Origin of the sequence: Candidatus Nitrosarchaeum limnium BG20 (assembly GCF_000241145.1) — an archaeon.
In the GTDB taxonomy this organism is placed as follows: Archaea; Thermoproteota; Nitrososphaeria; order Nitrososphaerales; family Nitrosopumilaceae; genus Nitrosarchaeum; species Nitrosarchaeum limnae.
Window position 1 is genome coordinate 1 of sequence record NZ_AHJG01000010.1, and the last position, 57671, is coordinate 57671.

Below are 57671 nucleotides of genomic sequence, written 5' to 3' on the forward strand. Positions count from 1 at the left end.
GATCAGTTTTCTTGTACATCCAAAGAAAATTCAGATGTTGATAATTTTTGTCCACATGAAGGACATTTTCCATTGTATGGATTCATAACATCTTTTAGAGACTTTAGCATTTTCATATTTGCGATCTTTTCTCCACATTTACCACATGTAATATCTACAGACATCAAAATGATCAGTGTTGTAAAATTATTAAGAAATGATTATGATTTTTTTTAATAATTCAAATAAATTATTTTACTGCTTTTTAATTATGATTCCACAACCATCTTCAAAACCTGCTATTTTGGCTCTAGTTCCGACAGGTAGATCTGCAGGGGTGGCAATTCCTGCCATAAATCCTGAAATTCTCAAATGTGTATTATCTAATTGAAGCACGACAAAGGCATATGGGGTATATTTTTCAAATCCTGCAGGAGCCACAGTTATTATGGTGTATGTCGCAATTGAGCCCACACCATCTAAAACAACATCCTCAAATCCTTTGCTACCACATTTTAGACAATAATAGGCAGTGGACAAATGAAGATGTCCACACTTTGTACATTTGTGAGTTAGGAGTTTACCCTGTTTAGCATATTCAATAAGTTGTTCTTCAATAGTCATTTTACACACTTTGGAATATATGAACAGCACAACTTGCACCAGTTGCACCAAAATTATGAGTTAAGCCAATTTTTGCATCTTTGACAGTTCGAGCTCCAGCTTTACCAGTTAATTGATCAAATACCTCTACTACTTGCCCTACACCAGTAGCCCCAATAGGATGTCCTTTTGATTTAAGACCACCTGAAGGATTAATAGAAATGTCTGAATTTAATTTAGTTCTACCTTCACGGACAGCTTGTACTCCTTGACCTTTTTCAAAGAATCCTAAATCTTCAGTATCAACAATTTCTGCAATTGTAAAGCAATCATGTACTTCAGCAAAATCAATATCTTTTGCAGTGATTCCTGCCATTTTGTATGCATCTGCTGCTGCGATCTTTGTACTAGGAATTGTAGTCATGTGTTCACGTCCTTGCAATGCAGCAGGTGAACCGCCTCTGCCAGATCCAATGACTTCAATATAGTTACCACCATGTGCTTTTGCAAACTTTTCAGAACAAAGAATAACAGAACTTGCACCATCAGAGAATGGACAACAATCATAAAGTTTTAGTGGACTTGCAACTACTGGAGAATTCATTACATCATCAATTGTAATTTTCTTTTGCATGTGAGCTTTAGGATTAAGAAAACCATTATCATGATTCTTTACTGCAACTCTTGCAAAGTCTTCTTCAGTTGCACCGAATTCTGTCAAATAGGCTCTTGCCATTGATGCAAATAATCCTGGAAACGATGCACCAGCTTGGCCTTCATAAAAAAAGTCTGAGCAATATGCAAAGTAAGTTGTAGTCCATTCAGTTCCTGTGTGAGTTACTTTTTCAACACCTGTTACTACAAGACAATCATAAAAACCAGCAGCAACATTGGCATATGCTTCTCTAAATGATACAGAACCACTTCCACATGCAGACTCTATTGTTAATGATGGTTTATCTGGAATTCCTAATCTACTCATTAAAACAGGTCCAAGATGTACCTGCTTGTCTGCAACACCAAAGACGTTTGAAATGTAAGATGCTTTGATCTCTTTTGGATCAATACCTGCATTTTCTATGGCTAAAACTGATGCCTGAGTAGTAATATCAGCTATACTTTCAGATAATTTTCCATATTTCGTGCTACCAGCACCAAGAACGCAGACCTTTTCCACAAATGTCACTGACCAGATTCCCTATAAAAATCGTTTTAGTAAATTCATTACAGAAATTGCCCGCAAAGAAAACAAAGTTTCAGATCTTACAAGTAAAAAAAACAAGACATGTAGTGAAATCTACCAAGTCCAAAATAGCGATTTTCAAAAAAGAGATCGTACAATATTTGGACATTAACGGGTATCTTTCGTGGTCTTCAAAAGACAGAAAATACATGATTCTAGGAACAAATTCTCCAAAAAATGGATTAGTTGAATGTCCAGAATGTAGATTAGGTCAGTTAATGGTAATCAGATCCAGATCCACTAGAAAGAGATTCATGGGTTGCTCAAATTTCTACGGAGGGTGTAAAGCATCTTCACCACTCTTACAAAAAGCAAAACTCAGAGCAATGAAAATTCCATGTGAAGTCTGTAAGTGGCCAATGATAATTTTTCGTTATTCAAGAAAACAGAAATGGACAAGACAGTGTTCCAATTTTAATTGTGATAGTAGAAAGATTAAGCTTTCAAAGTAGCATAAATATCAGTTCGTCTATTTTTTAGAAGGGGTAATACTTTACGGATTTTTTTTATATTTTCTAAATCAATGTTGACATATCCAATTCCTTGTTTCTTTTTCATATCAAGTAAAATTCTTCCATAAGGATCAACTACAATACTTCTTCCACAATAAATATTTCCGACTTGATCTGGTGCAATCACATAACAACCATTTTCAATTGCTCTTGTTTTGTTAATTGTTATCCAATGCTCCTCTTTGAGATTTCCTTTTACCCATGCAGATGGTGCAATCAAAATTTCTGAACCTGCAACAGCAAGTGATCTTGACATCTCAGGAAATCTTAAATCATAACAAATCATCATACCTATTTTTCCAAGAGAAGTCTTTACTGGTTTTGCAATCTTTGAACCCTTAACCATTTTATTTGATTCTTTGAAACCTAACGCGTCATAGAGATGAATTTTTCTATATGTCGAGATTACTTTGCCTGATTTATCAATAACAAATGAAGTATCATATACTCGATTTTTTTTTGGACTCTTTTCATAAAATGAGCCTACTACTTGGATATGATTTTCTTTAGCAGTATTTCCTATAGTGCTAACAAAATTTCCTTGTATTGTTTCTGCAAGATTTGCAAGTTGATTTGATGTTTGTGAAGAATTTGTGTAAAACATCATAAATTCTGGAAATGCTACAAGTGTTGCTTTTCCTTCTGCGGCTTTAGTAATATAATTAATAATTTTTTTTGAGATTAGTTTCTTTGTCAGTGGAAGCCTTGAATTGTACAACTGCAACTTTCATGAAATTTGTAATTTTAATGAGAATAAAAAGATAAAGTGATACAAATGTTAAATGTACCATTTTGTTATTATGTGAATTGATTAGTTTACCTAACTGACCATAATGTATTATCTATCTCTCTAACTGGAAGGAAATTATTCCAGTTTTTTCAAAAAAGGGTTAAAGTTGATTTCCTGCAAGAAACCAATTTTCTTTTGGGTTATCCTCAAAAACTACGATAACATGAGATTCTTTTGTTTTTAGAATCTCAACAGCTGATTTTGTAATTGCTTTTGCATATTCATCTTTTTGTTGTTGAGTTCGTCCTGGATACATTGACACTGTAATCAAAGGCATGATTTGCTTGAGATTATTTCACAAATTTATTCTTTAGAGAATTACTTGTATGCGTTGTAGCCGTATCTTGTTCCATATGTAAAATCAGAACTATGGGTTTTTCTGTATAGATATCCTGTACCAAGTCCAACTATAAAGCCACCAATATGTGCTAAATATGCAACGCCATCTCCTGCTATACCAAATCCACCTATGAAAAACGGAAGTAGATTTTGGAAAATAAGCCAGAACGGCAAGAACCATTTTGCTTGAATATGCATCATTCTCATAAAGAATCCCATAATCATGACAGTCTGAATTTTAGCTTTTGGAAAAATTACAAGGTATGCACCTAACACTCCAGAAATTGCACCAGATGCACCAACAGCAGGAATCGCACTGGAAGTATCACCTAAGATGTGAATTAATCCTGCACTAATTCCCCAAAATAAATAAATTCCAAGATATTTTATTTTTCCAAATTTTAATTCAATATTATCACCAAAGATCCATAAAAACAACATGTTACCTCCAAGATGCATTAAACCACCATGCAAGAAAGTGGAACTTAGAAGAGAAAAGTATGGTTCAGATGGACATGGTATGTTAATTGGTCCTTGACCAAAGTTAATTGTTGATACAGTAGCACCTGTAACACAATTAGGTACGGCTCCCCAATTGTAAAATAAATTATATGCATTATTATTTGTAAATTCTAAAAATTGCCCAGTTACAGCAATTTCAAATAAAAATACAATTACATTTACTATAATTAGAGCATAAGTTACTGTAGGTTTGAATCCAGGAGGATGTGGATTTTCGTCTCTTAATGGAAGCATTAAGTAAGATTGTTTGAAATTTGTATAATAAGATTATTCAAAAATATTGATCAAATCACAATTATTTTTCTCTTAACAAGATTTTCAACTATTTTTAGAAAATCATCATCAGAAATTTTATCTTCAGACCACCAACCAGATGTGGTTTTGATCCATGAAGGTATTTTCCAATTAGATTCATTAATTAACTCTCTTGGAGTTACAGCAATAATTCCTTTTTTGAACAAGAAATCAATTCCTTCAAGAAATTCTGAGTCAGATATTTGATCTGTAGACCACCAATTAGCATTTGTCTTAATCCATTTTGGAATTTTAGAAGTTTCTGGAGGCAATCCTTTTTCAAATCCAGTAATTTTTAGAATTCCTTGCGATATTGGATCTACATTAAATGCAACATGCCAAAATCCTGCTTCATCCACACTTTGAATAAATTTCACAGGTTTATCATTTAAAGTAACAGTAAATTTTTCTTTGCCTGAAATTTGCGGAAATTCAAAGTTTGCATAAGTTTCAAGAGGGTAGCTATTGTATCCACGCATTGTAAGAACAGTTCCCTCCTCATTGAATTTAGCAGCAGAATACCAAGCTCCAGAATCATATCGAAAATCAAAATCCCCTCCATTCTTTTTTGCAATAACTGGAACCACAGTAGTATCTAGAGGAGCAAAACAACTATAGAAAAAAACTTTATCAGTTATTGATGGGTCAGGATACATTGAAAAATTTAGAATTTGGTTAGGTTCAATTTTTTCAATATATTCAATATTATTTACAATATCAAGAACTTTTTCATGACCATGAACTATTGCAAGAATTTTTGGATTGAAGACTGTTTGATTACCAATATTTTTAATTCGTCCTGTGACATGACCATCATCATGTTTGATTAGAGTATTATCATAAAGAACTTGAATTGATATTGGATCTTTTTGTGTTTTCATAAAATTAAGTTTAGCCTCTAACAATACAGGGTTTTCTCCTTGAATTTCAGGAATTTTTATCTTAAATGGAATATCTGTTTTTGGAGGAATTGGCACATGTGATATTGTTTTTGTAAATGTATTTTCTCCATCAACTACACTAACAGTTATGGTTGGAATCACTGCATAATCATTTTGGTTTTTTACATTGCCTCCAACCGTATATACTCCTTGATAATCAAAATACCCCAAGTATTCTTGTGTAGGAATAAAAACATCAGCAAATGCAAATTCAGAAACTAGTAGTGAAGTAAGTACGAATCCAATTAAAAGAAATACAATTTTTGATTGAAATATTTTTGAAATGAAAGAGGAATATTCCAAATCCATAGTGAAACTTGATAAATTCATTTACTTACACTATTTGTTGAACTAATGGATTATTTCTTTTATGTAGCTCATATCTATTTAATATAATTAAATTAATTTTCATGTTTCGATTTAAAGATAATCAAATATGAAGAATTCTATTTTGTATCAAATACTGTATACCTTGAATGAAAGTTTCATCTGAGATTTGCTCATTTGCCCACCATCCAGCGTTATTTTTAATCCAAGATGGGATTTGATTGGAGCCAGTAGCAGTACCTTGAGTTGTTGGTGGAATTTTCATTATTCCTTCTTTGATCAGATATTGTATACCTTGAACAAAGGAGTTGTCATCAATTGAGCCATCTGCCCACCATCCAGCGTTATTTTTAATCCATTCAGGTATTGGAATTACATTATTTCCAATGATTTTAGAATTAACAATAATTGGAATGGATGTTTTTGCAAGTTTGTTATTATCAAGATTCTGGAAATTTAGTTGTACAATACCAGATACATTATCAGGTATTGTAAATTCTGCTATGTTATGTTTTTCTTTAGAATCACTGCTAATACCAGTTTCTTCAAAAATTATTTGATCATTTTGTGATACTGAAAAATCATAATTTACTGCAATTGGTCTATTTTTTAGAAAAATATCTGTAATATCAAAATAAATTAATGCCTTAGAGTTTGATTGTAAATTTTCTGGTTTCCAAGAAACAAGTATTCGAAATTGTCCATTTTCAGTTACAGAACTTAATTGAGTATCATTCGAATTTGGTTTTATAAGAAAATACATTCCATTTTGATTTGCATCGTGTTTGTAAACATTCCATAGTTCTTTTTGACTGATAATAAAATGAACTACTCTTCCATCAGAAAAAAAATCATCGATTGTTGTAATGTTGTCAGATAATTTGATTCCATTTATATAAATTGAAAATCCCGATACTAACAGATCTCCAAATGTTTTTGGAATTATTAGCTCTTCATGAACTACAGATGTTTGATTGATATTATTAGTGCTCCATTCAAAAGGCATTGCGAAAGTAATTTCTTTTGAATTAGTATTGTACTGAAAGTTGTATATTTTATCATAATATGTTACAACTTCAATTACTTGAGAACCAAAATCAGGATGGATAATTTCATGCTTTGATGTTTGAGCAATTGAAATACCAGCATTAAATGTCAGTGGCACATCTAATTTTTTTGAATAACCATCAACTGTAAGTACTTGTATATCAAATTTGTATAATCCTCCTTCACTTAGTTTAGAACCAAAAACATCAATAATTCTATTGTCCAATCCAAGTAATGAACCAAAGAAATTATCTTCACTTTTTTCTTTAATTTGAATTGAGTCAGTATTTTTTGAAATAAAATTAAAAATCAATATTCCATTATGACTTTGAAATTCTTTTTCAAAAAGAAATTGATCGCCTCGACTAGATTTTATTAAAAATGTAACATCTCTAAGAGTGATTTTTGAATTAAAATCAATTAGTGAGATTGTGATTTGTTGATCAACAGTTTGATCATTGTTTTTTGGAGATGATGAGATTTCTAAGCTAACTTGTTTTCCTTTAAGATCAACTGGTGGAAATATTTCACTTCCTACTCCATGCCCGTATACATTTACAATTCCTATTGGAAGAAAAATGAAAAACAAAAAAATAATTAATAAATATAAAAAATTTCCTCTCAAGTCTTTCTTTATTTTGTGCTTGTCTACTTAAAAATCTAGATTGATTATTCTCGTTTTTAATATTATGTCCACTTTTTTGGATCTTTTTTCCAAATTTGTTTACCGTCAATAGTCACTTGATCTTTTTCTTCAAAGACAGTATGCCATTTTCCATTGTGGGGAAATATTTTATTCATCTCTTCTACCTTTTCATTTGTTGGTGCTTTATTCATCAAAGCTCCCCACCTCATGTTTGGGACTTTTGGAAGAATATCGTTAATGTCTTTCATGATAATGTTACGCGATATTGGTTTAAAAATCTATGATTTGATTTTCATTATTCCTTCTTTGATCAGATATTGTATACCTTGAACAAAGGAGTTGTCATCAATTGAGCCATCTGCCCACCATCCAGCGTTGTTTTTAATCCAAGATGGGATTTGATTGGAGCCAGTAGCAGTACCTTGAGTTATATCAAAAGATGCATTAGATATTCCAGATAGTGTTTGTAAATTATCTATACCATGACTAAAAAGTGCTAACGTAATCTTGTATTTTCCGGTAGATTGAAAATCAAATTGGTGTTTATCAATACCTTCTGTCAAAAGAACACCAGGTGAATTAGGATTGGTGTTTTGAGATTCATAAACTACTTTTCCAGAAGAATCTTCTATTCTGTAACCATATGTTACCCATTTTAGTAACTTGTTATCTTTATCAAAGAAAGTTATTTCAAATGGTATTTTTGCTCCTGAAACTAATTTAGAGTCATATTGAACTTTAGCAAATGCACCACTACCAAATTTAACATCAAATGAATTTTTTTGTGTAGTTGATCCGCTTGATGGAGATAATTTAAACTCCATTGTTTTTACTCCGGGTTTGTTGCTTTTTGCTATATCTAAGATATTCTCTTTGCTTAACAAATAATGTAAAATTAATGTATTTTCCATAGAGTATGGATCAGCAATTAACATTCTTCCAGTAACAGGATATCCATTTACAGTAGCTGTGTATGTATCTGCTTCTGAAAATGCTTTAAAAGATGTGGGGAAATGGATTTCTTCATGAACAAATACATTTTGTTTTTCTAATCTTGGAATATCCCAGTTAAACGGCATTGAAAATGAGACTGTTTTTTTAGATTCATCATAATTAAAATTATTTATTTGATCATAATAGGATGTAATTGTTAAATCATAAGATTTACCTCCGCTTGAAACTTTTTCATCAAATATATCTCCTACACTAAGCCAAGAATCAAATTTTGGTGCATCGGATACAGTGAATATGTTTTTATCAAAATCAATCCCAAAAATTTCTATTTCAAAATGATATAATCCAGCATCTAGTAAAATTGGAGCTTTAACAGTAATTTTATCATTTACAGAAGTCCATCCACCCAAGAATGGTTCATTATCACCATATACAATAACATCATTTACATCCATATCTTTAGAATCAATTGTAAGAGTTAAATCCCCAGAGTGAGTATGAAATAAATTTCTCATCAATAGTTTTCCATCTTTGTCAACTGTTACAAAGAAGGATGTGTGTTTGATTGTTTCTCCAGTTTTTGCATCAAAAAGACGTAATTGTAAATATTTATCGCCAATTGTATCTTTAGTAAGAATTGGTGGACTGATTTTGATAAACAAACTAGCTTCTCTATTTCCTACACTAGCTGGGGGAAGATTTTCTTGTGTTAATCCATCACCATAAACATATGAAGGAATTTGTGATATTAGCAATACAGATAGTGTTAGTAATACAATTGATGACTTTTTCATAATAATATTCATGCTTAATTTGTCATATATATGACTTAACACAAAATATCACTGCTGATTATTCTTAGGATATAGTTGCGGTTTGAGGATACTTAGAGAAATAGCATGATCATCAATCATGGAACCAACTCCTAGAGAGACATTTTTGATTCTAATTTCAATTTTATCAAAATCGTTTTCAGATATTCCATATGTCGTAGATAGAATTTCCTTCACTTTTTTTTCTGTATCAGAGATAACATTTAGTTTTGATTCTAATGTAACATCTAAAGTAGTTTTAATCATATTTGTTGGAATTTTACCAGTATCATCATGTAGAACATAAAATGAGATTTTTTCCATTACAACTTCATGAGGTAAAGTATCTAGGGCATTTGCAGTAAAAAACACCTGAACATCTAGTAAATTGATATCATTTGAGGAATACTGAATCACAGTATTTGGATTTGCAAGATTATAATCTTGAGGAATTGTTACAAACACAAATCCTTCTAAAATAGAGGTACTGTTTTCTAAGCCTACTACTTTTTTAATATCTCGACAATCAAGCCCTGTTGATTTTTGATGATCTAGAGTCATTAATGTAGAATGAGATGTTGGTCCATCATTTACAGTTGCAAGCCACAAGAAAGAAACTTTTGATAATTGCTTGTTAGTAATACTGATACCTGTATCATAATGACCTGGTCGTAGTGGGCCTTCATCGCCATTAATGGAACCACATACAAATTTTGCTACATACGTAATATCATTATTTTCCCGATTTGAGATTTCATTTTCTTGAGCAAAAATAGTATCTATGTAAATTGGAGAAATCATCAGAAAACTAACAGTGAAAATTAGAATTAGATAATTTGAAATTGAAAATGACTTCAAGTTACAATAGGATAACAATTTAGTTATTAATCTCTGTTACTATATTGAATAATTATTTTAAGACTTGATAAGCGAGTAATTTTTATGCGTGAAGAAAATAAGAAAAGATATGAAATTATTATTAATATTACTAATAATTCCTTTACTAATCATTCCAGCATTTGCTCAAACAAATTCACAAACATTAGCTACAGAAAAAGGAACATTAGATGTCAAATTATCATATGACGATATTACTCCAGGACAAGAAACTAAATTAGATATAGAATTTATCAATCCACATACAAAAAAATTCAAGAACATATTGATTATATCATAACAGTTTCAAAGGACGGTGAATCTGTATTTGGACCAATTCCACTTACTCATACATCACTTGGTTCAGTAAAAATTCCAGTTGAATTTATCAATGAAGGAGTATACACAGTAGAATTTGAAATTGAGGGAATACTATTCCAGCCAATCCCATCTGAAAAGGTTTCATTTGATATTCCAGTTGGAAAAGATGTTGTAACACCTACACCTGTTGCTAAAGAAGAAAAAGGTGGTGGTTGCCTAATTGCTACTGCAACATATGGATCAGAGCTTGCACCACAAGTACAACAATTAAGAGAACTTAGAGACAATACTATTCTTTCAACAAAATCAGGAACTGTATTTATGAGTGGTTTCAATCAATTCTATTATTCATTTAGTCCAACTATTGCTGATTGGGAAAGAGAAAATCCAATATTCAAAGAAGCAGTAAAAATTACTCTGACTCCAATGATTTCCAGTCTATCTATACTAAATCATGTTAATATTGATTCAGAGCAAGAAATGTTAGGATATGGAATATCACTGATTATGCTAAATGTTGGAATGTATGCAGGCATTCCAGTATTTGGAATTGTCAAGATATACAAATTTAGAAAAAAGCAGAGTTGAATAGAGAAATTCTAGTCAGGTTTTTATTTATCCGTATAAGTATCTGAATCAATGAAGACAATAGCTATTAGCTCATTCTTCGTATTATTTGCTATTGTAGCTGGATTAGTTGCAACAACACCAGATGCATTTGCAGATCATAGTGAAGTTACAGTTGTCCCAGCACCAGGATCTAGTTCACCTGGTTGTGAAACTACTGCAGAAGGATGTTACATTCCAAAAGAAGCAACAGTTGATGTTGGTGGAGTAGTAATATTTTCTAACACAGATTCTGCAGCACATACATTCACAGCAGGTACTGCAGCTGATGGTCCATCCGGAGCATTTGATTCCAGTTTAGCAATTGCTGGAAGTTCATATGAATGGAAACCAACAGAAGTAGGAAGTTTCCCATACTATTGTATGGTACATCCATGGATGGAGGGATTAATTGTAGTTCAAGAAGCAGGAGCAGAAAAACATGATGAAGGAATGACAGATGAAAGCATGTCAGGCGATACAATGATGAAAGATGTATCTGCAACTGGTATGTTATCTGACGGCACAAAAGTTTCAGTTTCGACTTCAGCACCAACCACAGGTGAAAAAATGAAGGTCAATGTTGAATTTGCCGGTAAAGAACATGTCAATCATGATATCATGGTAACACAAAACGGAGAAGATGTACTAAATGACATGGCCGCACATCATCATGATGGAAAAGGCGTACATGAAACAGCACCACTGAAATCATCAGATCCAGTAGAGATCACTATCACATTCCAAGGATATGGAGTAGATGATCCAAAAACAGGACCTATTGGTGAGAAAGTAGTATTTTCAAACGTTGTTCCAGAATTTGGAACAATTGCAATGATGATACTTGCTGTGTCAATCATAAGTATTGTAGCCGTTACTGCAAAATCTAAAGTAATTCCAAGATTTTAGGGATTAACTTTTTTCTATTTTCTTTTTATTAATGCAATTATCGCCAAGATAATAGCTGCTGCTGCAATAGATAATCCAAAAATTGCAAAGTCATATGCTGCACCGCCATTTACATTAGTTTGAGGAGTATCTTTCATTGAAGAGACTTCTCTTTGTAATGATGAAATTGCGTTTTTTAGTGAGGTTACATCTTGATTAGATGAACCGCTAGTTGGAGGAAAGTCTAAAACTGCAGAGCTTTCTACATCTTCAACAGGAATTTGTACATCAATTGGGATTCCATTAATGTCTCCCTTCAAATTCATCATGATACTTCCAGTTTTGGTTGGAATTACAGGTGAAAAATAATATCCAATCCTAGGATCAGAATCAATTTCAATTACTTTGGAAACTCCTCCATACATTGCAGTAGCTTCAAGATTTTTGAATACGTTTGGAACTCCTTTGTATTGACCAGGTACATCACCAGGCTCAGTTATTTTAAAAACAAAGTCATTTCTGATACCAACAATTGGTGGTTCCAGTCCCCAACCCACTTCAATCTTGTAAGGTTCTACTTCAACTGTAGTATGAGCAAAAGAAGGGACTATCAATCCAACAGAAAACAATATTCCAACAATACTCAAAACAATAATTTTCATGACTGTTATTTTATGATAACATGTTATTATCTTTACGTGAATTGGTACAAACTTCGAATATATCGAAAACTGTTTAAATTGTTAAAGACTGCCTGAAAATCTATGAGAAAATCATTGGTAATTTTACTTTTAGTCATATCTATTTCAATTCCATATGCATCAGCTCATCCATTTACTATAGATTCTACTCCAAATTCATCTACAAATGCACCGGTTGGAACTACAAAAATTATTGTTCATTTTTCGGAACCAGTTGAATTAGATTTTAGTTTTCTAAAAGTAATAGACAGTAATGGAGAAGAAATAGACAATAAAGATTCAAAATATTTTGATGGTGATAGTTCTCTAATCGTTACAACACCGCCATTAGATGAAGGAGTTTACACAGTAACCACCAAAGCACTATCAAAAATCGATGGTCATTTGGTTCCAAGCGCATTTGTTTTTGCAGTAGGAGATGCCAAAATAGATGTAGGTGCTAGTAGCAGTAAAGATGTTTCAGATATTGTGTTTTTTCCTGAAGCTGGATCAAGATTTCCAGGGCTTGTGGGTCAAACAATTGTTTTAGGTGTTCTAATTGCATCAATACTAATTTGGGGAACTCAAAATAAACAACTTATCAAAAAAGAAGAAGAAAAACTAGAACAATCTCATCATGGAAAATTTATGAAAATTACAGGTATTGGACTATTACTAATTTTTGCTTCAAATATTTTGATGCTTGCAATACAAGCAATAAGATTAGAAACTTCAGTAATTAATGTAATTCAAACTAATTTTGGAAACATATGGCTAATAAGAATGGTAATCACAATAGTTCTTCTTGCTTTATGGTTTGGGATGGATAGAAAAAAGAAGTTATCTATAAAAAATAAAATTCCAATGCTTGCGGTAACACTTGTATTAATTGGCACGTCAAGTTTGATTGGACATGGTGCAGCAAGTGGAGAAATGCCCGCTATTGTTTTAGATTATATTCATAATTTCGTTGCAGCGGTATGGATTGGAGGAATTATTTATTTTGTATTTACATTACTTCCAACATTATCACAGTTAGAAGAAACAAAACGAGAAAAAATGACACTTGTTTTAATTCCAAGGTTTTCAATCATGGTTGTAATTGCGGTAGGAATTGTTATAATTACAGGTCCAACTTTGATGTGGCTTTTGGAAAGTAATGTAAATTTGATTACTGAATCAATTTATGGAAAACTAATTTTTGCAAAAATTGCAATTGCAGCAATTATGATTGGATTTGGGGGGTATTTTCAATTTAAAATTCAAAAAAATGCTGAAAGAGATTTACAAAAAGGAACTATTGCAATATACAAAAAACTAAAAAGATCATTAAAATTTGATGTAGCACTTGGGATTACTCTTTTGGTAGTTGTAGCATTACTTTCTAATGGAACATTACCAGCTGGAGAAATCAATCAGGTTGATGCTCAAAAAGTTTCATATGGATTTCATTCAATAGAATTTTCAGAAAAAACTAAATTTGATGTAGAGATTACGCCGTTTTCTAGCGGTACAAATACAATCTTTATCAAGATGAGCGACTTTGAAGATAAGCCCTTAATTGATTCAAATCAAATCAAAGTAAAAATTTCCAATCCTCAAAGAAATATTGCTCCCATAGAAATTCCAATGAAAATCATAAATCAAGAAGAAAGTAAACCTATTGAATTTCAAGGAGAGATAACATTTGGATTTTCTGGTCAATGGCAAGTTGAAATAGAGAATATAAGAACAGAGAATGCAAACGAATCAGTTTTTCTGAATTTACTTGTGAAACCACGACTATCAGATCTTAAAACAGAAATCATAGAATATGAGTTACCGCAAGCTTCAAAGCCACTTTATCCATTGTTTGATGGCAAGGATTCAATTTGGGTAAGTGATCCATCTGCACCAAAATTATGGAAATTCTCACTTGATTCAAAAAATTTTACATCATATTCATTTGATGGATTGACATCCATTATTCTAACAAAAGATAATCAAGGGAAAATTTGGTTTACAGATACTCCTAGGAATCAAATTGGATACTTTGAACCAAGTACTCAGAAGATCACAACAAAAACTTTACCAAAAATAGATCCTGTGATTAATGATAATATAGCTACTTTCATTCAAGCAGATTTTGATGGAAATATTTGGATCTCAGTTACAAACAAAGATACTATTTTGAAGTATCAACCAAAATTTGATTCATTTGAAGAAGTAAAATTGCCTACAAGAGGTTCGGTGCCATTTGCCCTTACTATTGATGGTGAAGGAAAAATTTGGTTTACAGAATCACAGGCAGGTAAAATAGGATTTATCAATCCACAAAACAACAAAATTTCAGAATTTTCACCTGAAGTACCCTTAGCATCACCAGAAGCATTGATGTTTGATGATAAAGGAAACTTGTGGATTGCAGAACATACAGGTTTAGCAATTACCAAATTTGATCCAATTCTTGAAACATTTGAAAAAATCACAGTTCCAGATAAGGATGCATTACCGTATGGAATGTCATTTGACAAATACGGTAACATTTGGATAGCACAGCATACTGTAGATAAAATTGCAGCTTATGATCCAGATAACAAAAATTTGATTGAAGTTCCTATACCCACTACAACATCATTTGCACAATTTTCATCATCAGATGATAAAGGCAATGTTTGGTTTGTAGAACAACAAGGAAACAAATTATCAATGATAAAGACCACAGAAATTCCGATAATAGCATCGCAGATACCAAATGCAAATACTTTTCAATTAAAATACACTGAAATTGTATCTCCACTTATTGCAATGGGAATAATTGCAACATCATTGTTCTTTGTCAAAAATATAAAAGATAAAAGAAGATTAAATGAATTAATTTTGTCTGGATAGCAATCCAGCATGTTTTAGACCCATAGTACATGCAAAAATTGCAATTGCAAATAAAACAATTGTTCCTGCAGGAGTTATATCAAAAACATATGAGATCAAAATTCCTGAAACCACAGAAAATATTGAAAAACTCATTGAAAGTATTGCAGTTTGTTTGAACCCTCTTCCATACATTATTGCAGTAACATTTGGAATTACAAATAGAGCAGAAATCAATAATACTCCAACTAATTGTATAGAAGTTACAACAGTAATTCCTGCCATAAACACAATAAGATAGTTAATTTTTTCGACAGGAACGCCACTAACTTTTGCTTGTTCTTCATTAAATGTAGAGTAGAGAAGTTGGCGGTATAGCAAAAGAATAACGATTAGAATAATTCCAGTTAATGATAGTATCAAAATTGTATCATTTACACTAACTAGTAATATACTTCCAAAAAGAAAACTGAAAATATCAAGAGTGAATCCTCCTGATAATCCAATAATCACAAGACCTACAGCTATTCCGGAAGACAAAAGGACTGCAATTGAAGCATCTCCAGATATGTTGAATCTGTCTTTAATTCGCGTCATAATCAATGCACTAACTATTGAAACACCGTATGCAGTCCAAAGTGGGTAAATTCCTGCCATTAATCCTAACGCAATTCCACCAAATGATGAATGGGCTATTGCATCACCAAATAATGAGTAGCGTCTTAAGACTAAGAACAAACCAATTATGGAACACAAAATCGCAATTGCAATTCCTGAAATTATTGCTCTATGCATAAAACTAAAAGTAAAGATTTCAAAAACCATTTCTAATGATGATGCATGTGTTCCTGCATTGATGCTTCAGAATATTGTTTTACAAGTTCATTGTTTTCAAAGAAATCATCAGATTCTCCGTGAAAGAAGAGAGTTCTATTAAGACATGCCACATGATTTGCTAATTGCTTTACAGCATCTAAATCATGGGAAGACCAAATAATAGTAATGTTTTGTTTAGAGTTTAATTCTTTCAAGATGCTATAAAAAAGATCAATGCTTTGTTGATCAATACCAGTAACAGGTTCATCTAAGATCAGAACTTTTGGATTATTAACAAGAGCTTTTGCAATAAAGACTCGTTGTTGTTGTCCTCCAGATAATTCTCCTATTCTTCTTTCACTTAATTCATGTATCCAAAGTTGTTGCAGGATTTTATCTATTTTATTTTCATCAGATTCTTTGTGTAATCCCATTTTAACAACGTCATTAACTGTAGCAGGAAAATTTCTCTCAAAGATCGGTTTTTGAGGTACGTAACCAATTTCTTTAAGATAATTTTTTGATTTTTTAATATCAGTATTAAAAAATTTGATTGTTCCTTTGTATTTTGAATTTAGACCAAGCATAGCAGCAAATAGAGTGGATTTTCCTGCGCCGTTAGGGCCTATTATGCCTAAAAAATCCCCTTGTTCTACATTAAAACTCACATCATCTATAGCTTTTAGATCAGGATATTCAATTGTAAGATGTTCAATTTCAACTACTTTCAACATAACGCCTCTTTCAGATTATTAAGATTCTCAGTCATTTTAGAAATGTATGTTTCATTATTACCAATTTCTATAGGAGATAAAACTAGTATTTTTCCTCCAATTTCATTTGCAATTACTTCAGAAGTTTTAGGATCAGCAGTTTCTTCAGTAAAAATAATTTTTAGATCAAGATCTCTGGCTTTATTGATTACATTTTCTAATGTTTTAGCTGTTGGTTCTACATGTGGTGCATATGATGAAATTATTGTATGTTGAGTGAGATCATACTCATCTGCAAAATATGAAAAAGAATCGTGAAATGCTATAAAATTATGATTACATCCAGATAACTCAGTATGAATTTTTGAATCAAGTAAATCTAATTCATAAATATAATTTGCAGCATTTTCTTGATAATATTGTTGATTTTGAGGATCTGAATTAGAAAAAGCATTTGCAATATTCTGAACTTGAGTTTTTGCAAAAACAGGATTTAACCAAATATGAGGATCATTAGACTTACCATTGTGATTTAGAGACATTGAAGATCCATGGGAATTTTTCAATACGCCTAAACTTGTATCAACTACAATACCATTGTAATTTATTTCACTTAATTTATCAAGCCAACTTTCAAATCCAATTCCATTGATTATGATAAGATCAGATTTTTGCATTTGTTGAATATCCTTTATTGTTGGTTCCCAATCATGTGGTTCAATTCCTATCGGAACTAGCAATTTTGTATCAACTTTTTCCTGACCTACTCTTTGAGAAAATTCTTGTAATGGATAAAATGATGAAATTACTTGTAATTTAGATTCGTTGGTTTTTTTGAATTGATTTGAATCACTTGAAAAAACTGCATAGGATATCAAAGGGATGGTAACGGTAATTGCAATTATTGCTAGTTTCACTTGCGTATTCACAGACAGTTTTTTCGTGAGTTATTAATAACCCTATAAAATGTTAATAACTTTAATTGCTAAACTTATAAGATAATTAATAACAATTTCTCATTATGCCAATAGTATCTATTTCACTTAATCAAGAAATCCTTTCAGAGTTAGATAAGCTACAAAAATCCATGGGATTTTCAGGAAGATCTGAAGCAATTAGGGCTGGAATCAGAACTTTTGTTTCAGAAGAAAAACAAAAGTCCGAACTAACAGGAAATATTCATGCAATTCTTTTAGTTGTACATAATGATGAATTTGATCATGTTGTATCTGGAATTAAACATAATTTTGAAGATCTAATCACGACACATCTACACAGCAAGATCGAGGGAGAAAAGTGCATGGAATTATTTGTAATCGATGGAGATGCAGAAAGAGTATCAACTATCACAAAAGATTTTCAAGTAAACAAAAACATGGACACTGTAAAGTTAGTAACATTATAGAATTAATCAAATATCATATTTAATAAAACGATTTCTGGATGCTAAAATAGCTACCATCAATGCAGAAAATAAGATCATAGTTGCAATTACTCCAAATTCTGGTGCAACAACAATACCAAAATCAGTTTGTTGACCTGAATTTTTAATATTTTCAAATCGGATAATTGTTGGACCTGTTTGATCTTTTGTAAATTCATATTTTTCAAATTCCCCACCTACTTGTGCATTTCCTGTCGCTCTATGAATTTCCTTACCGTTTTGTATTATAACAAAATCATAAACAGAGTTACGTAATGGCTCACCTGTTTTACCATCTCTAATAGTAAAAATAAAAATTGTTTCTTGTTCTGGTGTAATTTCAATAGGATCCCATGAAAGATTCACTTGAAACTGTTCATTTTTTGTAAATGAAGTCAACGGGAATTCTGCATTTTCAGATCTTGAAAGTGTAAAAGTCATGGTTTCAGGTAATGGTTTTCCAGATTTTTCTAGTTGATTCTTTATGAATTTGAGATGATCCTGTAATAAAACAAAATGAACTAATCTTTCATCATCTACAGAATAATCATCTATTGAAACTGACGATTTAAACAAATCAATTCCATTTACTTTACCAGTATAACTTGGTGATAAAAATTCGGCAAAATTCTTTGGAAAATGCACTTCTTCATGCACAACAGGGATGTGGGACATTTGTTTCTCACTCCAATCAAAAGGCATGTCAAATGTTAATTGCTTTGTATTTGGATCATATTGAAAATTAGAAACATTATCAAAGTATGATTTGACTTTAAACAAAATGTCCTCATTTTGAGCATCTTTTTGTATAAATTCTGTTTCATCAGCAACGCTGACAGATGCAGTGTATATCACTGAATCTTCAATTATGTTTGTAGGATCATCAATAGTACGTACCTCAATTTCAAAATTGTATAGTCCACCTGAATCAAAAATAGGACCTGAAATGGAAATTGGTTTAGATTCTGTTCCGTGCCATGCACCTAGCAATGAATCTTGATCACCATGAATCGTAATCTCACTATCTTGTGTAGGATTTACTTTGATTGGAAGAATTCCATCAGAGGTAAAAAAATAGTTTCTAAATATCATTTTATTTTCATGAAAAAGACCAATCAAGAATGTTACATTTTTTGGATTTTCTTTAGTTTCTTTATTAATTGCAGTAATTGTAATTTGTTTTTCTCCAGTTTTTTCAAAAGTCATTGGAAGTTCTACAGAGATAGAAATTTTTTTTCCTTGCACATCAACTGATGATATAGTATCAATTCCCAATCCGTGTCCATAAACACTAGATGCTGGAAATGCCAAAGATAGTGCAATTGAAAGTAGTACAAATTTTGTTTTTGACAATAGTGTTACAGACATGTTAGGTCTATTTTACTGTCAGCAATTCTTTCACATTATGAAGTAAATCATCCATATTATTGGCTTCAAGTATGGGTTGTAATTCATTTGGATCTTTGGCTCCAAGTGCAGATAAAGAATAAACAAAATCAATTGTAGGTGTATCTGTGATAAGATAGTATTTTTCCAAAACATGATCTAAAGCATGTGATTCAACAACTTGAGGTAGTGCTTGTTTGATAATTTTGTTTTTCCACATTTGGACAAGTATCTCCCATTGATCTAATGATACATTTTCGTCAATTTCTGGTATCAATTCAACTTCTGCACGAATGTACATTTTTTCTTCAGTTCCTAATTTTTCATGTAATTCAGAAATATTTTGATGACCTTTTACAGTATATGGATCATAATTAGCTGGTTGTGCAAGTGACGGTGGAATAATTTTATGTATTTTGAATTTGTTTCTGCCTACAGTTTCAATATGTAATTGCATTCCATCTAATTCAACATCTTTACATTTGGTAATCTTTGCAATTGTACCGATTAATTTTGGAGCAGTCCATCCACTAATTGAGTTATTTGCATCAATTAGACATACACCAAATTGACCATCTCCTAGCATACAATCATCAACTAATTGCTTGTAACGTGGTTCAAAAATTCTAAGTGGTAATTCTTGTCTAGGAAATAGTACCAAGTCCAATGGAAAAATAGGTAAAATTTTTGTTTGAGTCAAACTGTTATTATTGTTACTTCACTAGATATATGGAATACGCAATCAATTTTAATTATGAAATAGATTTTAAAACTTAGAATCCATTTTCATTGAGAATTAATCCCAATAACGCAGCTCGTGTATGTTTTCCATATTCTGCTTGTTCAAAATATTTTGCATTTTTAGTTTTATCAACATCTGTAGAAATTTCATCTAATCTTGGTAATGGATGTAAGATTATAGAATCATCTCTCATTTTTTGTAGTAAATCTAATCCCACAACATAACTTCCTTTTACCTTAAGATATTCTTCCTCATCAGGAAATCTTTCTTTTTGTATTCGTGTAACATAAAGAACATCAAGATCATCAATATGTTCTTCAATGTTAGTCGATTCGGTAAAGGACAATCGTTTTTTTATTTCATAGACAGAATCAGATCTTATTCTCAATGATTCAGGCGAGATTAAATGGACATCAACATCATAGTTTCCAAGTCCATACAGAAGAGAGTAAACTGTTCGCCCATATTTCAGATCTCCTATAATTCCTATTTTGAGACCATCAATCTTTTTCTTTTCTTTTCTAATTGTAAACAAATCTTGAATTGCTTGAGTAGGATGCTCTTCTGTTCCACTTCCAGCATTGATTACAGGTTTGGAAGAAATTTCAGCTGCAAATCTACTAGAGCCATCAAGAGGATGTCTCAATACAAGTACATCAGAATAATTTGACATTATTCTAACAGTATCTGCAAGACTCTCTCCTTTTTTTGTAGATGAGGATGAGATGTCAGAAATTCCCAGGGAATTACCTCCTACTGAAGCCATAGCAGCATCAAAACTAAGACGAGTTCTAGTGCTTGGCTCATAGAAGAGATAACCAAGTGTGTTTCCTTTACAGATTTCCCTTCTATCTATAGGACCAAGTTTCATTATTTTATCAGTAGATGCGAATATTTGTTCAAGTTGAGCCTTGTTAAAGTCCTTGATTGAAATTATATCTTTTTTGTAGAATTCGTTCATTCTTTCAATGATATATACAGGTGACTATACAAAGTATTCTGATGCAAGAGTCCGAACTTATGGTTCGACGAATAAAAGAAGGAACAGTATTGGACCATATTGATGAGGGAAAAGGCCTTCAAGTTCTAAATGCTTTAAGAATTGATGGAAAGGATGGCAGTCTCATCACTATTGCTCTAAATGTCCCCAGTGGAAAATTTAAGAAAAAAGATATCATAAAGGTGGAAAATAAATTTCTAAAAGATGACGATACAAACATGCTTTCAGTCATTGCACCAAAAGCAACAATTAACATTATCAAAGACTACAAGCTAGTTGAAAAACGAAGAGTTGCACTTCCAAATGAAATAGATAGAATTTTTCGTTGTTCAAATCCAGACTGCATTACAAACAGTACTGAGCATATAGAATCAGTGATGGATGTAATTGACAAAGAAGGAAGAGTTCTCAAATGCAGATATTGTTCAAGAGTATTAGATGTAAACAAATTAAAATATAATTAAATTAAAAATTTGAAAAAAATGTATCTTTAGGGCTTATTGTCCTAGGATGATGAACATCATGACTATGCCGTAGATAGCGATTGATTCTACCATACCAACAAAGATGAATACCTTTGACTGCAGTGCAGGATTTTCACTGATTACAGCAAGACCTGCTGCACCTACTTGACCTAGACCAATACCTGCTCCGGCTGCTGCTAAACCAAATGCCAAACCAGCACCTAATAGTTTCATAGATGAGTTGTTGTTTACTTCAACTGTTTCAGATTGTGCATAAGCAAGTCCAGTTAAGCCAGTTGCAGAAATTGCAATTACTGCCAAAAGTAACAAGACTAGAGTTTTCATTTACGAAATTCTTCTCCTAGGTCCATATTTAAATCATGATGTAATTTTAAATTTAAATTTGATCTAAAGTTTTCTTTTTGAATGATGCCAAATCGCTTTTAATTGATTTTGCAAAATTTTCATGATCTTGTTCTAATACCTTTTTAGACTGTTCAATTAATTTTTTGATTTCTTCTTTTGCCATTATTTTCTACTTTCCATCTTTGCCTTCACTTTTTTTAACTTTGCGAATTCTTCTCTTTCTCTTTCCTCAAGAGTTGCAAGAATAAATCGAATTTTTTGCTGATATTGTGGAATAATTACATTTTCTAATGCATTTAGTAATTTTTGTGTTTTTTCAAGTGCTTTTGCAAGACTGAAAATCGAATTTTCATATTCTGCAGCTTTACAAATTTTTGGAAGAAGTTCTTTGATTTGCTTTGCTGCTCTGTCAATTGATGAGTTGGTATCTGCAAAACCATAAGGCATTGATTTAGTATCTTTTTCTCTTACAGTAAGGGCAGGAATTTTTACATCTACAACTCTCCTTGTATGAACGTCAACTTCCATTACTGGTGGGGTAGATTCTGCAACAGAGTCAACAGTACTGGTTCCTAATGCCAAATATGCCTCATTAACGGATTTGTAAATATCTTGCAAGGGTTCCCATATTCCACCTCTAGCTTTTGAGGCTTCTTCAATCATTTCTTCAATATTTTTTAAAAGAACTTTACGTTTATCATCTAAAATTTTCTGAACCATTTTAGCAACTTGGCTTGATTTTTTATATTTTAGAAGTTCGATTTTTGTTGCAGCTACATTTTGTCCAAAAGACATGCTGCTAGTTTTCCTGATAGTATTGGTCTATGTATTTGTCTTTAATCTTAGTAATCTCATTCTTTGGAAGTTTTGAAACAATCTTCCATAATAAAGTAAGAGTCTCTTCAATGGTTCTATTTTCGTCAGTTGCTTGAGAAAGAAATTCTTTTTCAAACACATCACCAACATCCATGTATTTCAAGTCAATTTCAGTTAAACCTGCTTTACCAACAATTCCTGCCAATGCTCTTACTTCTTGAGCCCTAGAATATGCATCATACACTTGGTTAGATACTTCACCGTGATCTGCTCTTGTACTTCCTTCTCCAATTCCATCTTTCATTAATCTGCTAAGACTCATCAAAATATTGATTGGTGGATAAACACCTTGTCTGAACAAATCTCTTCCAAGGACAACTTGACCCTCTGTGATGTATCCAGTAAGATCAGGAATTGGATGAGTAATATCATCAGATGGCATTGATAAGATTGGAACTTGGGTAACACTACCTTTTCTTCCGTTTAATTTTCCTGCTCTTTCATAAATTGTTGAAAGATCTGTGTAAAGATAACCAGGGTAACCTTTTCTTCCTGGTACTTCTTCTCTTGCTGCACTAATTTCTCTTAATGCCTCTGCATAGTTTGTCATATCAGTTAGAATTACAAGAACATGCATTCCAAGATCAAATGCCAAATATTCTGCAACAGTTAATGCTACACGTGGAGTGATAATTCTTTCAATTGCAGGATCGTCTGCAGTGTTAAGAAATAGAACACTTCGTTTTAGTGCACCTGATTCTTCTAAACTTCTTCTGAAATATTCTGCTTCACTGTATTGCACACCAATTGCTGCAAAGACTACTGCAAAATCATCTTTAGTACCAACAACACTTGCTTGTCTTGCAATTTGTGCTGCAAGAATGTTATGAGACATACCTGAGCCAGAAAATATTGGTAATTTTTGTCCTCTAACAAGTGTAATCATTCCATCAATTACAGAAACACCAGTTTGAATGAAGTCTTTAGGATATTCACGTTGTTCTGGATTCATTGGCTCTCCGTTAATATCGATAAATTTATCAGCAATTGGATCTGGTAGTCCGTCTTTTGGTCTACCTAATCCATCAAATACTCTACCAAGTACTTCTTTTGATACTGGCATTTCCATGAGTTTACCGACAAATTTTGCACTGGTACCAGAAATTGATAATCCAGTAGTTCCCTCAAATACCTGAACAATAGCTTTACCGTTTCCAACTTCAAGAACTTTACCTAATCTTCTTTCTCCATCTGTGGTTTCAACTTCAACTAGTTCATCAAATGCTGCATTTTCTACATCATCAACAACTACAAGTGGTCCTTTGATTTCTGCAATCTTACTGTATTGAACTCCGCCTTTAGCTGTCAATTTGAAACTTTCACTCCTGTGATAGATTTGAATTGTTCCTTCATATCAATGTCTAATTGATCTAGTTTTGCCATTTCATTATCTTTGATATCCATTCTTGCTTTAAGCAATGTAGACACAATAGCCAATGCACGGATATCTGCTAATGATGCACCTTCTTTTAGTGCTTGTTGACCTCGTCTGTAGAATTCAACTAGTAATTTTAATAATTTGTATTGTTTTTGTGGGCTGCAATAGGTATCAACATCATCAAATGAGTTTTGTTGTAAATGACCAATCTTTACCATTCTTGCAACTTCCAAAATTAGTTTTTCTTCATCAGGTAATGCTTCTGGACCTAATAGTCTGACAATTTCTTTTAGTGTGTCTTCTCTTTGTAAAACACCATATGCTTCACTTCTAAGAGATAACCAATCACTATTGATATTTTCAGTCCACCATTTTGCAATATCACCAAGATAACCAGAATAGCTGTTCATCCAGTTAATTGAAGGGTAATGTCGAGAGTAAGCAAGTTTTGCATCCAATGCCCAGAATGTTTTGATAAATCTCATTGTGTGAGTTGTAACTGGTTCTGTAAAGTCTCCACCTGATGGTGAAACAGCGCCTACTAATGTAACTGAACCATCACGGTCAGGACTGCCAATGGCTTTAACACGACCTGCTCTTTCATAAAATTCTGCTAATCTTGATGCCAAATATGATGGATAACCTTCTTCTGCAGGCATCTCTTCTAATCTTCCACTCATTTCTCTGAGTGATTCTGCCCATCTACTTGTAGAGTCTGCTACAAGTACAACATCATAGCCCATATCTCTATAATATTCAGCAATTGTTACACCAGTGTAGATACTTGCTTCTCTTGCAGCTACTGGCATATTACTTGTATTTGCAACCAAAACTGTTCTATCCATAAGTGGTTTGCCACTACGTGGATCTTTAAGATGTGGAAATTCAACAAGTACTTCTGTCATTTCATTTCCTCTTTCACCACATCCAATGTAGACTACAACTTGAGAATCAGCCCATTTTGCAATTTGGTGTAGTGTGACTGTTTTTCCAGTTCCAAATGCACCTGGAATAGAACCAGTACCACCTTTTGCAATTGGGAAAAATGTGTCAATAACACGTTGTCCAGTAAGGAGCGGAACTGTTGGATCATATCTAGTATGATATGGACGAGGTTTTCTAACAGGCCATCTATGATACATTTTGAGAGGAATTTTTTGTCCATCTTTTTCACTTGTACATAATACGGTTTCTAAATCATAATCTCCTTCGCTTACAACATTTGAAATCTTTCCACCAGGATGATCTGGTGGGACTAAGATAGAATTTGTAATTAGATCAGTTTCTTGTACAGTTCCAAGAACATTTCCTGCAGCAATAACATCACCATTACTAACAGATGGTACAAAATGATATTTTTTTACCATGTCTACGGGAGTAGTTGTAATACCTCTTCCAATAAATGAGCCAGAAACTTTGGATAATTCTTTTAATGGTCTTTGAATTCCGTCATAAATTTGTCCAATAATACCTGGACCCAATAAAACGCTAAGTGGGTTTCCAGTACCTACGACAGGCTCTCCTGGTTTTAATCCACTTGTAGATTCATAAACTTGAATAAATGCAACGTCGCCTGTTAAACGAATTACTTCGCCAACTAATTTTGAGTTACCAACAACAACAGTCTCATACATTTTTGCATCAGACATTCCATCAGCTTTAACTGCTGGACCGCTTACCCAAACAATTCTTCCTTGTGCTGCCATACTAATTACCTACTCCGAATTTTGTGGCAATTTCTTTCCTTATTAAAGGCTTCAGACGTTGAATTCTTGCATCAAGTGTATTGTCAAATTTCATTGCACCTGCTTTGGATTTTACTACAACACCTCCAATACAAGTAATTGTTTCAGAAGACAATTCTGCACCAGAAAATTGTGACAAAACAGATTGTACCACATCTTTATCTTTAGAATTTGTATAAATTACAACTTTTGTGGTACCTAAAATTTTAGTTGATTCATCTAATAGAGTCTTTATTAATTTAGAATAATCGCCGCTACGTTCCATATTTGAAATTTGTTCAATTGCTTTTGTAAATACGTCATCAACTGCTTTTTCTAATACCAAAAGTGCACTATTTCGGGCACCTATGTCTGAACTTCCAACAAGTTGTTTTTCAATCTTGTCTGCCTCTTTTTTACCATCTGAGATGATTTTATCATATTCTTGCTCTAATTTAGGAATAGAATCATCAAGAACTTGGTTGGATTCAGTTAAAGCAGAATGAAGATTGGATAGTATGGTTTTTTCAGTTTGAGTAAGAATTTTGTCAATTGTTTGTTCTAACGCCGAATTAGATCCCAATGTGACGAATTAATTCATAATGGATTTTAATGTTTGGGAAAAAAGGCTATTTTGGAAAGATATTAAACTAAATAAAATTACACAGGATTGTCTTGGGAACCGCAGATCTAAAACTAGGAAGTGTCATTTTGCCAAGAAGTGAATCTCCACAGGCAATTTCCAGATTAACTGAGTTTGAATGGTTTCATAAGATTGATTCTGCAAATGATCTTGTAACACCTGAAATCGATGATCTATTATTAGAGGCACAAAAAACATTCCAATCAATTGATGATGTAATCAAGGGTATGGGAATTCCTTTAACAGTAGGAATTATGGAGATACTCTTCAAAGGGACTGTAATTAAGAAAAAAATTATGAAATTAATGAAATTGAGGATATGATAAATGACTTGAGAAAATCTGCTCCTTCAATTATAGATAAACCTGCTAGCCTATTAGAGGAAGCTGCAAACACTAGAGTTTCTATTGAGGAATACAAATCTCTCAGAGATACTTTAGAAGTAATTAGAAAAATGCAGATTGATCTTACAGGATTTGGATTAATGAGGTATTTTTTTACAAATCTTTTTGTTATTGATTCTGCAGATTATGAAGAGATTAATCGCTCCCTTGAAGGAATTACCATTTACAAATATGATTTAGAGAATAAAGAAAAATCTGCTCTTTTAATAATTTCTAATGTAGAAGAATCTGACAAAGTTTTAAAAATTTTAAGAAGTTTCAATTCTAATACTTTTAAAATTCCTGAAGGGTTTCCACAAATTCCTAGTGAAGCATATGCATTAGCCGAATCCAAAATAAAAGAACTGACAGCAAAACAAGTTTCAATATCTAAAGAAATTGCAGGGTTAAAGAAAAAAATTCGTCAAGATATTCTTGTTATTCATGAAAAGGCTCTAGTTGCAAAAGATGTACTTGAGATGTTAAGAAAACCTGGAGGAACTAAAAATTTTGCAGTGATTCAAGGATACATTCCAAAGAAAATGGAAGAGAAATTCAAAGATTCTACAAAACAATGGATGTCAGTAGTTGAGGATGTATCAGATCCAAAACTAATTGACGAGTCGCCAACATTATTTGATAATAAAAAATTTGTAAGAACATTTGAAGTAATTACAAAAAGTCAAGGTATTCCTAAGAAAGGAGAACCAGATCCAACTCCAATGATTGCATTGATGTGGCCAATTTTTTACGGTCTGATGTTTGCAGATATGGGTCACGGATTATTACTAATGGGGTTAGGTCTATTATTCAAAGTAAAAGGACAGGGAGACCTTTCAAGATGGGGAATGTTAATTGCAATTTCCGGTGCATCAGCTGCGATTGCAGGTGTCGGTACAGGAGAAATGTTCGGATATCATATTTCACATATGGGACCATTTGAAGGAATCCTAGAAGAAGGTGGCGCTCTACATTCCGTAAGTTGGATTGTAGGAATACTGAGTGTTGCAGAACTTACATTTGATCAAGTCATTAATATTTTGAAAGTTTCATTATTCATTGGAGTTATCCATCTCGTTTGGGCAATGGTATTGCGTGTCAGAAGATTAGCACAAGAAGGACACAAACTTGTAATGTTTACAGAGGCAATTCCAAATATCACACTTTATGGTGGAATTGTTGTAATTATGATGTGTGCGATTGGTTCACAATACGATGTGATGAACATGTATTCTAAAGTACATACAGAAGCAGTTCCTTGGGTAACTGTATTTCTAGGTGATTGGGCACAAGTTTGGATAATTACAAGAATTTCGGTAATAATTGTAATTGCATCAATGGTATTGATGATGGTCGGCGGAATTTTACATGCAAAGAAACATCCAGAAGATGGTGGAGATCCTGCAAGTGTTCTAATGGAAGTATTACTAGGAAAGACTGTAGAAAGTTTAGCTCATACAATTAGTTATGCTCGACTTGGAATCATGTTACTTGTACATGCAGCATTATTAATGACTGTAAACAATGCATTTGTTTCCTTAGGTGGAGCTGCATCAGGTGGAGCTATGGCAATGATTATTGGTGGTAACTTGGGAATCATGATGATTGAGGGATTGATTGTCTATATTCAGTCACTCAGATTGCATTTGTACGAATTCTTTACAAAATGGTATGTTGGAGGTTCTCAGCCATTTAGACAAATTAGACCAGAATTAATCTATAATCAATTCATTTGGAAAAGAAAATAATTCATGTTTTAGTTTCAACTCCGGAAACCAGATACCATTTTGGGGAATAAGATGGGTACAAATAGGCACAAAAATAAAATTTTATTTCAATTCTAGAATGTAGTTAAATAAATTTAATTTTCGTTAGATTCTTTATCTTCTGTTTCTATACATTAACTTTTTTAAAGTTTTTATTTTTTCGTTTATTAATTAGAAGTAATATTGGCACAGTAAGAATTACAGATAAAATAAAAAAGGATATTCCAATTGATGCGTAATCATTTACAAATAATTTTGTATCAAACCAAGCCTTTGGTAGAATTGTAAAAAAATCTCCAATTGAAAAATCTTCAATTGTTCCAATTGCTAAACTGTATTTTCCGCTTTGATTATTTTCATCTGTAACTACAACAAAATATTCGCCATCGAGAATAATCTCTGTTCTAATTTCTTGTCTTTCCCAATAAGATACCTGACCAAATGGTTCATAAAATTCTCTGCCAGGAAATTCTCCTTTGTATAAAAATTTCTCAGTACCAAATTGGGTTACAAATGGAACATCATCATTTTCAAAAATTCCTTTTCCAACAAGAACTAGTGTTGGAGAATAGTATTCTAGTCCATTAATTTTAGGCACAACAATACTTGCATAAAATGAATCACCATGTTTTGCATTAAAAGAATAATATTTTGTCTCATTTGCACCTAAATCTTCGTAAATTGCCCATGAAATCTTGTGATCAGGAATTTTCAATGCAGATTCAAAATCTCTATGTGTGTCATCATGACTGATCAGCTTGTGCCCATATGCAGGACTAGCTAAGACAATGCCAAGTAAAAAAAGTACAAGTGCAATTTTTTTCACATTCATTATTTTTGAAATTAGTATTTTAATTCAGTTTAAAATTTTTCAAATTAGCACTAGATGATCTTGAATGCACTCAAATCCTAAAATAACATTGAAATTGGTATTTCCTGAAAAAGTTGAAGGTTTTAAAGAAAATAGATGAATTATGTAAAAATGAAACTTTTATTTTTCAACAGGCAATTCTAATTTATTTCCCCATTCTCCCCATGAGCCTAGATAAACACGAACATTTTTGAATCCAAGTTTTTTCAAAGCCAAAAAGGTATTAGCCGCTCTATATGCTCCCTGACAATAAGTAACAATTTCAGAGTCTTTTGGGAAATCATACATTTTGGATAGTTCATCATTGTTTTTGAAAGTACCATCTTCTTTGATATTTTGATTCCAATCAATATTGATTGAATTTGGAATATGCCCAGATTGTGCTGCTCGAATGACACTTCCATCATATTCTCCTGATGAACGAACATCAATAATTTTCACATTATCCAGATTTTCTCTAATATATTCAAATCCAGAAATAATCTCTGGATTAATTTTACCAGAAAACAAAGATGGTTTGAAACCATTTAATTTTGTTTCAATTGGTAGATTTTCTTTTTTCCATTTAGTAAATCCACCATCTAACATAGAAACATTTTGATGAGAAAAATAGTGTAGCATCCAAACACCTCTTGCTGCAAGCATTCCAGAAACAGAATCATAAAAGATTACTTTTTTTTCCGGTGTAACTCCAAGAAATGAAAGGAGATTTTTTGATTGATTGTTAAAATTTTCAATCCCTTGTTTTGTTGTATCAATCCAATGAAATGCAAAAAGATCCAAGTTCACAGCTCCTGGAATATGACCTTCAGAATATTCTTTGAAGGAACGAGTGTCAGCTATTATGATATTAGGATCATTTAGTATCGAGTTAAGTTCTGTTGAAGTGATTAACATGTTTTGGATAAAATGATCAAATCTAAATTGATTTGGATTAAATAATAAAAAGAAAAGAAAAGGATTTTTCCTTATTCGTTAACGTACGCTCTTTCTCCGTGCTGAGCCAAATCAAGACCAATCTCCTCTTCTTTAGGAGTTACTCTGATTCCGCCAGGCCATACGGCATCCATTATTTTGAGGATTACAATTGTAACACCAAATGCATAGCCTACTGAAATGGCTGCACCTATGATGCTGATTGCTTGCTGTTCCATTCCTTCTGGAGTACCAGTCCATGCACCAATACCGTCACCGGTATCCCAAATGTGTGGACTAGCTAATGTACCAGTCAAAATAGCACCTGTAAGACCACCCATTCCGTGTACTCCCCATACATCTAATGCGTCGTCCCATTTGCGTGCGTTCTTAAAAGATACACATGCATAACAGATGGTTCCAGCTGCAATACCAATTATAATTGAAGCCATCGGACCTACCCAACCTGAAGCTGGGGTGATTGCGACCAATCCTGCTACTGCACCCGATGCAGCTCCTACAATACTTGGTTTTCCTGTATGTGCCCATGACATCAAGACCCAAGTAATAGCAGCCATACCTGTTGCAGTATTTGTAACAGTCCATGCGCTTACAGTAATGCCGTCTACCATTACTTCGCTTCCTGCGTTAAAACCAAACCATCCAAACCAGAGTATTCCTGCTCCGAGGACTACCATTGGAATGTTGTGTGGTTCCATAGGTACCTTACCATATCCAAGTCTTCTGCCAAGGATTAAGGCACCTGCTAATGCAGAGAATCCAGAAGTAATGTGTACTACAGTACCACCAGCAAAGTCTAATGCAAACGACGGAGACAGATCAGGATTAAGATCTATTGCGCCTCCTCCGATGTAACCACCGCCCCAAACCCAGTGTGCAACTGGATCATAAACGAAGGTAGCCCATAGGAGTATGAATATAATCAATGCGCTGAACTTAATTCTGTCAATTAATCCACCAATGATTAGAATCGGTGTAATAATTGCGAATGTTGCTTGGAACATTGCGAATAATTGGTGAGGTACAGTATTTGGCCAACCTTGACCACAAACATCGCCTTCTACCATCGCATTCATCTGGTAAGCTGCTGACCATGTGTCTGCACATGGACCAGGTTCACCTAATGGTGCAAAGTGAGAGACGTCGTTGAAGCCAACATATTGAAGTGAGCCCATGTACATGTTTGCATCACTATCAATTGGACCAAATGCTAGAGAGTATCCCCATAGAACCCATTGTACTGACATTAGACCCATAACGATTAAGGTCATACCAAGTACGTTGACGACGTTCTTTGATCTGGCTAATCCACCATAAAAGAAACCTACGCCGGGTGACATGAAGAGTACTAATGAAGTAGCAGTCAACATCCATGCCATATCACCTGTGTCAACTTTACAGGGTAGCATGTTGCCTTCGCCATCATCATACCAACATTCGTTAGGATTACCAGTGTAAATCCCACTAGTTCCTTTAACGTATCCGTCCATACCATCATTAACGCTTTGTGCAAATGCCTGAGACATTGCACCAGCTGCTGTAATGGCTACTGAGACCACAAGTAATAGAGCATACTTGCGATTCCTAGAATTCATTAAATTAATCGAAATTGGAAATTATTTAAGCATTGAAGATGCAATAATACGCAAAAATGTAAATTATTATATTTTAGTATATTCTGATAATATCATAGAAAATGAAAATTATGTCATGTGGTGATTAAATGAAGATAAAATCAGGCACACAGTTATCGATATTTGACACATTTAAGACAAAAGAAATGGAATTAACTGGAGAGGCAAACAGACAAAGATCAATTATTGCAATATTAGCAAATAATTCCAACCCAGCTGAAAGAACAAGAACAGGAATTTCTCAGAAAATCGCAAAGAAACAAGAAATTGCTTGGAAGAATATCTATTCTGGAATTTTTAGAGATCTAGATGAAATTTTGATTCCTTTGGAAATTGCCAAAGAGGACGGAAGACTACCTATGAGACGTGGACCAAAGGCACTTCAAGAAAAGGGGATTCCATATTACCACTTGACAAAAAAAGGAATTCTAGTGGCATTATCCATTAGTGAAGTTAAAAATAAAGAACAATTATTGGAAAAATTTTTTTCGGAAGCAGATTCTAAAGAAAAAGAATATGAAAAGACAATTAGAAATTTATCAGAAAATATTCCCAATTTTACATATTCGATTTTTCAAAAATATGTAAAGGCGTTTTGTGATAATAAAATTAAAAATTTACTCCCATTTGATCTCTCAAAACTCAAGGATATTTCCGATGAATCGTTAGTTATTCAAAAGGAGATTTTAGAAGCCTTTTTGAAACTATCAAAACAAGATAAAGATGAAGCCATCAAATTCCTTAATGAAATTACTTAAAACGGCATATTTATGAGAAGAAAATCGCCAAACATTAAAATCGGTTATCCATTGAGACTTACCTAAATGGGTGGCGCAAAAAATGTCTATGCCTCTGTAAAATCATACAGTAAGCGAGGTAAATTATTAAAAAAAGCTGATTTTCAAACCCTAGCAGAATCAAGGGATCTTGATGAATTAATGACTAGGATAAAAAATACCGTTTATGGCGACTCAGTTGCAGAAGTAGAAAAACCATATACCTCACAGGGTATTGAATCTGCTTTAAGAAGTCACCTAGCAGATACACATTATTCCATTGCAAAAACATCAGGTAATTCTGGTGTTTTAGATGCATATTATATGAAATTCATTGTTTCTAATTTAAAATCAATTTTAAAAGGAAAAGCTTTAGGAAAATCTCAAGAAGAAATTGAGACTCATGTTAATCTTCATGCTGAAGAACTAATCAAACAGAGAGATATTGTCATAAAAGCATTAGTTGCAAAAGATCTTGAAGAAGCAGTTGCAAGCTTGAATTCAGTTCATTTTGGTGATGAAATTGCAAAGGCTGCAGCATTATACAATGAGAAAAAAAATATACAGATTTTCGACACATATTTTGATAAAATTTTAATTCAACATTTAGCTGGTGCAATGAAAAATTATACTGATAAAGACGCCACTAAAGTAGTTGGAATGGATATTGACTTTTACAATATTTTGAGTGTGATTAGAGGTAAGTTCTGGGGATTGCAAGAAGAGCAGATTCAAGACTTGATTGTTTCACAAACTCCAACTGCTAAAGAATTGTTAGGAAGAATGATCTCTGCTGCAACAACAAGAGATGCATTTAATGAATTATCGAATACAAAATACAAAAGCCTGGTTCCTCAAACAGAAAAAGAATTAGATGCAATTGCTGAATTTGAAAGAGCTTTTGAAAAGGCAATTTATCAAACAGCGTTAAGATCTTTTACGAAAATGTTTAGTTTTGCTACAATAGTAGGAATTACAAAATTAACCACATTTGAAGTTAGAAATTTGGCAGCCATAGCATTTGCAGTTGAACAAAAAATACCCACTGAAGTAACAATGTCAAAATTAATTCTTGAAGAAGAATAATTGAAAAAATGATAAGATTTCCAAAGAAAAAAACTGAAATTACTACTGAGGTAATAACCAATACCATCTGGGTTAGCTCATTTTTGGCTATGATTTTGTCATTACCACCATTAGGATTATTTCTTGGAATCTATTTTTTAACAGGGGATATCATAGTGGGAGCAGTCATCGGTTTTGGAGTTCATTTTCTAACATTAGCATTTTCAAGTAAAATTTCAAAATTTTTGACAAATATTATGAGTTAATCTATAAGGGCGGATTAGATAAAGTGAATTAGTATGATGGGCGATAGAGATTTTCGAAGTATGGTAAAAAATGCAGTGGATACTATTGGAAGAGAATTAGAAGTTGAAATTGATGCAAAGAACATAAAAACAATCCATCTAAAAGAAGTAGTTCAGTGTCTTAGACGCTCATATTATGATAGGATTGATCCTAAAGAAGTCGAAAGAAGAGGTTTTAATGATCTACTTTCAGGATTACTTCGAAAATTACATTATGGAAGTGACCCAAAAGAATTTTCAATTGATGAAATAAAATTAAGAGGTCAGGCAGATATGATTGTAGATGATTCTATTGTTTTGTTCAGACCTTCTAAAACAGTTATAGAAGCACCTGTTGCAAACGATCTGCTTTACCTTAATGCATGTATGTGGATTTATGATAAAACAGATGGAATTATTGTTTACATTACTGGAGATAGAGAAGAAATCATGTTTTCATTAACACGTGACAAAAAAATGTTTGAAGAGATCATTAGAAGAGTTAGAGTTCTAAATGATCTGCTCAAAGAACAAAAAACACCAATTTTAGAACCATCTAATGATTGTGCAGAATGTCAATATTATCAAAGATGTTTCACTACAAAGAAAAACACTAAACAAGTTTCATTAGCCGAAATGATAGGTTTAGGTAAAGACTAGTAAGATAAATGAAAAATATTGTAAAGGGGTTTTAATCTCTTTGATTAATCGAGTGGTTCTGGATGTCCTTTACCACGAAGAGCAAAACAAACAACTGCTAGTGCAATTGCTACTCCCACTGCTGAGCCAAATGCGGCTAATCCTGCTTCTGCCATTTGATAAAAAATCATTTTAGGGGCTTTTATAATTTTGCCAATATTTTTTATCTAAAAACAAATTATCATAATTTTTAATTTTTATGATACTATAATATATTTTATAAAAATTTTAACTATTTTTTCAAATCAAAATGAATTTGATTTTCTTGTCCACTAGTCATTGAGCTTAAATTAAAATAAATGTCTCCACTAACTCGCCATTTTGCAGTGTTATTTTCTAGCACTGCCCACAATTCTGGAGTGTTACCAGTATTTTGTAAAACTTTTTTATCTTTTAGAGTGATTGTGCTATCGCCAAGTAGAGTATAGTAATTTGAGCCAAACTCGACCATACCTTCAGGTCTACTACCAATCTGTCCACCTGATATTTGACTGTCATTAGAGAATCCTGTTTCAAATAGCTGGTAATCCATTACTTGAATTATTATAGAACTAGGATTAGGATTACTGATTTTAAATGAGGTCTCAATTATTGCAGATCTTTTTGTTATATCAAGAATTGAAACATCATTGAGTTCAATAGATATTGGTAAAATTTTCTGAGATTCATGTGATGTTATTTGATTGTCATTTTTTTGAGTAGAGCTAATAAAAGATGAACCTGATAAGAGAATCCCACCAAGAGCTGCAGCTAACGCAATAATTGCAACAATTACAAAGATTTTTGGATTCATGAAATTAAGATATATTTAGATGTCTTAAATGTTGAGATAGTTATTATAATATTAAAGAATAAAATGAAATATGCAGTATTTTCAAGCAGTGCAAGAAGGAAAGCAAAGAGCAGGTAAATCACAAATGAAGATGTTTGAAGTTGCAGGTTTTGGAATGCTGACATTAACTACAAAGAAAATAGATGGTAAGTTTTTTCCAGTTGGAGAAGAGGATTTTGTTGCAGTAATTAATTCGCCTGATGGATATGTTGCAATTCTGGCAGATAAAGACGGATTTACAAAAGCTCAATCAAAAGCACTAGAAAAAAATGAAGCATTATCAATTTACAAAAAATTAAGAGAATCAGGCATTCCAGAATATCCAGAAAATGAGATTCAAATTTGGTCAGAACGACGTCCAACAGTACAAAACGAAGTTTCTGAATAACTATTTTGAAGAAAGAACTATTTCAGTTCCCACATCTGCGCCTTTAATTGCTTTTTCAAGAATTTTGATATCAGCCTTGATTATTCGTGTTTTTATTTTAGAGCGTTCAATAATTTTTAGAGCAACAATATCCATCAAATCGTAGCCTCCAGCAATAGAATCTTCATGAACAAGCATATTTTTCAGATTTTTAAGTTCAATTCGTTTGAATTTTTTTGCATTTTTGAATTTGTTTGGATCCATGTCATATACCCCATCAACATCAGTAGCATTAAGAAATTGTTCTGCGTTTATTTTTTCAGCTATAAGAGCTGCAGTTCCATTGGTACTTTGTCCTGGATGTAAACCACCTGCAACTACAATCAAACCATCATCTACTGCATGTCTTACTTCTTGCAAAGTTGTTGGAGGATGTGAATATGCTTTATTTTTTAAAGCATAAATCAATAGTTTTGCATTTAATCTAGAGATCTCTATTCCGAGTTCATCTAGTGTAGATTCATCAGCTCCGGATGATCTTGCATGATTAATGTAATGTCGAGCAATGTTTCCACCACCTGCAATAACTATTGGTTGACATATCTTACTAATTTTGACTAGGAATGAAGCATAGTCTTTTAACATTTTAGTATTATCCATTCCAAAAATTCGCCCTGAAAGTTTGATGACAATTCGTTTTTTCATTACTTTAATCCACCAAGGATTGATTTTGCGGCAATTTCAACTTTTTTTCTATTCTTTTGATGTGTGTATATTCTTAGAATATTCATAAATCCAGATATTGCTGAAACTACTGGAATTTGGGATATAGGCATCTCTTGAGCAGTTGATTTACCATTTTCATTTGTAATCAATATGATGTGTTTTGATTCATTTTTAGATGGTGCAAGTGGAATTGATGGTGTAACTGAACTATCTACAAATATCTCACTTTCATCAATTTTTGATTTTTTTGATATTGATGATCTTAATTCGTTAGTTTTGGTTTTTCCCAAATTTGTCCTACTGGTTAAAATTCGTTCAAATACACATTTTAACAATTTTCTATTTTGGTAATCTTCAGCAAATTGTTTGGCACGTTTTAATTTAGATGATTTTGATGAGATCAGTGTTGATAATACGTATTCATCTGTAAGTTTTACGTATTCATGAATGTTAAAAGAGGTAAAACCAAATTCGTCAGAAGATAAGCGTAATGCTTCTAAAAGCATTACTTCTGCAGCTCTTACTGTTTTATGAAAATATACAGCTTTAAACATTTGATAACGTGAATGCATCATAGATTCAAAAGAATATAATGCAGATTTTTCTAAAGCAAGTTTTTTCTTGTGCACATCTAAAGACTGAGTTATTCTTTTATGATCAATTTGTGCATGTTCAGCACCAGTAAAATATCCATCTCGTAACAAATAATCCATCATGTCTGCACTCAATGCTCCTGAAATAATTTCATTCATGTACTGTAATTTTGAATCACCAAAAGCAATTTTTGTGATAAGTTTTTTGTCATAACCGCTTTTTGATAAACTATCTCCAATTTCGGATTTTAAAATAATTTCTTTACCAAAATCTTCATGTGAAAACTTTTTTTGTTGTATTACCTCTTCAAAAAGATGTGAAAAAGGTCCATGACCAATATCATGTAACAATCCTGCAAGTCTTAAAATTTCAATATCATCTGATTTTATAATTCCTTTCTCGTTTAATGCTTGACCTGCTTGACTTGCAATATGCATAACACCCAAAGAATGTTCAAATCTAGTATGCTGTGCAGCAGGATAAGTTAAATGAGCACCAGACAGTTGACGAATTCGTCTCAGTCTTTGAAATATTGGTGTATCAATAATATTTAGTTCATGATCATACACACGAATAAAATCATGAATAGGATCAACTATATCTAAATAATTTTTTTTCATATTCCTATTTTCTTTGTAAATGCTTGCAAAATATTTTTATGAACTTCTTGTTTTGGTTTTGATGCATCTATAATTTTCCAATTTTCTTTCTTTGCAATTTTTCTATAAATTTTTGATATGTTTCTAAGAAATTCTTCATTTTTTTCAAATTTATCTCTATTAGTTTTTTTTCTACGAAATGATTCTGTTTGAGATACATCTAATAAAATTACCAGATCCGCTTTAGGGAGCCCTGAATCTAAATTTTCTAACCATTTACGATTCATGCCATTTGCCAAACCATAGATTAGATTAGATTGGTAGTATCGATTCATGATTAAAACAGAGTTTTTTGATTGAGCATTTAGAATGTCATTTAATTTCTCCCATCTATTTGCAGCTAAGAGACAATGAATCACTTGGGGTGGAAATTTTCTTTTACCATTTAGATATTTTGATATTTCTTTTCCTATAGGGGTCTTATAATCAGGAAAGCTGAAAGTCGTAGTTTTGATTTTTCTTTGTTTTAATGCTTTTGCCAATAATGCAGTTTGAGTTTTCTTTCCTGCTTGATCTCCTCCTTCAATTACAATTATCATAAGTTACAAAATCAGAGAAATTAATTGATTAAAAATCTATCAAGAAAATAATGTAATTTTGTTATGATTTACGCACAAAATTATAGTTTAGAAATGAAATAAATAAAAATAAAAATTTTCTAAATTTGTTTATATCTAAAATGTTGTTGATAAATAATTTATTTTAAATTGATTGTTGAAATACTACAAAGTCAACTTTTTACGCACAAAACTCAGATCTCTTCAATTATATGGAATAAAAAACAAAGAGGAGTTCATAATAGATATGAAAGAAGATGTATGTGATTTTTGCAAAGGAGTAGGCTCAATTTCATCAAATAGCTGCGTATACTGTAACGGTACAGGAGAATGGAATCAAGCTGCTCAGGCTTATGTGAAGAACCATATTTGTCAATGTATTGTTTTAGATAGAAAATTTTGTCCGGTATGCAATAAAGCATGTCATCATGATACTTCATTAAATCCAAAACAAAAGATGGATCCTGGATACGGAGGTATGTCAGTGCCAGAAATATCAGCATAATTCATCAAAAAAAAATTTGAAAATTGACCAAAGTTTATAACTAAAAATTAAGAATATATTTCAAAATGGGACTTGTTAAATCATTAGCAAAAGAAATGATAAAAGAAATTGGGAATAAATCTAGAGAATTTTATGAGTTTGTTTTGCCACCAGTAGATATACACTTAGAAAATGATAAATTAATTGTATTAATTGACATTCCTGGTTTTACAAAAAAAGATATTAAATTATCACTAGATGGAAATATTCTTTCAATTCAAGCATGTAAAGAAATTTCAGATGAAAAAAATCACAATATGATATGCAATCAAAGACCAAACATCATAGATAAAAAAATGAAATTACCAGTTGAGATAGATGATGGGGGGGAAGTTAGTTCTGCAAAATATGTAGATGGAGTATTAACAGTTACAATTCCAGTTAAAAAACATGGAAAAGACATCTCAATTGAATAATTAGTGATTTCTAAAGATTACAGATATACTCATTATTACCAAGGAACCCAACATTCCAAGAATTCCCATATCTTCATTTGATGTATACAATACAGAAGAACCTAAAAAAATAGCGGAAGAAAGAATGCTCCCAGAGAGTAAAACATTTGATTTTGGTTTGGTGTTAAGCTGTATTGATCTGTTTTCATCAATGAGTTTTTTTAGTTCAGGAGCTATTGATATTGTAGCATCAATTGATTTTGCAAATCTTTGAAATGAATATTTTAATTCTTCAATGTATGCGTCCTTAATCAAATGTTCTTCTTCTAAGACTTCTTTTAATACTTTAACAAATTTAAAATCAACTTTATGAGTTTTGTAAATTCCTTCAATTATTGATGCCATTCTCATGTATAACGCTAAATTCTTTGGAAGAACAAATGGAAATTTACTCATTGTTTTATTTGCTAGTTCCATTAAACTTTGAACTTCCATTTCATCAGGCTTTTTTCCATGCATGGCACCAACAGCTAATTCTATTCCTTTTTCAATTACTGAACGATTGAAATTTGGAGTCAGCATTCCCAGATCAGCCATTGCGTTAACTGTTCTAGGAGGATCTTTTTCAACCAGAGCAAGATACAGTCTAATCAATCTCATTCTAGTTTCATTATCTAATCGTCCAACCATTCCATAGTCATAAAGAATGAGTTTTCCATCGTCAGTCACTGATATGTTTCCAGGATGAGGATCCGCATGAAAAAGTGAATGACGTAGGAGCATAGTAAAAAATACCTTATGAACATCAATAACCAGTTTTTGTCTATCAATTCCTTTTTCATCAAGGGCGTCTACATTAGTAATTTTGATACCTGGAATGTATTCCATAGTAAGTACATTTTTTGAAGAATAGTCATCATATACTGAAGGAATTACCATGTTACTTTTGAGCATATCATGTTTTATTTTTTTGAGATTTGATGATTCTATAGTATAATCCATTTCTTCATGAATTGTTTCAATAAATTGAGAAAGCATTGCTCTTGCAGAAAAACGTAAGTTTGGATCCACAAATCTTAATGCGACTGGAAGAATTTTCTTTAATACTTTGAGATCTTCGTCAACAATTTTTTCAATTCCAGGTCTTTTTACTTTAACAACTATTTCTTGACCATGTATCCTTCCTCGATAAACTTGACCCAATGAAGCACCAGAAATAGGATTGGTGTCAATACTATCAAATGTTTCATTGATTGGGCCTATGTCATTTTCAATTATGGGTTTAACTTTATCAAATGAAGCTGATGGAACATTATCTTGTAGTTTAGAAAGTTCTTCCAAATATGGCTGTGGTAAAATATCAGCTCGAGATGAAAGCCACTGTCCTAATTTTATGTAAACAGGACCTAGTGATATGAAAGTGTTTAAAACTTTACGTGCATTTTTACGATATATTTCTAAATCATTATCTTTACCTTCTGTTTTTACCCATCTTCTTCTATCTTTTCTTAGTGCTAAAATTGAAGGGAGTAATTTGATAAATACCTGAATAGTTCTAGTCGTAGACATTTTATTCTAAATATTTTTTAATTTTTTTAGTTGTAACATATCCAACATAACCTGCAACAATTGAAGAAAGAACAGTTGTGGCTATAGTGGATTTATTTGATTTGCCATAATTTTGAAATATTTTTGAAATCTTTGAACCACCTAAAATCAAACATGTTAACCCTACAAGAACCTCTGGAGCATCATAAACTAAATGACCGATTGGATCTTTTCTAGGATCAACTTTATCAGTATGAACTAAAAATTTATCATCGTATTCTCTAATGTGTAAATTACCATACCGAAATTGTTTTTTTGCGCCATTTTTTTGTCCAAGTGCAGTTTCTTCTGCTCTTGTTAGCATAAATTCTCGAAGTTCTTTTGGAACTGCAATTTCATCTTTTGGCATAAACGCAAGATCCATTATTTGTTTATAATCTTAGTCATAATAAAAAATTAGTATCTTAGACTTGATTCTAATAATTTATTTTTTAGATTTTGACTCTTTTAATCGTTCAATGCCAAACAGGATAAAACTTGCAATAAATACAATCATCATTGAAATTCCAGTAACATAGGCATAATTGAATCCAATTCCAGGATGCACTGTTTGATGATAATTGTAAATCAAATATGTAACAGCAAGTAAGATTCCTCCAATAATTGTTAGTTTTTGATGAACTTTCAATAAATTTAGTTTCTAATTGTTTCTAATTTATAATATGATTATCATGCAGTAGAAACTTTAGATTTTTTACGCCTAAGAATCACATACATCACAATTGCTACAACTATAATTATTGGAATAATCATTAATTGTGAATTATTTCCAGAGTCAACCTTTGGTGGTTCTTTTAGAAATATTGTTGCATTATGTACTAGAAATATTTCATCTCTGATACTATCTTTGTATCTTACAGTAAGTTGAATGTTATGTTCTCCATATTGTGGTTTGCCATCAAATTCTAAGGGAATGTTAAATGGTACAGGTGAATCAGTTTCAATTTCATCAATGAATTGTGTTTGTTTTTTTATGTTAGAATTGTTTAATGGTTCAAGAGTTATAAAACCGAATAAAGCTTTTTCATTTCCTTCATTAATTATTTCACCCACAACCATTTGAGTGCCAGATAATTCAATTACATCAACACCGTAAACTGTAAGATCAATCATTCCTTTAATGTAGAAATCAACAATTTTCGAGACAGTTTGCAAGTCACCATGAGCATTATAGTATTTTATTGTTAACGGAATTCGTAAAGTATCTTGTTGAAGATTTTCTGGGACGTAAACAGTAGCAGTTAGATATTTAGATGATTTTGGATTAATGTTTCCAACATCCCAATTAGATTCTAAAATCACTACATTTTCGACATTAGTAGTTGATGTAGAAGTTGATGCAAGTTCTGTTTGAGTATTTGATGCTACAATATCAACACTAGAAAGAGGTGCAGTTCCATCATTTGAAATCTCAATTACTATGTTGTTTGTTTTCAAAGAAGTAAGAAATGGATCTAATGCTTTAACATTGATTATACTATCTCCTGTAACTTTAAAGTTAAAATCTGAAAAAGATGATCTAACTCCAGATTCTCGTAATCTTGAGTAATCAACTTTAACAGACCCAGCATATTGTTGGATTTTTGCATTTTTATCAATATTGACATAAAATGTAAGGTAGAAAGTGTTACCTGCCAATGAATTAGACTTTTCATTAGCGATTATTAGAGAACCTGACCCATCTGCTGAGGAAAATCCAAGAGGAAGTGATAGTTGGCCTTTGATTCCAGTAATGTCTTGGGTTCCTACATTTGCAAATACTACTGTAAACGGTACATTACTATCACCAGGATCAACTTCAATTTTTTCATTAATAGTTCCAAAATACGCATCAAGTTGTTTTATATCTCCAAAATCTCTTTCGAATGGAGATTTTCCAAAACCTCCAGATGTAATTTGAGCAAATGAATCGTGTACAATTAACGGAATAAGAAGTAGAAGCATCAATGAAAATAAAATTTTATGATTAATCATACTAAAACCTCCATCCTAGAAGGTTGATTTTCATCAAATGCTTTTCCATCTTTAATTGTAATTACTCTATCAACATCTCCAAAATGTTGTCTATCATGAGTAACAATAATGAATGTTTGATTCAAATTTTTTGCCATTGATTTCATTAAATCAACTATTGTTGCAGATGTGACAGAATCCAAATTACCAGTTGGCTCATCAGCTAAAACAATTGAAGGGTGATTTATGAGCCCTCTAGCAATTGCAACTCTTTGAGCTTGTCCTCCTGAAATTTTATTTGCTCTTTTGTTCATTTGATCTTCTATTCCAACTGCTTTTAGTAATTCTCTAGCATCTTTTTCTGCAGAATGATTGGTTCCTGCAATTTGTCTAGGTAATAATATATTTTCAAGTACAGTAAGATCGGTAAGAAGATTTGAAAATTGGAAAATAAATCCCAATTTTTTATTTCTAAATGTAGAAATTTTATCATCAGTTAGATTTGTTGTGTCTGTTCCATCAATGAAGACTTTACCTGTTGTTGGATGATCTAATAATCCGATCATGTTAAGAAGAGTAGATTTTCCTGAACCAGAACTACCTACAATCAATACAAATTCTCCTTTTTCAATTGAAAATGAAACATTATCTAACGCAATTACCTTGTTTTCATCAGATCCATAAATTTTACTTAAATTACTAACTTCAAGTACTCTAGACAGTTCTCATCGCCTCCACTGGTAACAATTTAGTTGCTCTATACGAGGGATATAACGAAGCAATAATCGCTAAAATAAAAGATAATACTGCAGTTTGAACAATTTTTTCCCAATTATAGCTTACTTCTAATGGGAGGCTATTATTGAAAGACATTTTTGTTTCCTTTGCATAAAATGTATATCCCAATCCTGCTGCAGTTCCAACTCCTGCACCAATTGCTCCAATAATCATTCCTTGAAAAATAAAAATTACCAAAATGTCTTTCCTTGTTGCACCTATTGATCTCATTATGCCTATTTCTCTTGTTTTACCATTAACTAACATCATTTGAATTGTAACAATAGCGAAAGCAGATGACATCATTCCAAAATATCCTATCATGTTAATCATTGCAATACCAGATCTAAATCCTGCTAATTGTTCTTCAGCAGATTCTTCTATTGTCTCTGCTACAAAATCATCATTTGGAAAAGCGGCTAAAAAGAAATTTTTAACATCAGTTGCTTTAGTAGGATCTTTTAGTTTTACCATAATGGAACTTGATTCACCGTGTCTATTCATCATATCACGTAAAGTGTCAATATGAACAACCACACTATAATCAAAACCTTGACCTCCAGGAGATTTTGCAATTCCAGTTACAACAAATCTCCTTATTTGATCTTGTCCATATCTATCAACAATTTTTAATTTTAAACTATCACCAACCTGAGCACCCCCAAGATCCCTTGCAACATTTGAACCTAGTACGATGGAATTTCTTGCATAAACATATTGTCCATCAGTAACAGTTTCACTAACTGTAGAAGTTCTAATATCTCTTAATGGATCAACACCTACAATAGGTATTCTAGTTTTTTCATGAAGTGTGCCAAATTTTGTCATGTTAATTGAAGTTGACGATGATAATCTTGGAGTGGCAGCTTCGACATATGGAATTCTTTCAAACCATTTAACTAAAGATTGATCTGATTTCGTGATAAAATTTTCTTCATCTGTAACGAGAACATTACCATTTCTATAATCAGAGATATCTCTCACTATCGCATCAAATAATCCTTGAAAAATTACAAAATTTACATGAATTACCAAAATTCCAATAGTTACAGCTAATACTGCTCCAATAAGACTCCCCTTTTTGTTAAATAGCATTCTTTTTGCTAGACGTAATTGGTATACCACAATAAGATTAAAAATAGTCTAATATTTAATGTATTTTATTAATAGTGCTAACATTATAGACAATTTTATATTTAATTATTAACTTCTAATCATTATGAGGATGGTTTAGGTGAGGAATTGGACAAATTAGATATTAAAATTTTAAGCAGACTTTTGAATAATTGCAGAGAATCAGATAGACAAATTGGAAAAGAGTTAGGGATTTCAGGTGGTGCAGTAAATGCACGAATTCAAAAAATGGAAAAAATAAAAATTATTGAAAAGTATACAGTAAAAGTTGAGCCACCAGTTTTGGGACTTGGTGTTCTGTATATAGTAGTTTCAGGACAAAATATTAAAGAGATTTTAGAACAGATTAGTTTAGTTGGAGAACCATTTTTAGTAGTACCATGTATCGGTGGAATCACAGTCTGTAGTATTGTAATAAAAGAAAATGCGCAGGAAAAAACATTACTAGCAAAAAAATTAATGAAAGATGTTAGAGTGTTGTCAATTTTTGAAGCAGAAAATCCAGGATTTAATTCTAATTTAACTAAAACAGATTTAGAAATTTTAGAACAGTTAATTAAAGAACCTAGACAAAAAATTGAGAAAATATCAAAAGATACAAAATTATCAACAAAAACAATAACTAGATGTATTGATAAATTACATGAAAATGAGGGAATTCAATTTACACTGGTTTATGATCCAACAAAAGTTGAAAAATATATTCCACATGCCATTCTTACATGGATTGATGGAGATATTAGAGAAACATTAAAAAAAATGAATAGGGAGTTTTCTGATTCTTTTATGCAAATACCATTTATAGCTAAAAATCAAATTGTATTATTCATGTATAGTAAAGACATATTTGAAATGGATGAGTTAACTCAAAGAGTAAGAAACATGGATAGTGTAAAGTCTGCAGATCTATTTATTCCAAAAAAAATATCTTTCCCATTAAATTGGTTAAAGAAAGCTATTGATAATGCTAAAAAATCCCCTACACTTCATCTTTCATATCAAACAAATTAATTAAGAGCAAGATTAAGAATACAACATGAAGAAAAAGATCTATGAAGGAAAAATTTTAGGTCTCAGTGTTTATGATATAACAATTGAAGGCAGAAAAGTAAAACGGGAAATGATAGAACATAGAGGGGCAGCTGCAATGTTAGCGTTTGATGAAAATAATAAGGTGATTCTAGTTAAACAACATAGATATCCTCATGGATATGTGATTGAAATTCCTGCAGGCACGTTAGAAAAAAAGGAAGATCCAATAAAATGCGCATTTAGAGAATTAGAAGAAGAAACTGGCTATAGTGCCAAAAAAATGACCCCTTTGATTTCATATTATCCATCTATTGGTTACAATACTGAAATCATTCACTGCTTTATAGCCTCAGGATTAAAGAAAATTGCAAATCTGAAGCTTGATGAAGATGAAATATTATCTGTGGTAAAAATGGATCTGAAAAAAGTAATTTCAATGATTAAAAACGGAAAAATACAAGATTCAAAAACAATTTGTGCAGTAATGACGTATGCTGCAAAAAATAAATTATTTTAGTTATTTATTGTATATTGGTTTTACAAGATCCACAACGTCTGCCCAGGATTTTGCAATTCGTTCAAACATATATACAAGATCAAGAAGATCAATTGGAATTTGTTTTTTATTTCCTATTGTATTTCTTAATTTAGAAAGGTTTTCTTGATATTTTTTATGTAATGATATAGCTTCTATTGCTAAACGTCTATCAGGTTTTGTAAACGCATTAATTGATTTTTCTCCTAATGAGTTAAAATTTTTAACTACATCAAAAATATTTTTTAAATGTTCATCAGATAATGATGAATTATAAATAAAATTAGCCAATTCTACTATTGTATCACCAGCATTTTCCAAAAGATTTGCAGCTACTCTATAATCTAAAATATCAATATTTTCTAAATTAAATACATTTGCTAATCTTTTATCAACAAGTGTACTTCTGATTAAACGTACTAGAAGAAAATATTGTCTATTAACTTCAACATCACGTTTTGATAAAGTTTGTAAATTTGATTTATCAATAGAAATCAATCCATTTGATACATCATCATACATTCCAAGTGCAATGGAACTCATTCGTTTCAGTATTTTTTCTGGGTTTAGTGTAGTTGCATCTAAAAGAAATTGCATGTTAATGTTGGAAGCATCTTCTTCAATAATCTCCATCCCAACTAATCGCCTCATTGAATTTCTAATTTGTTCTCTATCCTCACCTGGGATTATTGATTTTGATGTGATTTGAATAATATCATAGCCCAAAAGATAAGCTCCAGTGATGTCTGCTACAATATTTTCATCCTTTGGTAAAGGATACGAAATTACAAGTTCTTTGGTAGGTCGCATTTCTTTATTTGCAGAAATTGAAATTGTATCTTGTCCAGTATCTAACTCAACCTGACTACTCTTATCCAGATTATTGGCAACAACCCATTCTTTAGGTAATGAAACTAGAATACTACTACCAATCCTTTGTAGGCGTCGAATGAATTTAGCCAATTTATACTAATATAATTAATTTAATCTATATTCTTATATTTTGTGATAAGTTTAAACTAAGATTAATGGAGGCTACAGCATTTTGTCCTGCTCATATCACAGGTTTTTTCAAAGCATATTTGGAGAACAATAATCAAAAAAAGTCTGAAGAATTAGGCTCTATGGGAGCAGGATTTTCAATTAAAGAAGGAGTTACTACTCATGTCAATATTTTTCCCAAAGATAATCAAAATTCAAACTTCAAAATTACAACTACAGGATATCAATCAGACAAAACAGATGTCTCGGAATATGTATTAAATGAATTTTTAAAGTTAGGAAATTTTGAAAATTTATTTTTTGATATACAGCATGAAATTACAATACCTGTTGGATATGGTTTAGGTTCTAGTAGTGCTGTTGCATTATCATTATCATATGCACTTGATCATGTTCTTAAAACAAAATTAGATCAAACTATCATTGGTAAAATTGCACATAACGCTGAAATAAATTGTAAAACAGGATTGGGTGATGTTTTAGCATCATATCATGGAGGTTTTGAAATAAGAGTTAAACCAGGAGCACCAGGTATAGGTCAAGTTGAAAAAATAAACACTGAAGATATTTCTATAATTATGATCTGTTTTTCTCCAATTTCCACTAACAAGTTCATCAAAGAACGTCTTTTTCAAATTAACGGTCTTGGAGGAAAAATGGTTGACAGATTATTAGAATCAAAGAATTATGAACATTTTCAGGATATGTCTTTAGAGTTTGCAAAGTATGTACAAGTTATGACTTTAAGAATGGAGAAATTAATAAAAGAATTATCTTCAAATGGAATAAAGTGTGGGGTTGCATTATTTGGTGAAACAGTATTTACGATGATACCAATTGATAAAGAAAAACAAGTTTTAAAAATTTTAGAAAAATATTCGGATGGAATAATCATTAAATCAAAATTAGATAATCATGGAGCTAGGCTGCTCAATAATTAACTGATTGTTAATGTCTTTAATTCCTAAATCTCATCCTAGGGCAAAATCTCTTTTTATAAGGGAAAAACTTGTAGATGGATTTGATCATGGGTTAGTAGCTAAAGAAGGTCTTTTAGCACACGGTAGAGGAGAAGCGTTTGATTATTTACTTGGTGAGAAAACAAGAAATGCTGCAAAAAAAGCAATAAAAGCTGCTGCTGCACAAATTCTTTTGGCAAAATTACCAGTTATCTCAGTCAATGGTAATATTGCTGCATTATGTCCAAAAGAAATAGTCAAACTCGCAAAGACTACAAAAGCAAAAATCGAAGTGAATCTATTTTATGCAAACGAAAAACGAAAACGAAACATCATAAAAACTCTCAAAAAAAAGTGGAGCTAATGATATTCTAGGCATAAATCGAGATTCATCAACAAAATTACTAGGTTTAGATTCAGCTAGAAGAATAGTTGACAAAAATGGAATTTTTGCAGCAGATGTAGTAATAGTACCACTCGAGGATGGTGATAGAACAATTGCATTAAGAAAAGCTGGAAAAAAAGTAATTACTTTTGATCTAAACCCACTTTCAAGAACTTCACAAACAGCAAACATAACAATTGTAGACAATGTTACACGAGCAATAGATTTGTTGATAATGAATTGTGAGGTATTATCAAAAAAAATAAAGTAGAACTAAAAAAAATTGTTAAGGACTTTAATAACAAAAAAAATCTTTCAGATAACATTATTGAAATAAGAGACAATCTAACAAGGAGGCTACATATTGCATAAATCAGTTTACGATATAATTAAAAAGAAAAAAGATGGGCAAAAAATATCAGCAATTACAAGCTATGACTATACACTTGGATCATTGTGTGATAAAGCTGGAATAGACATACTACTTGTAGGAGACAGCGCTGGAATGGTAATGCTTGGATATGAAAATACTATACCTGTTACAATGGAACAAATGTGTATGTTTACAGAGGCAGTTAGTAGAGCAAGAAACAATGCATTATTAGTTGCAGATTTACCATTTATGTCCTATCAAGCAAGTATTGAGGATGCAATTAAAAATTCTGGAATGTTAATCAAGTCAGGAGCTGATGCAGTAAAACTTGAAGGAGGTAATTCCATGGTAAAGACAATTAGTGCAATAGTAGATATTGGAATTCCAGTAATGGGACATATTGGATTACAACCACAAACAACAATGTTATCACAAGGTTACAAAGTACAAGGAAAAACAAAAGATTCTGCAATTAAATTAATTCAAGATGCAAAAGAAATTGAAGAAGCAGGTGCATTTAGTATCGTATTAGAGATGGTAAGTCATGAAGTTGCACAAATGATTTCTGAAACCGTTAGTATACCTACAATTGGAATTGGTTCAGGTGTTGGTTGTGATGGTCAAATATTAGTAGTTCAAGATTTGTTAGGCATGTTTGAGAAAATTAAACCAAAATTTGCTAAAAGATATTTGAATTTGAATGATGATATTCTAAAAGCACTTGAAAACTACAAAAAGGATGTTGAATCAGGCGTATTTCCTGCACAAGAAAACTGGTTTTCGATGGATAATGATGAATTGACAAAATTACGAAATTGAATGACACTAAAAAACAAAAGTATTGAGGAAAAGAATCATCCCACATTAGATATTGTGGGTTCTTATGGTGTAGAATTAACTGAGAAAAAAATTGTACTTTGTATTGCAGGGAGTGTTGCAGCATACAAAGCAATTGAATTAGCTAGATTACTAATGAGACATGGTGCAGATGTAACTTGTGTGACAAGTAATGCAGTTACAAAATTAGTCCAACCAGATTATTTCAAATGGGCAACTGGGAATAAAGTAATAACAAAATTAACTGGAGATTTAGAGCACATCAGATTAGCAGATTATAATAAATCAGACTTGATCATAGTTTATCCTGCTACTGCAAATACACTTGGGAAATTAGCCAACGGTATTGACGATACACCAATATCAACAATTCTTACAGTTGGATTTGGTTCAAAAATTCCAATTTTAATGTGTCCTGCTATGCACGCATCTATGTACGATAATGCTGCTGTTAAAAAGAATATTAATTTTTTAAAAATAAAATTGAATTTTTAACGCCTCAAATGATTGAAGGTAAAGCAAAAGCATCAGAACCAGAAGATGTTTTAGATTATGTACTGAAAAGATTTGGATTTTCATCTATTTTAAAAAATAAAAAAGTGTTAATTACTGCAGGACCAACAATTGAATATATTGATCCAATTCGTGTAATTACAAATCAGAGCTCAGGAAAAACAGGAGTGTTATTAGCATCAGAATTGATTTCTTCGGGTGCTAAAGTTACTTTAGTTTATGGTCCAGGAATTGAAAAACCACCAAAGGGTGCAAAAATTATCAAAATTTCTACAAGTGAAGAAATGTTTAATGTTGTTAAAAAAGAAATGAATAAAAAATTTGACATAGTAATAATGGCGGCAGCAATATCAGATTACACACCAGAAAAACCTAGCAAAAATAAAATAAAAAGTTCTAGGAATAAAATCAAAATTAGCCTCAAAAAAGTACCTAAAACTATTGATCAGATTAAAAAATATCAAAAAGATGTTTTTTTAGTTGGCTTTAAAGCAGAAGCAAATATTTCAAAAAATAATTTAATCAAATTAGCTAAGAAAAAAATTATAGAATCTAATGCGGATATGATCATTGCAAATGATATAGGTTCTATAAAATATAAAAAAAATCCAGATAATAATGAGATATTAATTATTGATTCAAATAGTGTAATTTCTTCAGGATGGGTAAAAAAAGAAAAAATTGCTAAAATAATTAGAAAAGAGATCGAAAAAAATTAAAGAGTTCAAATTGAAGAAATCTGAAATTAGAAAACTTGTTGTAGAATATACAGAAATTAAAAGAAAAAATTCAAAATAAAAATCATATAGAAAAACTAAAAAAATTGAACAACGATATTTTCATGAAACAGGTAGAACAATTCAATCTGATTTGAAAAAGATTACATAAAATATATCATAAAATTACGTAGAGTTGACAAAATTGAATCATTTTGAGTATAAACAAAGAAATATGAAAATTTGGAATGAGATAGCACCAAGATATCATAAGAGATGGGCAAGTGCTAATCAAGGTCCATTTCAGAGTACCTCAAAATTAGTTGAGCTAGTTAATGTTAACAATGGAGATAGTGTTTTAGATCTTGCATGTGGTACTGGAGTTGTTACAAAAAAAATTAGAGATAAAGTTGGGGCTAAAGGATACGTAGTAGGTGCAGACGCATCAATCACTGCAATTAAAATTGCTAAAAAATGGAATGGAGTAAAATCAAATTTAAATTTTATAAATATAGATGCTGAAAAATTTAATTTTTATCATGAATTTGATATTATAACATGTCAGTATGCTTTGTTTTTTTTCCTAATGCACAAAAAGCATTAAAAAATATGCGAAATAGTCTCAAGAAAACAGGAACACTTGGAGTTTCAGTGCACGGACATAAAGACAAAGTACCATTTTTTAGTAATATCTCTGATGCTGTCACAGAATTTATTCCAGATTATGTACCTCCTGGCTCTCCTGACATGGATAGATTTGGAACAAAACTTGCATTACACAATGAAATTAGAAAAGCAGGATTCTCAAAAATATCAATAAAAGATTTTACTTTTAATTATAGTCCAGGAAAATTTGAAGATTATTGGAAAAATTATATAAAATACATAGCCAAACCACTCAAAGAAAAATTAAATTCACTTGATATTTCTAAAAGAAAAGAATTGAAACATGCAATAAAACAAAACACCATTCCCTATACTAAAAAAAATGGGGATATTGTATTTCCTTGGCAAGTTTTAATTTTAACTGCAAAATACTAAGAGATGGTAAGATACAAAATTGAAAAAAGACAATAAAAAAGAAGAGAAGCAACCAAAAAAGTCAGATTTTAAAGTATTTCTAAAAAAGAGAGCACCGATTTATTTAGGAATAATTGCTTTGCTTGTAGTTTTTGTTATTCCAGAATTAACAAAAGGGGATTTGCATAGTAGTTTTCCAAATAATTTAACAGATGATCAAAAACAAATTGTTGAAACTATAATGTCGTATAATGGTCCAAATAAAAAAGGATTGACAGTAATAGACGCCATATCAGAGCAAATAGCTACAGATTATCCTAATGAAAAAATTTACAAAGATAAGAAGACAAAAGTGAATCTTGATGTTTCTAGCATAGAAAATATGTATGAAGTAATTTTAACTTTTGAATCATATAAAGGAGTAAAGGAATATGCTTGGGATTTTAATCCTGTTACACAAGAAATTAAACCTAAAAATCCAAATGCAAAACACATTATTGATCTTGTAAACTATTATGATTAAATCAAATAGTAATTAGATCTTTTGTAAACTTGTGTAAAATTATTGGTTTGTTTTTTACAATAAGTGAATCTTCAATCCTTACTCCAAATTTATTTGGAATGTAAATTCCAGGTTCTACAGTAATAGCCATATTTTCTTTTAGTTTTGTATCGCTTCTATATGACACAGTTGGTAGTTCATGAACTTCTAATCCAATACCGTGACCTGTTGAATGAATAAAATATTTTCCAAAATTATTCTCTTCAATGTATTTTCTACATGCAGTATCAACATCTTTACAATCTACATTTGGTTTAACAGATTCTAATCCTAGTTTTTGTGAATCTTTTACAATTTGATAAACCTGTTTTTGTTCAACAGATATTTGCCCAATTGCAAATGTTCTAGTTGCATCTGATACATATCCTTTGTATCTTAATGTAAGATCAACAACTACAAGATCACCTTTTTTGAATTTTCTATTAGTAACTTGTGCATGTGGTAATGATCCATTTGGTCCTCCAGCTATGATTAATGGATTAAGAGTTGACTTGTATCCGGTATCAAACATACCTTGTCCTATTGCAAATGACATCAATATTGTTTGTAATTCAGATTCTTTTTGGCCTATATTCATTTTTTTAACACATATTTCAAACATCTCATCAATAATTTTAGAAGCTTTTTTTTAAAACAGTGATTTCTTTTTCATCTTTTACTATACGAGAATTGTAAAATGGTTCTGTAGATGATTTAATTGAAGGAATAGATTTTTTGAGTGATGTCATTATAGAATAATTTTGGCAGTCAGTACATACTTTCTTATTTTTGATTTTTGAAGTCAATGAGGAAATCAAACCAATTCCTCGTTCTGCTGTAACTACATCACAATTTTCGGATTCTTCTTTGACACGGCCCACTTCTAGTTCTGGAGCAATTATAGTAGTATTACCTCCCTTTTCTAATATTCCAATAGCTTCACCCCAGAATCCAGTCATGTAAAATAAATTTTCAGGCTCAAATGTAACTAATGTATCACAATTGAACTCTTGAGCAAATTTTAGAAGATTTTTTCTTCGTTCTTTCACAAAAAAATATCATAACGTTTCTCAATTTATGTATGATGCAAAGTTTGTATATTGGATTTTAATTTTTATGATCGTGACTGAAGAAAAAAAGAAAGTAGTTGCTCTATTATCTGGTGGATTAGATAGTCAACTTGCAGTAAGAATGATGCAAGAGCAAGGATTTGAGGTGTCAGCCGTTGCAATTAAAACTCCTTTTTGTGATTTTGATTGTGGTAGAGGTTGTGGTTTTGAGATCAGAGAGAAGGCAGATGATCTTAATGTTAATTTAAAAACAGTTTATCTTGGTGATGAATACATTGAGATGTTAAAACATCCAAAGCACGGCATTGGTGCTGGATTTAATCCATGTGTTGATTGTAGAACTATGATGTTTAATGCTGCAAAAAAACACATGGAGGAGATTGGAGCTGAGTTTATAATTTCAGGAGAAGTGTTAGGACAAAGACCAATGAGTCAACATGCCCCTTCATTAAGAACTATAGAAAAAGATTCAGGGCTTGTTGGAAAAATAGTTAGACCATTATCTGCAGCATTACTTCCAGAAACAGATCCTGAAAAAAATGGATTGATCAAAAGAGAGAATCTTGGAATGATCAGAGGTAGAACTAGAAGAGCTCAATTAGAGATGGCAAAAAAATATGGAATTGAAAATCCACCTAATGCGGGTGGTGGATGTTTGTTGACTGATCCAACATTTGGATTACGTGCAAAAGATTTGTTTTCACATACTGAAACACCTACGATAAATGATATTGATTTATTGAAAATTGGAAGACATTTTAGATTAGATGAACAAACTAAATTTGTTGTTGGAAGAAATAAAGATGAAAATGAAATGATAAAAGCAATTGCATTACCTGGTGATGTTTTATTTCAAGCTCGTGATCATATGGGACCTGTTTCAATTCTTCGTGGAAAAGATACTGAAGAGTATGAAAAACTTGTGTCAGCTGTAACCTTAAGATATTCAGATGCACCAAAAGGAGAACAAGCATCAGTCATCATCAACAAGAATAATGTAAAAGAAGAAATCATCACACAGTCTGTTGAAGAAGAATCTTACATTAAATTTAGAATTTAGGCACAAAAAAATTTAAAATTAGTTAAAACTAAGGAAGAGTTTTTGAAGGAGTAGATCGCATTTTACTCAAGGATGCAAAAACAAGAAAATCCCACGTATTTGAAAGCGATAACTATACGAGACATCAGTGATGTTCATTCTATAAAAGAAGACATCAAAAAAGAGATGATTTTAATTCTTAGAGTAACTCCTTTGGCTCAAAAAGATGTGGAGCAACTTAGAAAAGTTGTTGAAGAATTGTATTCTATCGCAAAAGCTGAAGGTGCAGATATTGCAAGATTAGGTGAGGAAAGAATTATTGTTGCCCCACCAAGTATCAAAATCTGGAAACCAGAATACGATTTAAAATAATTTTATTGCTTCTTGAACTTGAGGATAGTGAGCAGGAACTCTAAACATTCTTCTAATATTCATTGCCAAGTTTTCTGATTTTCTTCGTTCACCGTGATTTACGAGCACTCTTCGAAGTTTTGGTCTAAGCCTTTGTACAAAAGACATTAGTTGATTATAATCACTATGACCACTAAATCCATCTAATTTTTCAACACTGCAGTTTATTGTTACAACCTCCACTTTTCCTTCTTTACCAAGCATAGTAACCTGTTTTGAACCATCTAAAACTCTCCTTCCCATAGTTCCATTAACCTGATATGAAACAAATAGTACTTTGTTCTTTTTATCAGGTGCGATGTTTTTGAAGTATTCTAAAACTGGACCACCTTCTAACATTCCAGATGTTGCCAAAATTATACAAGGTGAGTTATCTCGCATTGGTTCTTCTCGAGCATCAGCATGTTCAATATTTGTAAAGTATTCAGAATCAAATGGATTATCATCTGTTTCCAATATTTTTTGTTTTAATTCCCTAGCAAGATATTCAGGGTATGCTTCATGGATCGCAGAAGCTTCAGAAATCATGCCTTCTGTAAAAACGGGGGCTTCAACCATTTCACCGGATTTCATATAATGATCAATTACCATCATAATTTCTTGGGCACGACCAACTGCAGGAATTGGGATTAGAACTTTACCTCCATCTGCAAGAGTATTGTTTACTGCATTAATGAAAGCAGATTCTACTTCTTGTCGAGTTGGTTGAATGTCTTCTTTTGCTCCGTATGTACTTTCAATTAACAAAGTTTCCACTCTAGGAAAATTCCAGCTTGCTGCTTCAAACAAAATACTTTTTCCAAATTTAATATCACCAGAATAAACAAAATTATGATCGCCGTTTCCAATATGGAAATGACATAATGCAGAGCCCAAAATATGTCCGGCATTTGCAAAAACCAGTTTAATATCAGGTGAGATATCGGTGACGGTACTATATGGCAGAGTAATTGCTTGCTTCATGATTTGTTTTACATCTCGTTCTGCGTACATTGGTGTTCTACCTTGTGCAGAGGCAACTTTGATTGCATCTAATTGAATTAAATTCATCATAGGAAGTGTTGGTTCAGTACAATAGATTGGTCCTTTATAGCCAAATTTACATAATGCAGGCAAAAAACCAGTATGATCCAGATGGGCATGCCCAATTACTACTGCATCAAGCTCATCTAATGTAATATCAAGAAAATCCAATCTAGGAAATGAGTCCATAGGGTGTTTTGCTCCAGGATTAATTCCACAATCTACCAAGATTTTGCTTTCAGGGGTAGATAACAACATGCAGGATCTTCCTACTTGACTAAATCCACCAAGAGTAATGAGAGATACTTCAGATTTTTGGGCTAATCTAGGTCTAAATATTTCATCACCAATTTGCTTGAACTGCTTACTTCGTTCAGCAGACGTTAGTTTGAGATTTGCATTGATTGTTTGAATAGTACGTGATGGTATAGTGGTAGCCTTTCTAATTCGTAATTTCCAACCTATTTTTTCAGTTATTTCAGCATGATTGAATTCTTTTGCATCTCTTTGTAATAACCAAGGTCGCTTAGCTTCAATTGAGACTTCACCAGTGGCAGTATCAAAAAATGCACCTTGGAAATTTGCTTCTTTTGGAATACATTCTGCAAGAATTTTTCTAGCATCTTCTTCTGATTTTCTAATTGATTCATCAGTCCTTACAACAATTCTTTTTTTGATAATATTGACTAAATTTGAAATTGTTTCATTGTTTTCCATGAGATAACGTGGTGAATTTGTATACAAAGCAATTCTTGGTCCTTCATATTCTATTTTTGTTACCTTAGCTTCTTTGGGTATACTTTGCAGTATGGTGGCCATCATATTTTGGCTAGGAGGTAATTCTTTTTGTTGCTGTTTTCTTTGCATTAAATCACTAAAGTTCGATGACTGATT

General features: G+C 31.9%; 69 protein-coding genes and 1 pseudogene (1 of these 70 running past the window's edge). 28 read left to right on the top strand and 42 right to left on the bottom strand.

Features of this window, described 5'->3' with window-relative positions; translation table 11 throughout:
* Positions 1-2 precede the first annotated feature (2 nt).
* The 3 genes from BG20_RS12555 to BG20_RS00285 all read right to left on the bottom strand — a co-directional run bounded on the left by BG20_RS12555 (position 3) and on the right by BG20_RS00285 (position 1768).
* Positions 3-164 carry a hypothetical protein gene (locus tag BG20_RS12555; protein ID WP_010189509.1) on the bottom strand — a complete coding sequence of 54 codons (162 nt, stop codon included), beginning with the start codon at positions 162-164 and terminating at the stop codon, positions 3-5.
* Between the two features lie 70 nt (positions 165-234).
* Positions 235-603, bottom strand: coding sequence for a Zn-ribbon domain-containing OB-fold protein (locus BG20_RS00280; RefSeq protein WP_010189510.1), 369 nt, complete (start codon positions 601-603; stop codon positions 235-237).
* 1 nt (position 604) lies between these two features.
* Complete coding sequence (locus tag BG20_RS00285) at positions 605-1768, bottom strand: thiolase domain-containing protein (RefSeq protein WP_048096923.1); 1164 nt, start codon at positions 1766-1768, stop codon at positions 605-607.
* Here BG20_RS00285 and BG20_RS00290 point away from each other — a divergent pair.
* Positions 1762-2277 (top strand): topoisomerase DNA-binding C4 zinc finger domain-containing protein, encoded by a 516-nt coding sequence (locus tag BG20_RS00290; RefSeq protein WP_010189513.1) that lies wholly within the window; start codon positions 1762-1764, stop codon positions 2275-2277. The genes BG20_RS00285 and BG20_RS00290 overlap by 7 nt on opposite strands.
* Here the strand turns inward: BG20_RS00290 and BG20_RS00295 are convergent.
* The 8 genes from BG20_RS00295 to BG20_RS00330 all read right to left on the bottom strand — a co-directional run bounded on the left by BG20_RS00295 (position 2261) and on the right by BG20_RS00330 (position 9867).
* Positions 2261-3055: a carbon-nitrogen hydrolase family protein gene (locus BG20_RS00295; RefSeq protein ID WP_010189515.1), complete on the bottom strand. Its 795-nt coding sequence runs from the start codon at positions 3053-3055 to the stop codon at positions 2261-2263. The genes BG20_RS00290 and BG20_RS00295 overlap by 17 nt on opposite strands.
* 172 nt (positions 3056-3227) lie before the next feature.
* Positions 3228-3404, bottom strand: coding sequence for a tautomerase family protein (locus tag BG20_RS00300; RefSeq protein WP_007402510.1), 177 nt, complete (start codon positions 3402-3404; stop codon positions 3228-3230).
* Between the two features lie 41 nt (positions 3405-3445).
* On the bottom strand, positions 3446-4222 hold the full coding sequence (locus tag BG20_RS00305) for a rhomboid family intramembrane serine protease (RefSeq protein ID WP_010189520.1): 777 nt from the start codon (positions 4220-4222) through the stop codon (positions 3446-3448).
* Between the two features lie 50 nt (positions 4223-4272).
* A complete protein-coding gene (locus BG20_RS00310; RefSeq protein WP_048096925.1) occupies positions 4273-5553 on the bottom strand; it encodes a hypothetical protein in 1281 nt (426 codons plus the stop codon).
* A 100-nt stretch (positions 5554-5653) separates the two neighbouring features.
* Entirely contained in the window at positions 5654-7186 is a 1533-nt protein-coding gene (locus tag BG20_RS00315) for a peptidase (protein ID WP_238527413.1), read from the bottom strand.
* 98 nt (positions 7187-7284) lie between these two features.
* Positions 7285-7491: a hypothetical protein gene (locus BG20_RS00320; RefSeq protein ID WP_010189525.1), complete on the bottom strand. Its 207-nt coding sequence runs from the start codon at positions 7489-7491 to the stop codon at positions 7285-7287.
* Positions 7492-7521: 30 nt separating this feature from the next.
* Positions 7522-8991 carry a hypothetical protein gene (locus BG20_RS00325; protein ID WP_010189526.1) on the bottom strand — a complete coding sequence of 490 codons (1470 nt, stop codon included), beginning with the start codon at positions 8989-8991 and terminating at the stop codon, positions 7522-7524.
* A 48-nt stretch (positions 8992-9039) separates the two neighbouring features.
* Positions 9040-9867: a hypothetical protein gene (locus tag BG20_RS00330; protein WP_010189527.1), complete on the bottom strand. Its 828-nt coding sequence runs from the start codon at positions 9865-9867 to the stop codon at positions 9040-9042.
* A gap of 109 nt (positions 9868-9976) precedes the next feature.
* On the opposite strand from BG20_RS00330, the pseudogene BG20_RS00335 reads away from it, so the two are divergent.
* Together BG20_RS00335 and BG20_RS00340 are read left to right on the top strand one after the other, a co-directional pair.
* Positions 9977-10794 (top strand): annotated as a pseudogene (locus BG20_RS00335) (CFI-box-CTERM domain-containing protein).
* A gap of 51 nt (positions 10795-10845) precedes the next feature.
* The gene (locus BG20_RS00340) at positions 10846-11721 is read left to right on the top strand and encodes a PEFG-CTERM sorting domain-containing protein (protein ID WP_010189529.1); all 876 of its coding nucleotides are present in this window, start codon (positions 10846-10848) and stop codon (positions 11719-11721) included.
* 14 nt (positions 11722-11735) lie between these two features.
* Here the strand turns inward: BG20_RS00340 and BG20_RS00345 are convergent, their stop codons facing one another.
* Positions 11736-12362 carry a hypothetical protein gene (locus BG20_RS00345; RefSeq protein ID WP_010189531.1) on the bottom strand — a complete coding sequence of 209 codons (627 nt, stop codon included), beginning with the start codon at positions 12360-12362 and terminating at the stop codon, positions 11736-11738.
* A gap of 102 nt (positions 12363-12464) precedes the next feature.
* On the opposite strand from BG20_RS00345, the gene BG20_RS00350 reads away from it, so the two are divergent.
* Positions 12465-15251 (top strand): copper resistance CopC/CopD family protein, encoded by a 2787-nt coding sequence (locus tag BG20_RS00350; protein WP_010189532.1) that lies wholly within the window; start codon positions 12465-12467, stop codon positions 15249-15251.
* Here BG20_RS00350 and BG20_RS00355 read toward each other — a convergent pair.
* The 3 genes from BG20_RS00355 to BG20_RS00365 are packed head-to-tail and all read right to left on the bottom strand — an operon-like array spanning position 15234 to position 17688.
* Entirely contained in the window at positions 15234-16025 is a 792-nt protein-coding gene (locus BG20_RS00355) for a metal ABC transporter permease (RefSeq protein ID WP_010189533.1), read from the bottom strand. The genes BG20_RS00350 and BG20_RS00355 overlap by 18 nt on opposite strands.
* A gap of 32 nt (positions 16026-16057) precedes the next feature.
* Positions 16058-16780, bottom strand: a complete 723-nt coding sequence (locus BG20_RS00360) for a metal ABC transporter ATP-binding protein (RefSeq protein ID WP_010189535.1) — start codon at positions 16778-16780, stop codon at positions 16058-16060.
* Positions 16774-17688, bottom strand: coding sequence for a metal ABC transporter substrate-binding protein (locus BG20_RS00365; RefSeq protein WP_048096928.1), 915 nt, complete (start codon positions 17686-17688; stop codon positions 16774-16776). The genes BG20_RS00360 and BG20_RS00365 overlap by 7 nt, the downstream gene beginning before the upstream one ends.
* A gap of 92 nt (positions 17689-17780) precedes the next feature.
* On the opposite strand from BG20_RS00365, the gene BG20_RS00370 reads away from it, so the two are divergent.
* On the top strand, positions 17781-18164 hold the full coding sequence (locus tag BG20_RS00370) for a CopG family ribbon-helix-helix protein (RefSeq protein ID WP_007402522.1): 384 nt from the start codon (positions 17781-17783) through the stop codon (positions 18162-18164).
* Between the two features lie 6 nt (positions 18165-18170).
* Here the strand turns inward: BG20_RS00370 and BG20_RS00375 are convergent, their stop codons facing one another.
* The 3 genes from BG20_RS00375 to pyrB form a co-directional block, all read right to left on the bottom strand.
* Positions 18171-19550 (bottom strand): PEFG-CTERM sorting domain-containing protein, encoded by a 1380-nt coding sequence (locus tag BG20_RS00375; RefSeq protein ID WP_010189538.1) that lies wholly within the window; start codon positions 19548-19550, stop codon positions 18171-18173.
* Positions 19551-19557: 7 nt separating this feature from the next.
* Positions 19558-20268 (bottom strand): LON peptidase substrate-binding domain-containing protein, encoded by a 711-nt coding sequence (locus tag BG20_RS00380; RefSeq protein WP_010189539.1) that lies wholly within the window; start codon positions 20266-20268, stop codon positions 19558-19560.
* A gap of 73 nt (positions 20269-20341) precedes the next feature.
* Positions 20342-21271 carry an aspartate carbamoyltransferase gene (gene pyrB, locus BG20_RS00385; protein ID WP_010189541.1) on the bottom strand — a complete coding sequence of 310 codons (930 nt, stop codon included), beginning with the start codon at positions 21269-21271 and terminating at the stop codon, positions 20342-20344.
* Positions 21272-21312: 41 nt separating this feature from the next.
* Between pyrB and pyrI the strand changes: the two genes are divergently transcribed.
* Positions 21313-21774: an aspartate carbamoyltransferase regulatory subunit gene (gene pyrI, locus BG20_RS00390; protein ID WP_048096929.1), complete on the top strand. Its 462-nt coding sequence runs from the start codon at positions 21313-21315 to the stop codon at positions 21772-21774.
* A gap of 33 nt (positions 21775-21807) precedes the next feature.
* Here pyrI and BG20_RS00395 read toward each other — a convergent pair whose 3' ends face one another.
* The 6 genes from BG20_RS00395 to BG20_RS00415 are packed head-to-tail and all read right to left on the bottom strand — an operon-like array spanning position 21808 to position 26701.
* The gene (locus tag BG20_RS00395) at positions 21808-22119 is read right to left on the bottom strand and encodes an ATP synthase subunit C (protein ID WP_010189543.1); all 312 of its coding nucleotides are present in this window, start codon (positions 22117-22119) and stop codon (positions 21808-21810) included.
* 52 nt (positions 22120-22171) lie between these two features.
* Positions 22172-22303: a hypothetical protein gene (locus BG20_RS13725; RefSeq protein WP_256359077.1), complete on the bottom strand. Its 132-nt coding sequence runs from the start codon at positions 22301-22303 to the stop codon at positions 22172-22174.
* Positions 22303-22935 carry a V-type ATP synthase subunit D gene (locus BG20_RS00400; RefSeq protein ID WP_007402528.1) on the bottom strand — a complete coding sequence of 211 codons (633 nt, stop codon included), beginning with the start codon at positions 22933-22935 and terminating at the stop codon, positions 22303-22305. Before BG20_RS00400 ends, BG20_RS13725 begins: the two co-directional genes overlap by 1 nt.
* A 4-nt stretch (positions 22936-22939) precedes the next feature.
* Entirely contained in the window at positions 22940-24325 is a 1386-nt protein-coding gene (locus BG20_RS00405; RefSeq protein ID WP_010189544.1) for a V-type ATP synthase subunit B, read from the bottom strand.
* The gene (locus BG20_RS00410; protein ID WP_010189545.1) at positions 24322-26100 is read right to left on the bottom strand and encodes a V-type ATP synthase subunit A; all 1779 of its coding nucleotides are present in this window, start codon (positions 26098-26100) and stop codon (positions 24322-24324) included. Before BG20_RS00410 ends, BG20_RS00405 begins: the two co-directional genes overlap by 4 nt.
* Before the next feature lies 1 nt (position 26101).
* Positions 26102-26701, bottom strand: coding sequence for a V-type ATP synthase subunit E (locus tag BG20_RS00415; protein WP_010189546.1), 600 nt, complete (start codon positions 26699-26701; stop codon positions 26102-26104).
* A gap of 92 nt (positions 26702-26793) precedes the next feature.
* Between BG20_RS00415 and BG20_RS12890 the strand changes: the two genes are divergently transcribed.
* Both BG20_RS12890 and BG20_RS00420 read left to right on the top strand, forming a co-directional pair.
* Positions 26794-27084 (top strand): hypothetical protein, encoded by a 291-nt coding sequence (locus tag BG20_RS12890; protein WP_238527414.1) that lies wholly within the window; start codon positions 26794-26796, stop codon positions 27082-27084.
* An 8-nt stretch (positions 27085-27092) separates the two neighbouring features.
* Positions 27093-28892, top strand: a complete 1800-nt coding sequence (locus BG20_RS00420; protein ID WP_238527415.1) for a V-type ATP synthase subunit I — start codon at positions 27093-27095, stop codon at positions 28890-28892.
* Between the two features lie 145 nt (positions 28893-29037).
* On the opposite strand, the gene BG20_RS00425 is transcribed toward BG20_RS00420, so the two are convergent.
* The 3 genes from BG20_RS00425 to BG20_RS00435 form a co-directional block, all read right to left on the bottom strand.
* Positions 29038-29742 (bottom strand): hypothetical protein, encoded by a 705-nt coding sequence (locus BG20_RS00425; RefSeq protein ID WP_010189547.1) that lies wholly within the window; start codon positions 29740-29742, stop codon positions 29038-29040.
* 159 nt (positions 29743-29901) lie between these two features.
* Positions 29902-30678, bottom strand: a complete 777-nt coding sequence (locus BG20_RS00430; protein WP_010189548.1) for a sulfurtransferase — start codon at positions 30676-30678, stop codon at positions 29902-29904.
* Between the two features lie 71 nt (positions 30679-30749).
* Positions 30750-32312 carry an ammonium transporter gene (locus tag BG20_RS00435; protein ID WP_048096930.1) on the bottom strand — a complete coding sequence of 521 codons (1563 nt, stop codon included), beginning with the start codon at positions 32310-32312 and terminating at the stop codon, positions 30750-30752.
* A 128-nt stretch (positions 32313-32440) separates the two neighbouring features.
* On the opposite strand from BG20_RS00435, the gene BG20_RS00440 reads away from it, so the two are divergent.
* From BG20_RS00440 to BG20_RS00455, 4 genes are all read left to right on the top strand, one after another.
* On the top strand, positions 32441-33109 hold the full coding sequence (locus BG20_RS00440) for a hypothetical protein (protein ID WP_007402535.1): 669 nt from the start codon (positions 32441-32443) through the stop codon (positions 33107-33109).
* A gap of 66 nt (positions 33110-33175) precedes the next feature.
* Positions 33176-34213, top strand: a complete 1038-nt coding sequence (locus BG20_RS00445; protein ID WP_010189550.1) for a V0D/AC39 family V-type ATPase subunit — start codon at positions 33176-33178, stop codon at positions 34211-34213.
* A gap of 8 nt (positions 34214-34221) precedes the next feature.
* Complete coding sequence (locus BG20_RS00450; RefSeq protein WP_010189551.1) at positions 34222-34458, top strand: hypothetical protein; 237 nt, start codon at positions 34222-34224, stop codon at positions 34456-34458.
* Positions 34459-34491: 33 nt separating this feature from the next.
* Complete coding sequence (locus BG20_RS00455) at positions 34492-35136, top strand: Dna2/Cas4 domain-containing protein (RefSeq protein ID WP_048096931.1); 645 nt, start codon at positions 34492-34494, stop codon at positions 35134-35136.
* A gap of 271 nt (positions 35137-35407) precedes the next feature.
* On the opposite strand, the gene BG20_RS00460 is transcribed toward BG20_RS00455, so the two are convergent.
* The gene (locus BG20_RS00460) at positions 35408-35968 is read right to left on the bottom strand and encodes a hypothetical protein (protein WP_010189553.1); all 561 of its coding nucleotides are present in this window, start codon (positions 35966-35968) and stop codon (positions 35408-35410) included.
* 70 nt (positions 35969-36038) lie between these two features.
* Here BG20_RS00460 and BG20_RS00465 point away from each other — a divergent pair, with 70 nt between their 5' ends.
* Positions 36039-36395, top strand: a complete 357-nt coding sequence (locus BG20_RS00465) for a hypothetical protein (RefSeq protein ID WP_010189554.1) — start codon at positions 36039-36041, stop codon at positions 36393-36395.
* On the opposite strand, the gene pyrH is transcribed toward BG20_RS00465, so the two are convergent.
* From pyrH to tmk, 3 genes are read right to left on the bottom strand one after another with little or no spacing between them, the layout of a single operon-like run.
* Entirely contained in the window at positions 36396-37079 is a 684-nt protein-coding gene (gene pyrH, locus BG20_RS00470) for a UMP kinase (RefSeq protein ID WP_007402541.1), read from the bottom strand.
* On the bottom strand, positions 37079-38314 hold the full coding sequence (locus tag BG20_RS00475) for an HD domain-containing protein (protein WP_010189558.1): 1236 nt from the start codon (positions 38312-38314) through the stop codon (positions 37079-37081). Before BG20_RS00475 ends, pyrH begins: the two co-directional genes overlap by 1 nt.
* Entirely contained in the window at positions 38311-38892 is a 582-nt protein-coding gene (gene tmk, locus BG20_RS00480) for a dTMP kinase (protein ID WP_010189560.1), read from the bottom strand. Before tmk ends, BG20_RS00475 begins: the two co-directional genes overlap by 4 nt.
* A 265-nt stretch (positions 38893-39157) precedes the next feature.
* On the opposite strand from tmk, the gene BG20_RS00485 reads away from it, so the two are divergent.
* Together BG20_RS00485 and hsp14 are read left to right on the top strand one after the other, a co-directional pair.
* Positions 39158-39415 (top strand): hypothetical protein, encoded by a 258-nt coding sequence (locus BG20_RS00485; RefSeq protein WP_048096937.1) that lies wholly within the window; start codon positions 39158-39160, stop codon positions 39413-39415.
* A 65-nt stretch (positions 39416-39480) separates the two neighbouring features.
* Complete coding sequence (gene hsp14 / locus BG20_RS00490; protein WP_010189564.1) at positions 39481-39870, top strand: archaeal heat shock protein Hsp14; 390 nt, start codon at positions 39481-39483, stop codon at positions 39868-39870.
* On the opposite strand, the gene BG20_RS00495 is transcribed toward hsp14, so the two are convergent.
* The 6 genes from BG20_RS00495 to BG20_RS00520 are packed head-to-tail and all read right to left on the bottom strand — an operon-like array spanning position 39871 to position 45282.
* Complete coding sequence (locus BG20_RS00495) at positions 39871-41418, bottom strand: ABC1 kinase family protein (RefSeq protein WP_010189566.1); 1548 nt, start codon at positions 41416-41418, stop codon at positions 39871-39873.
* 1 nt (position 41419) lies between these two features.
* Positions 41420-41821 (bottom strand): hypothetical protein, encoded by a 402-nt coding sequence (locus tag BG20_RS00500; protein ID WP_010189567.1) that lies wholly within the window; start codon positions 41819-41821, stop codon positions 41420-41422.
* Between the two features lie 60 nt (positions 41822-41881).
* On the bottom strand, positions 41882-42085 hold the full coding sequence (locus tag BG20_RS00505) for a hypothetical protein (protein WP_010189569.1): 204 nt from the start codon (positions 42083-42085) through the stop codon (positions 41882-41884).
* A 41-nt stretch (positions 42086-42126) separates the two neighbouring features.
* Positions 42127-43431: a COG1361 S-layer family protein gene (locus tag BG20_RS00510; protein ID WP_010189571.1), complete on the bottom strand. Its 1305-nt coding sequence runs from the start codon at positions 43429-43431 to the stop codon at positions 42127-42129.
* Positions 43428-44096, bottom strand: a complete 669-nt coding sequence (locus BG20_RS00515; protein WP_081477511.1) for an ABC transporter ATP-binding protein — start codon at positions 44094-44096, stop codon at positions 43428-43430. The genes BG20_RS00510 and BG20_RS00515 overlap by 4 nt, the downstream gene beginning before the upstream one ends.
* A gap of 28 nt (positions 44097-44124) precedes the next feature.
* Positions 44125-45282, bottom strand: a complete 1158-nt coding sequence (locus tag BG20_RS00520; RefSeq protein ID WP_048096932.1) for an ABC transporter permease — start codon at positions 45280-45282, stop codon at positions 44125-44127.
* A 147-nt stretch (positions 45283-45429) separates the two neighbouring features.
* On the opposite strand from BG20_RS00520, the gene BG20_RS00525 reads away from it, so the two are divergent.
* Positions 45430-46332 (top strand): AsnC family transcriptional regulator, encoded by a 903-nt coding sequence (locus tag BG20_RS00525; RefSeq protein ID WP_010189580.1) that lies wholly within the window; start codon positions 45430-45432, stop codon positions 46330-46332.
* Positions 46333-46357: 25 nt separating this feature from the next.
* Positions 46358-46870 carry an NUDIX hydrolase gene (locus BG20_RS00530; protein WP_010189581.1) on the top strand — a complete coding sequence of 171 codons (513 nt, stop codon included), beginning with the start codon at positions 46358-46360 and terminating at the stop codon, positions 46868-46870.
* Here the strand turns inward: BG20_RS00530 and BG20_RS00535 are convergent, their stop codons facing one another.
* A complete protein-coding gene (locus tag BG20_RS00535) occupies positions 46871-47851 on the bottom strand; it encodes a PhoU domain-containing protein (RefSeq protein WP_010189582.1) in 981 nt (326 codons plus the stop codon).
* A gap of 65 nt (positions 47852-47916) precedes the next feature.
* On the opposite strand from BG20_RS00535, the gene BG20_RS00540 reads away from it, so the two are divergent.
* The 9 genes from BG20_RS00540 to BG20_RS00565 all read left to right on the top strand — a co-directional run bounded on the left by BG20_RS00540 (position 47917) and on the right by BG20_RS00565 (position 53216).
* A complete protein-coding gene (locus BG20_RS00540; RefSeq protein WP_010189583.1) occupies positions 47917-48831 on the top strand; it encodes a pantoate kinase in 915 nt (304 codons plus the stop codon).
* A 10-nt stretch (positions 48832-48841) separates the two neighbouring features.
* On the top strand, positions 48842-49213 hold the full coding sequence (locus BG20_RS13570; RefSeq protein ID WP_010189584.1) for a phosphopantothenate/pantothenate synthetase family protein: 372 nt from the start codon (positions 48842-48844) through the stop codon (positions 49211-49213).
* Positions 49214-49226: 13 nt separating this feature from the next.
* On the top strand, positions 49227-49505 hold the full coding sequence (locus BG20_RS13575; protein ID WP_250635812.1) for a phosphopantothenate/pantothenate synthetase family protein: 279 nt from the start codon (positions 49227-49229) through the stop codon (positions 49503-49505).
* A gap of 93 nt (positions 49506-49598) precedes the next feature.
* Entirely contained in the window at positions 49599-50426 is an 828-nt protein-coding gene (gene panB / locus BG20_RS00550) for a 3-methyl-2-oxobutanoate hydroxymethyltransferase (RefSeq protein WP_010189585.1), read from the top strand.
* A complete protein-coding gene (locus BG20_RS13930; RefSeq protein WP_420805915.1) occupies positions 50427-50939 on the top strand; it encodes a flavoprotein in 513 nt (170 codons plus the stop codon). It abuts the gene before it with no gap.
* A gap of 8 nt (positions 50940-50947) precedes the next feature.
* Complete coding sequence (locus tag BG20_RS13935; protein WP_420805916.1) at positions 50948-51676, top strand: phosphopantothenoylcysteine decarboxylase domain-containing protein; 729 nt, start codon at positions 50948-50950, stop codon at positions 51674-51676.
* A 232-nt stretch (positions 51677-51908) separates the two neighbouring features.
* Positions 51909-52277 (top strand): class I SAM-dependent methyltransferase, encoded by a 369-nt coding sequence (locus BG20_RS12895; protein ID WP_238527417.1) that lies wholly within the window; start codon positions 51909-51911, stop codon positions 52275-52277.
* A complete protein-coding gene (locus BG20_RS12900; RefSeq protein ID WP_238527418.1) occupies positions 52232-52714 on the top strand; it encodes a hypothetical protein in 483 nt (160 codons plus the stop codon). Before BG20_RS12895 ends, BG20_RS12900 begins: the two co-directional genes overlap by 46 nt.
* Positions 52715-52733: 19 nt before the next feature.
* The gene (locus BG20_RS00565) at positions 52734-53216 is read left to right on the top strand and encodes a hypothetical protein (protein WP_010189587.1); all 483 of its coding nucleotides are present in this window, start codon (positions 52734-52736) and stop codon (positions 53214-53216) included.
* A gap of 1 nt (position 53217) precedes the next feature.
* Here the strand turns inward: BG20_RS00565 and BG20_RS12905 are convergent, their stop codons facing one another.
* Complete coding sequence (locus BG20_RS12905) at positions 53218-53832, bottom strand: M24 family metallopeptidase (protein ID WP_238527419.1); 615 nt, start codon at positions 53830-53832, stop codon at positions 53218-53220.
* 37 nt (positions 53833-53869) lie between these two features.
* Complete coding sequence (locus tag BG20_RS12910; RefSeq protein WP_238527420.1) at positions 53870-54283, bottom strand: aminopeptidase P family N-terminal domain-containing protein; 414 nt, start codon at positions 54281-54283, stop codon at positions 53870-53872.
* 67 nt (positions 54284-54350) lie between these two features.
* Here BG20_RS12910 and BG20_RS00575 point away from each other — a divergent pair, with 67 nt between their 5' ends.
* Positions 54351-55364, top strand: a complete 1014-nt coding sequence (locus BG20_RS00575) for a DUF814 domain-containing protein (RefSeq protein ID WP_048096940.1) — start codon at positions 54351-54353, stop codon at positions 55362-55364.
* A 72-nt stretch (positions 55365-55436) separates the two neighbouring features.
* The gene (gene sepF, locus BG20_RS00580; RefSeq protein ID WP_007402563.1) at positions 55437-55715 is read left to right on the top strand and encodes a cell division protein SepF; all 279 of its coding nucleotides are present in this window, start codon (positions 55437-55439) and stop codon (positions 55713-55715) included.
* Here the strand turns inward: sepF and BG20_RS00585 are convergent.
* Positions 55707-57644 carry a beta-CASP ribonuclease aCPSF1 gene (locus BG20_RS00585; protein ID WP_007402564.1) on the bottom strand — a complete coding sequence of 646 codons (1938 nt, stop codon included), beginning with the start codon at positions 57642-57644 and terminating at the stop codon, positions 55707-55709. The two genes, sepF and BG20_RS00585, sit on opposite strands and share 9 nt — an antisense overlap.
* A 7-nt stretch (positions 57645-57651) precedes the next feature.
* Positions 57652-57671, bottom strand: partial view of an archaeal proteasome endopeptidase complex subunit beta gene (gene psmB / locus BG20_RS00590; protein WP_010189593.1) — the 3' end only. Its footprint extends 613 nt past the window's final position; only the last 20 of its 633 coding nucleotides appear in the window; its start codon lies beyond the right edge, outside the window; the stop codon is at positions 57652-57654.

Coding starts and splice junctions, on each gene's coding strand:
- BG20_RS00300 (WP_007402510.1), bottom strand. CDS start 3,404: ATGCCTTTGATTACAGTGTCAATGTATCCAGGACGAACTCAACAACAA.
- BG20_RS00310 (WP_048096925.1), bottom strand. CDS start 5,553: ATGAATTTATCAAGTTTCACTATGGATTTGGAATATTCCTCTTTCATT.
- BG20_RS00465 (WP_010189554.1), top strand. CDS start 36,039: ATGCAGTATTTTCAAGCAGTGCAAGAAGGAAAGCAAAGAGCAGGTAAA.
- BG20_RS12895 (WP_238527417.1), top strand. CDS start 51,909: ATGAAAATTTGGAATGAGATAGCACCAAGATATCATAAGAGATGGGCA.
- BG20_RS00460 (WP_010189553.1), bottom strand. CDS start 35,968: ATGAATCCAAAAATCTTTGTAATTGTTGCAATTATTGCGTTAGCTGCA.
- BG20_RS00410 (WP_010189545.1), bottom strand. CDS start 26,100: ATGGCAGCACAAGGAAGAATTGTTTGGGTAAGCGGTCCAGCAGTTAAA.
- BG20_RS00575 (WP_048096940.1), top strand. CDS start 54,351: ATGATCGTGACTGAAGAAAAAAAGAAAGTAGTTGCTCTATTATCTGGT.
- BG20_RS00450 (WP_010189551.1), top strand. CDS start 34,222: ATGATAAGATTTCCAAAGAAAAAAACTGAAATTACTACTGAGGTAATA.
- BG20_RS00350 (WP_010189532.1), top strand. CDS start 12,465: ATGAGAAAATCATTGGTAATTTTACTTTTAGTCATATCTATTTCAATT.
- BG20_RS13935 (WP_420805916.1), top strand. CDS start 50,948: ATGATTGAAGGTAAAGCAAAAGCATCAGAACCAGAAGATGTTTTAGAT.
- BG20_RS00400 (WP_007402528.1), bottom strand. CDS start 22,935: ATGTCTTTTGGACAAAATGTAGCTGCAACAAAAATCGAACTTCTAAAA.
- pyrB (WP_010189541.1), bottom strand. CDS start 21,271: ATGAACGAATTCTACAAAAAAGATATAATTTCAATCAAGGACTTTAAC.
- BG20_RS00360 (WP_010189535.1), bottom strand. CDS start 16,780: ATGTTGAAAGTAGTTGAAATTGAACATCTTACAATTGAATATCCTGAT.
- hsp14 (WP_010189564.1), top strand. CDS start 39,481: ATGGGACTTGTTAAATCATTAGCAAAAGAAATGATAAAAGAAATTGGG.
- BG20_RS13725 (WP_256359077.1), bottom strand. CDS start 22,303: ATGGCAAAAGAAGAAATCAAAAAATTAATTGAACAGTCTAAAAAGGTA.
- BG20_RS00375 (WP_010189538.1), bottom strand. CDS start 19,550: ATGTCTGTAACACTATTGTCAAAAACAAAATTTGTACTACTTTCAATT.
- BG20_RS00340 (WP_010189529.1), top strand. CDS start 10,846: ATGAAGACAATAGCTATTAGCTCATTCTTCGTATTATTTGCTATTGTA.
- BG20_RS00445 (WP_010189550.1), top strand. CDS start 33,176: ATGGGTGGCGCAAAAAATGTCTATGCCTCTGTAAAATCATACAGTAAG.
- BG20_RS00370 (WP_007402522.1), top strand. CDS start 17,781: ATGCCAATAGTATCTATTTCACTTAATCAAGAAATCCTTTCAGAGTTA.
- BG20_RS00530 (WP_010189581.1), top strand. CDS start 46,358: ATGAAGAAAAAGATCTATGAAGGAAAAATTTTAGGTCTCAGTGTTTAT.
- BG20_RS12555 (WP_010189509.1), bottom strand. CDS start 164: ATGTCTGTAGATATTACATGTGGTAAATGTGGAGAAAAGATCGCAAAT.
- BG20_RS13930 (WP_420805915.1), top strand. CDS start 50,427: ATGACACTAAAAAACAAAAGTATTGAGGAAAAGAATCATCCCACATTA.
- BG20_RS00510 (WP_010189571.1), bottom strand. CDS start 43,431: ATGATTAATCATAAAATTTTATTTTCATTGATGCTTCTACTTCTTATT.
- BG20_RS12905 (WP_238527419.1), bottom strand. CDS start 53,832: ATGAATATAGGCCAAAAAGAATCTGAATTACAAACAATATTGATGTCA.
- BG20_RS00320 (WP_010189525.1), bottom strand. CDS start 7,491: ATGAAAGACATTAACGATATTCTTCCAAAAGTCCCAAACATGAGGTGG.
- BG20_RS12900 (WP_238527418.1), top strand. CDS start 52,232: ATGTCAGTATGCTTTGTTTTTTTTCCTAATGCACAAAAAGCATTAAAA.
- BG20_RS00495 (WP_010189566.1), bottom strand. CDS start 41,418: ATGTCTACGACTAGAACTATTCAGGTATTTATCAAATTACTCCCTTCA.
- pyrI (WP_048096929.1), top strand. CDS start 21,313: ATGCAAGAGTCCGAACTTATGGTTCGACGAATAAAAGAAGGAACAGTA.
- tmk (WP_010189560.1), bottom strand. CDS start 38,892: ATGATAATTGTAATTGAAGGAGGAGATCAAGCAGGAAAGAAAACTCAA.
- BG20_RS00435 (WP_048096930.1), bottom strand. CDS start 32,312: ATGAATTCTAGGAATCGCAAGTATGCTCTATTACTTGTGGTCTCAGTA.
- BG20_RS00520 (WP_048096932.1), bottom strand. CDS start 45,282: ATGCTATTTAACAAAAAGGGGAGTCTTATTGGAGCAGTATTAGCTGTA.
- BG20_RS00485 (WP_048096937.1), top strand. CDS start 39,158: ATGAAAGAAGATGTATGTGATTTTTGCAAAGGAGTAGGCTCAATTTCA.
- BG20_RS00440 (WP_007402535.1), top strand. CDS start 32,441: ATGAAGATAAAATCAGGCACACAGTTATCGATATTTGACACATTTAAG.
- BG20_RS00305 (WP_010189520.1), bottom strand. CDS start 4,222: ATGCTTCCATTAAGAGACGAAAATCCACATCCTCCTGGATTCAAACCT.
- BG20_RS00455 (WP_048096931.1), top strand. CDS start 34,492: ATGATGGGCGATAGAGATTTTCGAAGTATGGTAAAAAATGCAGTGGAT.
- BG20_RS00540 (WP_010189583.1), top strand. CDS start 47,917: ATGGAGGCTACAGCATTTTGTCCTGCTCATATCACAGGTTTTTTCAAA.
- BG20_RS13570 (WP_010189584.1), top strand. CDS start 48,842: ATGTCTTTAATTCCTAAATCTCATCCTAGGGCAAAATCTCTTTTTATA.
- BG20_RS00325 (WP_010189526.1), bottom strand. CDS start 8,991: ATGAAAAAGTCATCAATTGTATTACTAACACTATCTGTATTGCTAATA.
- pyrH (WP_007402541.1), bottom strand. CDS start 37,079: ATGAAAAAACGAATTGTCATCAAACTTTCAGGGCGAATTTTTGGAATG.
- BG20_RS00425 (WP_010189547.1), bottom strand. CDS start 29,742: ATGAATGTGAAAAAAATTGCACTTGTACTTTTTTTACTTGGCATTGTC.
- BG20_RS00395 (WP_010189543.1), bottom strand. CDS start 22,119: ATGAAAACTCTAGTCTTGTTACTTTTGGCAGTAATTGCAATTTCTGCA.
- BG20_RS00585 (WP_007402564.1), bottom strand. CDS start 57,644: ATGCAAAGAAAACAGCAACAAAAAGAATTACCTCCTAGCCAAAATATG.
- BG20_RS00290 (WP_010189513.1), top strand. CDS start 1,762: ATGTCACTGACCAGATTCCCTATAAAAATCGTTTTAGTAAATTCATTA.
- BG20_RS00500 (WP_010189567.1), bottom strand. CDS start 41,821: ATGGATCTTGCGTTTATGCCAAAAGATGAAATTGCAGTTCCAAAAGAA.
- BG20_RS00355 (WP_010189533.1), bottom strand. CDS start 16,025: ATGCATAGAGCAATAATTTCAGGAATTGCAATTGCGATTTTGTGTTCC.
- BG20_RS00475 (WP_010189558.1), bottom strand. CDS start 38,314: ATGAAAAAAAATTATTTAGATATAGTTGATCCTATTCATGATTTTATT.
- BG20_RS00430 (WP_010189548.1), bottom strand. CDS start 30,678: ATGTTAATCACTTCAACAGAACTTAACTCGATACTAAATGATCCTAAT.
- BG20_RS00280 (WP_010189510.1), bottom strand. CDS start 603: ATGACTATTGAAGAACAACTTATTGAATATGCTAAACAGGGTAAACTC.
- sepF (WP_007402563.1), top strand. CDS start 55,437: ATGCAAAAACAAGAAAATCCCACGTATTTGAAAGCGATAACTATACGA.
- BG20_RS00345 (WP_010189531.1), bottom strand. CDS start 12,362: ATGAAAATTATTGTTTTGAGTATTGTTGGAATATTGTTTTCTGTTGGA.